General features: G+C 67.6%; 49 protein-coding genes and 1 pseudogene (2 of these 50 running past the window's edge). 19 read left to right on the forward strand and 31 right to left on the reverse strand.

Going from position 1 to position 57671, the window contains the following annotated elements; genetic code table 11:
* Positions 1-1137: the 5' portion of a PLP-dependent aminotransferase family protein gene (locus tag ACIGII_RS10015; protein WP_399637315.1), read on the reverse strand. The gene continues 318 nt to the left of window position 1, outside the view; 1137 of the gene's 1455 nt are visible here — the first part of the coding sequence; the start codon lies at positions 1135-1137; its stop codon lies beyond the left edge, outside the window.
* Positions 1138-1197: 60 nt separating this feature from the next.
* On the opposite strand from ACIGII_RS10015, the gene ACIGII_RS10020 reads away from it, so the two are divergent.
* A complete protein-coding gene (locus tag ACIGII_RS10020) occupies positions 1198-1869 on the forward strand; it encodes a YitT family protein (RefSeq protein WP_399637318.1) in 672 nt (223 codons plus the stop codon).
* Between the two features lie 94 nt (positions 1870-1963).
* Positions 1964-2743, forward strand: coding sequence for an urease accessory protein UreD (locus ACIGII_RS10025; protein WP_399637321.1), 780 nt, complete (start codon positions 1964-1966; stop codon positions 2741-2743).
* Here ACIGII_RS10025 and ACIGII_RS10030 read toward each other — a convergent pair.
* The 15 genes from ACIGII_RS10030 to dnaA all read right to left on the reverse strand — a co-directional run bounded on the left by ACIGII_RS10030 (position 2732) and on the right by dnaA (position 19640).
* Positions 2732-3823, reverse strand: coding sequence for a PA0069 family radical SAM protein (locus ACIGII_RS10030; RefSeq protein WP_399637323.1), 1092 nt, complete (start codon positions 3821-3823; stop codon positions 2732-2734). The two genes, ACIGII_RS10025 and ACIGII_RS10030, sit on opposite strands and share 12 nt — an antisense overlap.
* A 243-nt stretch (positions 3824-4066) precedes the next feature.
* Positions 4067-4810 carry a pyridoxine 5'-phosphate synthase gene (locus tag ACIGII_RS10035; RefSeq protein ID WP_399637326.1) on the reverse strand — a complete coding sequence of 248 codons (744 nt, stop codon included), beginning with the start codon at positions 4808-4810 and terminating at the stop codon, positions 4067-4069.
* On the reverse strand, positions 4807-5085 hold the full coding sequence (locus ACIGII_RS10040; RefSeq protein WP_399637329.1) for a hypothetical protein: 279 nt from the start codon (positions 5083-5085) through the stop codon (positions 4807-4809). The genes ACIGII_RS10035 and ACIGII_RS10040 overlap by 4 nt, the downstream gene beginning before the upstream one ends.
* A gap of 66 nt (positions 5086-5151) precedes the next feature.
* A complete protein-coding gene (cls, locus tag ACIGII_RS10045; RefSeq protein ID WP_399637443.1) occupies positions 5152-6549 on the reverse strand; it encodes a cardiolipin synthase in 1398 nt (465 codons plus the stop codon).
* A 174-nt stretch (positions 6550-6723) separates the two neighbouring features.
* Entirely contained in the window at positions 6724-7137 is a 414-nt protein-coding gene (locus ACIGII_RS10050) for an ExbD/TolR family protein (RefSeq protein ID WP_399637331.1), read from the reverse strand.
* Between the two features lie 3 nt (positions 7138-7140).
* A complete protein-coding gene (locus ACIGII_RS10055) occupies positions 7141-7566 on the reverse strand; it encodes an ExbD/TolR family protein (RefSeq protein ID WP_399637333.1) in 426 nt (141 codons plus the stop codon).
* Positions 7567-7623: 57 nt separating this feature from the next.
* Positions 7624-8385: a TonB-system energizer ExbB gene (gene exbB, locus ACIGII_RS10060; protein WP_068848033.1), complete on the reverse strand. Its 762-nt coding sequence runs from the start codon at positions 8383-8385 to the stop codon at positions 7624-7626.
* A gap of 83 nt (positions 8386-8468) precedes the next feature.
* A complete protein-coding gene (locus ACIGII_RS10065) occupies positions 8469-9026 on the reverse strand; it encodes an energy transducer TonB (RefSeq protein ID WP_399637445.1) in 558 nt (185 codons plus the stop codon).
* Between the two features lie 256 nt (positions 9027-9282).
* Positions 9283-10491, reverse strand: a complete 1209-nt coding sequence (locus ACIGII_RS10070; RefSeq protein WP_399637335.1) for a tetratricopeptide repeat protein — start codon at positions 10489-10491, stop codon at positions 9283-9285.
* 132 nt (positions 10492-10623) lie between these two features.
* On the reverse strand, positions 10624-11430 hold the full coding sequence (locus ACIGII_RS10075; protein WP_399637338.1) for a M48 family metallopeptidase: 807 nt from the start codon (positions 11428-11430) through the stop codon (positions 10624-10626).
* A 72-nt stretch (positions 11431-11502) separates the two neighbouring features.
* Positions 11503-12342, reverse strand: a complete 840-nt coding sequence (locus ACIGII_RS10080; RefSeq protein WP_399637340.1) for a lysostaphin resistance A-like protein — start codon at positions 12340-12342, stop codon at positions 11503-11505.
* Positions 12343-12415: 73 nt separating this feature from the next.
* Positions 12416-14875: a DNA topoisomerase (ATP-hydrolyzing) subunit B gene (gyrB, locus tag ACIGII_RS10085; protein WP_399637343.1), complete on the reverse strand. Its 2460-nt coding sequence runs from the start codon at positions 14873-14875 to the stop codon at positions 12416-12418.
* Between the two features lie 112 nt (positions 14876-14987).
* Positions 14988-16085: a DNA replication/repair protein RecF gene (recF, locus tag ACIGII_RS10090; protein WP_399637448.1), complete on the reverse strand. Its 1098-nt coding sequence runs from the start codon at positions 16083-16085 to the stop codon at positions 14988-14990.
* A gap of 843 nt (positions 16086-16928) precedes the next feature.
* A complete protein-coding gene (dnaN, locus tag ACIGII_RS10095; RefSeq protein WP_399637345.1) occupies positions 16929-18029 on the reverse strand; it encodes a DNA polymerase III subunit beta in 1101 nt (366 codons plus the stop codon).
* A 276-nt stretch (positions 18030-18305) separates the two neighbouring features.
* On the reverse strand, positions 18306-19640 hold the full coding sequence (gene dnaA, locus ACIGII_RS10100; protein WP_399637348.1) for a chromosomal replication initiator protein DnaA: 1335 nt from the start codon (positions 19638-19640) through the stop codon (positions 18306-18308).
* Between the two features lie 250 nt (positions 19641-19890).
* On the opposite strand from dnaA, the gene rpmH reads away from it, so the two are divergent.
* The 6 genes from rpmH (at position 19891) to ACIGII_RS10130 (ending at position 27665) form a co-directional block, all read left to right on the forward strand.
* Entirely contained in the window at positions 19891-20031 is a 141-nt protein-coding gene (gene rpmH / locus ACIGII_RS10105) for a 50S ribosomal protein L34 (protein ID WP_006404565.1), read from the forward strand.
* 5 nt (positions 20032-20036) lie between these two features.
* Complete coding sequence (gene rnpA / locus ACIGII_RS10110; RefSeq protein WP_399637449.1) at positions 20037-20516, forward strand: ribonuclease P protein component; 480 nt, start codon at positions 20037-20039, stop codon at positions 20514-20516.
* Complete coding sequence (yidC, locus tag ACIGII_RS10115; protein WP_399637351.1) at positions 20516-22207, forward strand: membrane protein insertase YidC; 1692 nt, start codon at positions 20516-20518, stop codon at positions 22205-22207. Before rnpA ends, yidC begins: the two co-directional genes overlap by 1 nt.
* Before the next feature lie 125 nt (positions 22208-22332).
* Positions 22333-25011, forward strand: coding sequence for a polysaccharide deacetylase family protein (locus ACIGII_RS10120; protein ID WP_399637353.1), 2679 nt, complete (start codon positions 22333-22335; stop codon positions 25009-25011).
* A 3-nt stretch (positions 25012-25014) separates the two neighbouring features.
* Entirely contained in the window at positions 25015-26358 is a 1344-nt protein-coding gene (gene mnmE / locus ACIGII_RS10125) for a tRNA uridine-5-carboxymethylaminomethyl(34) synthesis GTPase MnmE (RefSeq protein ID WP_399637356.1), read from the forward strand.
* Positions 26359-26630: 272 nt separating this feature from the next.
* Entirely contained in the window at positions 26631-27665 is a 1035-nt protein-coding gene (locus ACIGII_RS10130) for a glycerophosphodiester phosphodiesterase (protein WP_399637358.1), read from the forward strand.
* Positions 27666-27815: 150 nt separating this feature from the next.
* On the opposite strand, the gene ACIGII_RS10135 is transcribed toward ACIGII_RS10130, so the two are convergent.
* A complete protein-coding gene (locus tag ACIGII_RS10135; RefSeq protein WP_399637361.1) occupies positions 27816-28595 on the reverse strand; it encodes a rhomboid family intramembrane serine protease in 780 nt (259 codons plus the stop codon).
* A 98-nt stretch (positions 28596-28693) separates the two neighbouring features.
* Entirely contained in the window at positions 28694-29650 is a 957-nt protein-coding gene (locus ACIGII_RS10140) for a TerC family protein (RefSeq protein ID WP_145480453.1), read from the reverse strand.
* Positions 29651-29927: 277 nt separating this feature from the next.
* On the opposite strand from ACIGII_RS10140, the gene ACIGII_RS10145 reads away from it, so the two are divergent.
* Entirely contained in the window at positions 29928-31100 is a 1173-nt protein-coding gene (locus tag ACIGII_RS10145) for a class I SAM-dependent rRNA methyltransferase (protein WP_399637363.1), read from the forward strand.
* 128 nt (positions 31101-31228) lie between these two features.
* Complete coding sequence (locus ACIGII_RS10150; RefSeq protein ID WP_399637366.1) at positions 31229-32494, forward strand: dipeptidase; 1266 nt, start codon at positions 31229-31231, stop codon at positions 32492-32494.
* Positions 32495-32526: 32 nt separating this feature from the next.
* Here ACIGII_RS10150 and ACIGII_RS10155 read toward each other — a convergent pair whose 3' ends face one another.
* The 3 genes and pseudogenes from ACIGII_RS10155 to ACIGII_RS10165 form a co-directional block, all read right to left on the reverse strand.
* Complete coding sequence (locus ACIGII_RS10155) at positions 32527-33957, reverse strand: amino acid permease (protein ID WP_399637368.1); 1431 nt, start codon at positions 33955-33957, stop codon at positions 32527-32529.
* Positions 33958-34155: 198 nt separating this feature from the next.
* On the reverse strand, positions 34156-34791 hold the full coding sequence (gene leuE, locus ACIGII_RS10160; protein ID WP_399637452.1) for a leucine efflux protein LeuE: 636 nt from the start codon (positions 34789-34791) through the stop codon (positions 34156-34158).
* Between the two features lie 18 nt (positions 34792-34809).
* Positions 34810-35777 (reverse strand): annotated as a pseudogene (locus ACIGII_RS10165) (LysR family transcriptional regulator); the annotation flags it as partial.
* An 88-nt stretch (positions 35778-35865) separates the two neighbouring features.
* Between ACIGII_RS10165 and ACIGII_RS10170 the strand changes: the two are divergent.
* Positions 35866-36873, forward strand: a complete 1008-nt coding sequence (locus tag ACIGII_RS10170; RefSeq protein ID WP_399637371.1) for a zinc-binding alcohol dehydrogenase family protein — start codon at positions 35866-35868, stop codon at positions 36871-36873.
* A gap of 3 nt (positions 36874-36876) precedes the next feature.
* On the opposite strand, the gene ACIGII_RS10175 is transcribed toward ACIGII_RS10170, so the two are convergent.
* The gene (locus ACIGII_RS10175) at positions 36877-37497 is read right to left on the reverse strand and encodes a glutathione S-transferase family protein (RefSeq protein WP_399637374.1); all 621 of its coding nucleotides are present in this window, start codon (positions 37495-37497) and stop codon (positions 36877-36879) included.
* 49 nt (positions 37498-37546) lie between these two features.
* Between ACIGII_RS10175 and rmuC the strand changes: the two genes are divergently transcribed.
* From rmuC to ACIGII_RS10200, 5 genes are all read left to right on the forward strand, one after another.
* A complete protein-coding gene (gene rmuC / locus ACIGII_RS10180) occupies positions 37547-39010 on the forward strand; it encodes a DNA recombination protein RmuC (protein WP_399637375.1) in 1464 nt (487 codons plus the stop codon).
* A 92-nt stretch (positions 39011-39102) separates the two neighbouring features.
* Entirely contained in the window at positions 39103-39489 is a 387-nt protein-coding gene (locus ACIGII_RS10185; RefSeq protein ID WP_399637377.1) for a hypothetical protein, read from the forward strand.
* Between the two features lie 57 nt (positions 39490-39546).
* Positions 39547-40107: a glutathione peroxidase gene (locus ACIGII_RS10190; protein WP_399637380.1), complete on the forward strand. Its 561-nt coding sequence runs from the start codon at positions 39547-39549 to the stop codon at positions 40105-40107.
* Between the two features lie 112 nt (positions 40108-40219).
* On the forward strand, positions 40220-40606 hold the full coding sequence (locus ACIGII_RS10195; RefSeq protein ID WP_399637382.1) for a type II toxin-antitoxin system RelE/ParE family toxin: 387 nt from the start codon (positions 40220-40222) through the stop codon (positions 40604-40606).
* Complete coding sequence (locus ACIGII_RS10200; RefSeq protein ID WP_399637385.1) at positions 40587-40919, forward strand: helix-turn-helix domain-containing protein; 333 nt, start codon at positions 40587-40589, stop codon at positions 40917-40919. Before ACIGII_RS10195 ends, ACIGII_RS10200 begins: the two co-directional genes overlap by 20 nt.
* A gap of 43 nt (positions 40920-40962) precedes the next feature.
* Here ACIGII_RS10200 and ACIGII_RS10205 read toward each other — a convergent pair whose 3' ends face one another.
* The 6 genes from ACIGII_RS10205 to ACIGII_RS10230 are packed head-to-tail and all read right to left on the reverse strand — an operon-like array spanning position 40963 to position 45037.
* On the reverse strand, positions 40963-41979 hold the full coding sequence (locus ACIGII_RS10205; protein ID WP_399637387.1) for a VacJ family lipoprotein: 1017 nt from the start codon (positions 41977-41979) through the stop codon (positions 40963-40965).
* A gap of 1 nt (position 41980) precedes the next feature.
* Positions 41981-42292 carry a lipid asymmetry maintenance protein MlaB gene (locus ACIGII_RS10210; RefSeq protein ID WP_399637389.1) on the reverse strand — a complete coding sequence of 104 codons (312 nt, stop codon included), beginning with the start codon at positions 42290-42292 and terminating at the stop codon, positions 41981-41983.
* Entirely contained in the window at positions 42282-42944 is a 663-nt protein-coding gene (locus ACIGII_RS10215) for a phospholipid-binding protein MlaC (protein WP_399637392.1), read from the reverse strand. The genes ACIGII_RS10210 and ACIGII_RS10215 overlap by 11 nt, the downstream gene beginning before the upstream one ends.
* Positions 42941-43465: an outer membrane lipid asymmetry maintenance protein MlaD gene (gene mlaD / locus ACIGII_RS10220; protein ID WP_399637395.1), complete on the reverse strand. Its 525-nt coding sequence runs from the start codon at positions 43463-43465 to the stop codon at positions 42941-42943. The genes ACIGII_RS10215 and mlaD overlap by 4 nt, the downstream gene beginning before the upstream one ends.
* Positions 43466-43499: 34 nt before the next feature.
* The gene (locus tag ACIGII_RS10225; protein ID WP_145480424.1) at positions 43500-44249 is read right to left on the reverse strand and encodes an MlaE family lipid ABC transporter permease subunit; all 750 of its coding nucleotides are present in this window, start codon (positions 44247-44249) and stop codon (positions 43500-43502) included.
* On the reverse strand, positions 44249-45037 hold the full coding sequence (locus ACIGII_RS10230; protein ID WP_399637456.1) for an ABC transporter ATP-binding protein: 789 nt from the start codon (positions 45035-45037) through the stop codon (positions 44249-44251). Before ACIGII_RS10230 ends, ACIGII_RS10225 begins: the two co-directional genes overlap by 1 nt.
* A 232-nt stretch (positions 45038-45269) precedes the next feature.
* On the opposite strand from ACIGII_RS10230, the gene recC reads away from it, so the two are divergent.
* From recC to recD, 3 genes are read left to right on the forward strand one after another with little or no spacing between them, the layout of a single operon-like run.
* Positions 45270-48614 carry an exodeoxyribonuclease V subunit gamma gene (recC, locus tag ACIGII_RS10235; protein WP_399637398.1) on the forward strand — a complete coding sequence of 1115 codons (3345 nt, stop codon included), beginning with the start codon at positions 45270-45272 and terminating at the stop codon, positions 48612-48614.
* Entirely contained in the window at positions 48611-52258 is a 3648-nt protein-coding gene (locus tag ACIGII_RS10240; RefSeq protein WP_399637401.1) for a UvrD-helicase domain-containing protein, read from the forward strand. The genes recC and ACIGII_RS10240 overlap by 4 nt, the downstream gene beginning before the upstream one ends.
* Positions 52255-54144, forward strand: a complete 1890-nt coding sequence (gene recD / locus ACIGII_RS10245; RefSeq protein ID WP_399637403.1) for an exodeoxyribonuclease V subunit alpha — start codon at positions 52255-52257, stop codon at positions 54142-54144. The genes ACIGII_RS10240 and recD overlap by 4 nt, the downstream gene beginning before the upstream one ends.
* A 27-nt stretch (positions 54145-54171) precedes the next feature.
* On the opposite strand, the gene ACIGII_RS10250 is transcribed toward recD, so the two are convergent.
* The 3 genes in view from ACIGII_RS10250 to ACIGII_RS10260 are tightly spaced (at most 35 nt apart) and all read right to left on the reverse strand, a layout consistent with a single transcriptional unit that may run on beyond the window.
* Positions 54172-54588, reverse strand: coding sequence for a hypothetical protein (locus tag ACIGII_RS10250; RefSeq protein ID WP_399637405.1), 417 nt, complete (start codon positions 54586-54588; stop codon positions 54172-54174).
* A gap of 35 nt (positions 54589-54623) precedes the next feature.
* Positions 54624-56648, reverse strand: coding sequence for an FUSC family protein (locus ACIGII_RS10255; RefSeq protein ID WP_399637459.1), 2025 nt, complete (start codon positions 56646-56648; stop codon positions 54624-54626).
* 16 nt (positions 56649-56664) lie between these two features.
* Positions 56665-57671, reverse strand: the 3' portion of a protein-coding gene (locus ACIGII_RS10260; RefSeq protein WP_399637407.1) for an efflux transporter outer membrane subunit. The gene runs 493 nt beyond the window's last position; only the last 1007 of its 1500 coding nucleotides appear in the window; its start codon lies off the right edge, out of view; its stop codon occupies positions 56665-56667.

Here is a 57671-nt window from a genome sequence, read left to right on the forward strand (position 1 = left end):
GTCCCGGCGCTGGCGCAGCTGGGTGCGGCGTGCCGCCAGCAGGGCCGGGTCCTGCAGCAGTTCGGTCACCACCAGCTGGTCGAACAGGGCGGTGCCAAGGTCCAGCTGGAGGCGAGCCTTGATCAGCGTGTCCATCATTGCCTGCGGTGCGCGGATCCAGCCCACGCGCAGGCCACTCCAGTACAGCTTGGACACGCTGCCCAGGGTGACCGCGTCCGGCGCATGGGCGGCGAACGGCAGCGGCATGGCGACGTCGGTCAGCGACAGCGCCTGCAGCGATTCGTCGACCACCGGCACCGTGCGCGTGGCCTGCAGCGCGGCGGCATAGCGTGCGCGCTGCTCGTCGCGCATCAGGAAGCCGGTGGGGTTCTGGTAGTCGGGGATGAGGTAGGCCAGGTGCGGTCGGGTCTGGGTGAGCGTGGCGGCGATGCCGTCCAGGTCCCATCCCTCCTCGCCCAGTGCATCGCCCATGGGCGAGGCCACCAGTCGCGCGCCGCCTATGCGCAGCGCTTCAATGACATTGGGGTAGACCGGTGATTCGATCATCACCCTGTCGCCGGGTCGCGAGAGGGCACGCGCCACCACGGCGGTGGCAGCCAATGCGCCCGAGGTCACCATGATCTGGTCGGGGTCGGTGGGCAGGCCGCGCTGGGCGAACTGCGCTGCGATCAGGGCGCGCAGGACGGGCAGGCCGGTGGGGCGGTAGCCATCGCTGCCGAGGTAGCCCGGCAACCGCTCCATGGCGCGCGCGTACGCGGCATCGAGCCCGGCGATGGCGGTGGTGGAAGCGCAGGTAAGGTCGATGCTGCCGTCGGGGTCGTGGGGGCTGGCGAACGAACGCAGTGCATGGTCGTGCGCGCGGCGGCGGTCGGCCGGCACCGCCGCAAAGGTGCCGGCACCGTGGCGGGTGCTGGCGAAACCGGCAGCGACCAGGTCGGCATAGGCGCGCGTGACCGTGTTGCGCGACACCCCGAGCTGCTGCGAGACGGCGCGCTCGCTGGGCAGGCGCGCATCCAGCGGAATGCGACCGTCGCCGATGAGGTCCTGCAGGACCTGGCGCAGTCCGCGATAGGCGGGGCTGCGGGGAAACTGGCCGACCAGCGTGGCCAGATGCTGGGGCGTAAGCGCACGGTTCATGGGGCCACTATGGCTGAAATGGCGCTACGTGGAAGTGCCAGTGGGCCGGATACTGGCCCCATGAACCTGAATACTTCTCCGTCGGCGCTGACCAATCTGGGGCCACTTGCGCAACTGCGCGCGGGCCGCCTGCCCGAGCGGCTGCTGCGCCTGCTGGTGGGGCTGTGGCTGTACGGCTTCTCCAATGCGCTGTTGATGTACAGCACGTTGGGCGGCTCGCCCTGGGTCGTGTTCCACGAGGGTGCGGCGCGGCATCTGCCGCTGTCGCTGGGCACCATCATGGTCCTGGTGGCGCTGGTGGTCCTGCTGCTGTGGATTCCGCTACGGCAGATGCCGGGACTTGGCACGCTGGCCAACACCCTGTTGCTGGGGCCGTTCACCGACCTCAACCTGCAGCTGTGGGTGGTCCCCGACACCCTCGCGCTGCGCTGGGTCTATCTGGTGGGCGGCGTGGTGGTCTGTGCCATTGCCACGGCGCTGTATGTGGGCGCCCAGTTGGGACCCGGCCCGCGCGATGGTCTGATGACGGGCATTGCCCGCCGCGCGGGCGGGTCGATCCAGCGCGTGCGTACCTGCATCGAACTGGTGGTGCTGGCGCTGGGCATTGCATTGGGCGGCGTCGCCGGCGTCGGCACGGTGGTATTCGCGCTGGGCGTTGGACCCATCACCCAGTTCTTCATGCGCTACCTGGTGGTGCGAATTGACGTTTCGCCGGCGGTGCGCTGCCCCTGAGGGTCTTTCACCCGGGTTGAACACGCCGCTGCCCAATGTAGGTGCAGCGGCGCGTTCACTGCGTCGTTGCCCTGCAGTTCACAGGGAGACGGTGATGACTGCAAACGGTTGGCGTGGAAGCCTGGCGCTGTGGTTCGAGCACCACGACGGCAGGACCCGGCTCATGCGACGTCGGCATGTCGGGCCACCGGCTGCGCAGCGCACGTTCTATCCGGAAAACGACGGTTCGGCGCGTGTCCATCTGCTGCACCCGTCCCGTGGCGGCCAGCTGGAGATCGACTGCCATCTGGCAGCACGCGCCCAGGCCGTCCTCACTACGCCCGGCCCGGTCAGGATACTCCGCAGTCGACAGCGCCCCAGCGAACAGCTGCTGCGGGTGCACGTGGCCGAAGGCGCGCTCTGCGAATACGTTCCCGAGGAGACCATCGTGCATCCCGGCGCCGAAGGCGCGATGCGAACCCGCGCGGAACTCGCCGCCGACGCGGTCTACATTGGCTGGGACGTGGTCACCTTCGCGCGGCCCGCTGCGAATGAGCACGCAGGCGCAGGGACGTTCCGGCAGAGCGTGGAGATCGTGCGCGAGGGCCGGCAGATCTGGTTTGAGCGCTGCTGCATTTCGGGGCCGGAGTGGACCCAGGGCGCGCCGTTTACCTTGGCCGGCGCGCCGATAATGGGCACGCTGGTATACGCCGGACCGACCCTCGCGGCGGCGGCAGCGCGCATACGCGAAAGGGTGGGCGAGGAGATGCGGCACGCGTTCTCCGTCAGCGAACTGGAGCGCGTGGTGGTGTGTCGTTACCTCGGCGACCAGATGGTGCAGGCCAAGGCACTGTTCGGCAGTGCATGGCATGCCCTGCGCGAACTAGAACAATGAACCCTGCGGTGAATCCTCGCGCGGCGGCAGGGGCCGCACGAACGTCGTGCAGTCCAGCTTCGGCCAGTGGCTGTTCTGCGCGTCGAACCCCAGCCGTCGGCGCGCCAGCTTGAAACGATTGGACAGCAGGTCCGCGTATACGCCTTCGCCCCGCATGCGGGTGCCGAACTCGCTGTTGTAGTCCTTGCCGCCACGCAGCTGGTTGATGGTGCTCATCACATGCGCAGCGCGATCGGGATGGTGGGTATCAAGCCAGTCGCGGAACAAGGGTGCCACTTCCAACGGCAGGCGCAGCAGCACGTAGCCGGCCGTACTGGCACCGGCATCACGCGCCGCTTCCAGCACCGCTTCCAGTTCGGAATCGTTGATCCAGGGAATGACCGGGGCCACCATCACGCCGACCGGGATGCCGGCCTCGTGCAGGCGACGCATGGCGCGCAGGCGTGCGTGCGGTGCGGAGGCGCGCGGTTCCAGGCGGGCAGACAGGTGCGGGTCGAGCGAGGTGACCGAGAAGTGCACGCTGACCAGGTTTTTTTCCGCCAGTGGCGCGAGCAGGTCGATGTCCCGCTCCACCAGCGCGTTCTTGGTGATCAGCGAGAACGGGTGCCGGGTTTCCAGCATTACCTCGATCAGTTGCCGGGTGAGCTTGAGCTTGCGCTCGATGGGCTGGTAGGCATCGGTGTTGATGCCCAGCGCAATCGGCTGCGGGGTGTACGACGGCCGCGACAGCTCCTTGCGCAGCAGCTGCGGCGCATTGGTCTTGGCGAACAGCTTGGTTTCGAAGTCCAGCCCCGGGGAAAGATTCAGGAACGCATGCGAGGGGCGGGCGAAGCAGTACGAGCACCCGTGTTCGCAGCCCCGGTAGGGATTCACCGACTGGCTGAAGCCCACGTCGGGCGATTTGTTGCGGCTGATGATGCTGCGCGCGGTTTCCGCACGGACTTCGGTACGCAGGCGCGGGGCAGCGAATTCTTCGCTGCTCTCCGGTTCCCACCCATCGTCCATGGCTTCGCTGACGGTGACCTCGAAGCGGCCTGCCAGGTGCGTGGTGGAGCCGCGGCCTTTGATTGCGATACCCATGTGATTACAGGGTAGGCAGGGGGTGTCTCATTGACTGAGACCACAGGAACGAGGCGGGGAGGGAAAGCCGGGTGCTCATGGGTTAGTAGTATTACTAACCACAGGTCCATTTGGAAGGGGAACCGTTGTGGTCGCTGGGTTTGCGATGAACCGGTCAGGGTTTCTCCCCACGGTTATCCACAGGCTGTGAGACCGTCGGGTTTTTCTGCCATGCGTGTCAACGCCATCCCTGCCAACGCCATCTCAAAGCAACCCAAGATATCCCTTCACCGTAGCCTCCAACCCGGCATACAGCGCTTCGCTGATCAACGCATGCCCTATCGATACTTCCAGTACATCCGGCACCGCCTGCAGAAACGCGCGGAGATTTTCCTGCGACAGGTCATGGCCGGCATTGACCCCCAGCCCAGCCGCCTGGGCGCGGCGGGCGGCCCCGGCGAACAGTGCCAGCATCACCGTCGCGTCGCCGCGCGCGTGTGCCTCAGCATAAGGACCGGTGTACAGCTCGACCCGGTCCGCGCCGACCGCAGCTGCCTCGGCGATGTCTGGATTGCCGGCATCCACGAACAGGCTCACCCGGCAGCCGTAGGACTTGAGGTCGGCAATCAGCGGGCGCAGGCGCTCGGCGTCGCGACCGAAGTCGAAGCCGTGGTCGGAGGTCAACTGCCCGTCGCTGTCCGGGACCAGCGTGGCCTGGGCCGGGCGCGTCTGTTCGCACAGCGGCAACAGGCCCGGGTAACCGGGTCGCGGCGGCGCGAAAGGATTGCCTTCAATGTTGAACTCGACGCCACGGGCCGCGGTGAGGGCCGACAATGCGATCACGTCTTCGGCACGGATGTGCCGGCGGTCCGGGCGCGGGTGCACGGTGATGCCATGCGCGCCGGCGTCCAGGCAGGCGGCGGCCGCCTGCACCACATCGGGGTCGTGGCCGCCGCGCGAATTGCGCAGGACGGCGATCTTGTTCACGTTGACGCTGAGCTGGGTCATGGGTGCGGGGGCAGGTCGTTCTCTTCGCGGTCGGCGTCGCGGCGGGCCTGGGCCTGTTCGCGCAGCCGGCGCAGTTCGGTGGGATCGATGGCGTTGTAGATATCGGGTTCGCTGCCACCGGCAGTGCCGCCAAAGCTGGCCAGGTAGCGTCCGCGTACCCACGCCAGCAGGAACAGCAGGGCGCCGAACAACGACAGCAGCATCAGGCCCGTGGAGGGCGTTTTGACGGCGAAGGTGAAGCAGCCGATCGCCAGCAGCAGGAACAGCCAGTACATTGTCATTCTCCCCGGTTGACCGGGCCAGTGTAGCGCCGCTGCCCGGGCCGGTTCCACGTGCCGCCCTTACAGCAGCGGCGAGGCCAGGCGCGCGAAGGCTTCGGGAACCCGGTGCAGCCACAGCGAACGCCGCCGGTCGTTGCGGACCGGGCTGGATGCGGCGAACTCGGCGATGAGGATCTTCTCCAGCTCGGCCACGCAGCCTTCGTCGCTGATCATCATCGACAGTTCGAAGTTGAGCCGGAAGCTGCGATGGTCGAAGTTGGCGCTGCCGGCAATGCACACGTCGTGGTCGGCGATGAACGCCTTGGTGTGCAGCATCCGCGGGCCGTACTCATAGATCTTGACGCCGGCCTGGAGCAGTTCGTCGAAGTAGGAGCGCGCCGCCTGGGTGACGAACCACGAGTCGCTCATCTTCGGCACCAGCAGGCGCACGTCCAGCCCGCCCAGGGCGGCGGAGGTAAGCGCCATGCGTGCGGCTTCACCCGGTACGAAGTAGGGGGTGACCAGCCAGACACGCTCGCGCGCTTCGTGGATGGCGGCCACCTGCAGGCGGTGGATGGTTTCCCACGAGGAGTCCGGGCCCGACACCAGCACCTGGGCGGTGATCGCGCCGTCCGTTCGCGCGGGCATGTCGTCGGGCCACAGCTGGGCGATGGCGAAGCGCTCCTTGGGCTCGCCGGTGGCATAGATCCAGTCTTCCACGAACACCAGCTGCAGGCTGCGCACCACGTGGCCGGACAGGCGCATGTGCAGGTCGCGGTACGCGTCGGGCCTGCGGCTGTCGTCCTCGTCGTCGGTGATGTTGATGCCTCCGGTGAACGCCACGCGGCCGTCGATCACCACCAGCTTGCGGTGCGTACGCATGTTCATCCACGGCCGCTTGAAGGGCTTGAGGAGCTGGCGGGGATGGAACCACGCCACTTCGGCTCCGGCGTCGCGCAGCGGTTCCAGGAAGCGCCTGCCCACTGCCGACGAGCCGACCGCATCGAGCAGCAGGCGCACGCGGACACCGGCGCGGGCGCGTTCCACCAGTGCGTCGCGCAGCGCGGTACCGGCGTGATCGGGATTGAAGATGTAGTACTCCACGTGCAGGTGGTCCCGGGCCTGGGCCACTGCCTTCAACAAGGCGGCATAGGTCTGCGCGCCGTCCACCAGCCATTCCACTCCGGTGGCCGAGCTGGGCGCCAGGCCGGTGGTGGCCTGGGCGATCTTGGCCAGCTCGGTGCAGTCCGCGTCGGGCGGGCACACGCTGTTGTAGTGCTCCATGCCCGACCGTGCACGGCCACGGCGCAGGCGCTGCCGTTTCACCTTCTGCGGGCCCAGCAGGTAATAGATGAAGAGCCCAAGGTAGGGCAGGGCGGCGAGCGACAGGATCCAGCTCAGCGTGGCTACCGGTTCGCGCTTCTGCAGCATGATCCAGCCGATCAGCCACAGCAGGTAGAGCACGTAGGCGGCGATCATCAGGGGGCGCAGATGCGGTACGGCATCCAGCCAATGGAGCCAATCGGCAAGCGCGGGGTAGGTGGCAAGCATGCGCGGATCATAGCCGGACAACGCCGTCCGGTGCGCGCAGAAAAAAAAGCGCCCCTGTTTCCAGGGGCGCTTTCCAGTCGCGTCATGACTTGGTCTTGCGTATTACTGCTGCTGGAACCCGATCTTCTTCATCTGCGCGTTCTTCGCGGCGGCCAGGATCTTGGCCATCACGTCGTACTCGGAGTCCGGGCTGGCGTCGATGCGCAGCTCGGGCTGGTTGGTCGGGTCACGCTGCACTTCCTGCTCCATGCGCTGCTGGAGTTCGCCCACGGAAATCGGGCTGTTGTTCCAGGTCACCTGGTTGCTGGCGTCCACCCGCAGCTCGATCGGCGGCGGCGGTTCGACCAGCTGCGGCGGTGGGTTGAGCACGCGCTGCGGCAGGTCCACGGCGATCGGGTACGTCATGATCGGCGCGGTAACGATGAAGATGATCAACAGCACCAGCATCACGTCCACCAGGGGCGTAACGTTGATGTCGGCCATGGGGCCTTTGCCACCACCAGAACTGAATGCCATGGCTTACTGCCCCTTCTCTTTGGTGGCCACGAAGCCAACGTCGAGCATGCCCTGCTCCTGCGCAATCTTGGTCATCTCGTTGATGACACGCATCTTGGTGGTGCGGTCACCACGCAGATTGAGCGGGGGCTGGGGGGTCTGCTGGGCGGCGGTCGCCAGGCGCGACTCGAGAGTCTGCTTGTCGATTTCTTCGTCGTTCCAGAAGATCGAGCCGTCTTCCTTCACCGCAAGGGTGATGGGGCCCTTGCGATCGGCCGCATCTTCCGGCTTCTGCACCAGGTTGGCCTCGGGCAGGTCGACCTTGACCTTGTGGGACATCAGGGGCGCCGTGATGATGAAGATGATCAGCAGCACCAGCATCACGTCCACGAGGGGCGTAACGTTGATGTCGGCCATGGGGCCGCCGCTGTTACCACTACTGAAAGCCATAACGGGCTCCGTCTAGATCGTGTTGACTACGTTCTCGCTGGGTACAGCGCGTCGCAATTAGCGGACGCGCGAACCGGTGGCGAAGAAGTCGTGCAGGTCGTGAGCGAACGTATCGAACTTGCTGATCGTGGCGCTGTTGATCTTGCTGAAGAAGTTGAAGGCGAACACGGCCGGGATTGCCACGAACAGACCGATGGCGGTCATGATCAGGGCTTCACCCACCGGGCCGGCAACGGCGTCGATGGAGGCCGAACCGGTTGCACCGATCTTGATCAGCGCGCCGTAGATGCCCCACACGGTGCCGAGCAGACCGACGAACGGAGCGGTTGCGCCGACGGTGGCCAGCAGGGTCATGCCCGACTGCAGGTTGTTGCTTTCGCGGGTCACGGCCTGACGCAGGGCGCGATCGACGAACTCCGAACGGCTCAGGTTCTCACCCAGGCCACCGGTGGCGCCGCCTTCGGCACGCTGGTGGTGGGCAGCAGCCTGCGCAGCGTCCAGGGCGATCTTCGAGAACGGCTCGGAAGCCGGCTGCTCTTCCATCGCACGGATGGCGTCCTGGGCGTTCGGGGTATCCCAGAACAGGCTCACGACCTTGTCAGCAGCGCTCTTCAGACGGGTAGCGCGGAAGATGTTGATGACGGTCCAGTACCAGGACATGGCCGACATGATCACCAGGGTCAGAAGCACGACCCAGGAGACGGCGAAATCGCCCGGCTTGGAGGTCATTTCGTGGATCAGATGCTCGAAGCCCATCTGCGAGAGGGCATTCGACGGGTTGCCCCCGGCAGCAGCGGCGATGAAGAGTTCCTGCAGCATGACGCTTACCTTTGTTGTGTGTGGTGATGAATGTTGTAGCTGGGTTCAAGTGACTGGTGGGTGGCCAGGGGCCACCCGACCGGTCAATTCAGCGCAAAGTTGACCGGGACGCGGACGCGACCTGCAGCTTTCTTCCCGCCCGATTCGGCTGCATTGAAGCGCCACTTACGGGCGGCTTCCATCGCGGCGCGGTCCAGATCGCGGTTACGGCTGGACTTTTCGACCGTCACATTGGTGACGTTGCCGTTGGCATCGACATCAATGATCAGGATGACTTCACCCTGGATACCTGCGCGGAATGCGGCCGGCGGGTAACGCGGGGGATTCATGGCCTTCGACGAGATATCGACGCTGGCCTCGATGGAGCTCGGCGGCTGCGGCGGACTCGGCGGGCTCGGAGGCGTGACGATGTCGTTCGGACGCGGTTCCGGCACGTCGATCACCGGCGCCTGCGGCGGCGGCGGCACCGGCGACGGCTTCGGCGGCGACAGGTTCTTCACCGGCGGCGGCGGCGTCTCCTGCGGCGGCGGCGGCGGCGGCGGGGGGGGCGGCGGCGGCGGAGCGTCGACCAGGGTCACCATCACGTTGCGTTCCTTTTCCGCAACGGCCTTGGGGGCCACGGCGGGGATCAGAAGCATCATGAAGGCGGCGAGATGCAATGCGATTACAAAGGCGATGCCCACGATGCGCGGCCAGCTGAGGCCGGTGTCATCGCGTTGTTCGTACCTGTGAACGACTAGTTGTTCCGTCATGCGCCAAGAGCTCATTAGTGGGGCCGGGTACCCGGGGACGGGGGACCCATGATCAGCGGTGCATGACACCGCAGGAACCTCCAAGCTTATACCAATCCTGAGCGCCTGCGCATCACTGTCGCAGGCGTTCAGGCGTTATTCCTACTTACTTCAGGTTGATGATTTTCTTGGCATCCGCCTGATTCTTCACACCCTTGGCCAGCGCCTGCTGGGCAGCCGTTTTGGCCTCGGGAATACGACCTTCCGAATGCAAGACGCGTGCCAGATTCAGATAGGTTTCGCCATCCTTGGAAAGCGGGGCGGCCTTCTGCCACGCATCGATCGCCTTTTCCACCTGCTGCGGATCGGAGTAGTAGTACGCCTGGGCCAGGGCCAGGTACACCTGGTAATCCGGCTTCAGCACACCCTTCTGCAGGCCATCGTTGATCACCGTGATGACCTTCTGCTCCTGGCCCTCGGCGTTGGCGAAGACCGAATAGGCCTGCTTGTACTCGCGCTCGTCGGTCAGCTGGCCGGCGGCAAGCAGCTTGTCCATGACGGTGGCGGCCTTGGCCATCTGGTCGGCCTGCAGGTACATGCTGGCCAGGTTCATCTGGGCCTTCTTGTCATTCGGGTTCTTGGCGGCCAAGGCTTCGGCTTCCTTGACGGCTTCACCGGTCTGCCCGGCTTCGGCCATGGCGCCCATCAGCAGCTGGTTCCAGTTGTCCTTCGGCTCGGTGCTGCCCGCGATGGCGGCCTTGATCACCGGAATGGCTTCCTGGTAGCGCTCCAGCTGGTACAGCGCCTGACCCTTGATGATCAGCTCTTCCGGCTTGGTCGACTTGGTTTCGGCGAAATATTTGTCCAGCGTCGCCAGGCCGACCGCGGTTTCATCGTCCTGGATCTGCAGCTGGCCAAGCATCAGCATCGACTGGTAGTGGCCATTGTTGTCCAGGCCGTTGAACTCCAGCACCTGCTGCAGGTACTTCTTGGCGGCTGCGCTGTCGTCGGACTGGTAGGCCGCCTGCGAAGCGAGCTGCGCGGCCAGCGACTTGTCGTAGGCATTGGCGGCGCTGTTGGCCAGAATCTCATTGGCGGCCGCGAGGGTCTCCGGGAACTTCTGGTCGTTGTAGCTGTCGATCATCTTCTGCAGCTGCTTGCCCAGCTTCGGCGAGGACTTGGTGCTCGGCTCCTCGCGGGTCGCCTGGGGATACAGCACTTCCGCCTTGGCCTGGTCCTTCTTGCCACCACGGCGATCGCTGTTGCTGCGGTCGGTGGAGCGGGTCTGGGCGACGGCGTCAGTGACCACGGCGCCACCGAGGGCGGTCGCGATGAGGACGGTAAGCACGGCTTGCTTGTGGTTGCTGAAAATCATCTTTCACCTCGGTCAAACCGCCGTGGCGGCATCAATACGGACTGTCAGAAAAATCTGAGCCGCCAAACGTATCAGAAACTGCTGACGTGAGAAATCGTTTCCGATGCTGCACCACAGCATCCTTTGGTCGAATCACCCGCACCTCGGGCGCCGCCCGGCGGCCTGGGCCTGCTGGAAAACGCCGTTGAGCGCAGGCGCGTCGCGCTGCAGTTCGCGGATCCGGTTGGCCGGGTCGGGGTGGGTGGACAGCCACTGCGGGGAACGCCCGCCGCTGGCGGCCATCATGTTCTGCCACAGGTTGACCGCCTGGGCCGGGTCGAAGCCGGCTTCGGCCATCAGCCGCTGGCCGACCACGTCGGCCTCGCTTTCCTGGGTCCGCGAGCCGGGCAGCAGGAACGCGGCCTGGGCGCCGGCGCCGCCGAGCTGGTTCACCGTGCTGGCCGCGCCTTCGCCGTAGGCCGCCCCGGCCAGCGCGCCGAGCACGGCCAGGCCGGTCTGCGCGCCCATCTGCCGGGTCAGGCGCTCTTCGTGGTGGCGCGAGATGACGTGGCCGATCTCGTGCCCGATCACCGCCGCCAGCTGGTCCTGGTTCTTGGCCACGGTGAAGATGCCGGTGTTCACGCCAACCTTGCCACCGGGCAGGGCGAACGCGTTAGGCTCGGCATCCACGAAGACGGCCGTTTCCCACCGTACGCCACGGTACTGAGGCGGCAGCTGGGCGACCAGGGCATTCACCACGCACTGGACGTAGCCGTTCTGCCGGCCGTCGCTGCTGATCTTTTCTTTCTGCTTGGTTTCGGCAAATGCCTTCGCGCCAAGCTGGTCCAGGTCGGCCTGGGAAACGCCGCCCACCATCTGGCGCCGCCCGGTGGGCGACGTGGTGGTGGCGCAGGCGCTGACCATGAGGGTGATGACAAGTCCGAGCAGCAAGGGTTTCAAGGCGGGGACTCCCGTGTTCATGTCAGCAGTCTGGCGGAACGGACGTAAGGTTTTGTCAAACCGACGCTGCGGTCAATGCAATCCCAGGAACACCAGCGCGGCCAGCGCGATGGCGTTGTTCAGGGCATGCGCGGCGATCGGCGCCCACAGGGTGCCGGTACGCTGGTACAGCCAGGCGAATGCCGCACCCATGCCACCGTAGACCAGCCACAGCTGGGCGATCTCCCACGGGCCGTTCTCACTGGTACCGGGCACTTCGTGGACCAGCGCGAACGCCAGGCTGCTGAGCAGCATGCCCAGCCACGGCCGGCCGGCCTGCCAGAGGCGCCCGAACAGTACGCGGCGGAACAGCAGTTCTTCGTAGGCCGGTGCCAGCACGACGGCGAACAGCGCCAGGAACCAGGGGAACCGGGCCAACGCCTGCTCCATCAGCGCCAGGTTGGTCGGAACTGGTTCAATGCCGGCCTGGCGGGCCAGCCAGGCGATACCGTTGCTGCCGATCACCACCGCAGCGGCCACCAGCAGGGTCCAGCCCCAGGTAGACGGACGGCGCGCGGCCTGCAGCGATGCACTGCGTTCGGCTGCGTCGGCGCGCCGGCGAAGGAAGTAGAGAAATACCGCGGCGCCACCGGTGGCGAACAGCGCCATCAGGATCTGCGCCAGTGCTCCGGGTTGGCCCACCTGCTGGGCGAGTGCCTCGGCCGGCTGGGCGCCGGTTTCGCGAACGACGATGATGGCGCGGTACATGCCCCAGAGCACGCCGCTGGCCATGCTGAGCCCAAGCAGGGTGAGGGTGGCAATGCCGAGATCGATCAGGAACCCCGCAATGGGCGAGCCGGGTTTCCGTTGGGGCGCCTTGGGTACGGCGGGAGGCAGCGGAGGCGTCGTGGACGCCGGGGCAGTAGCGGACATCGGGTTCCTGGCAGCAAGAGGCGGCGGCCGGGCCGGTTGCAGGTCGCAACCGGCCGGCCCTGGCCCGATTGTGTCAGATATCCAGGTTGGCGACCCGCAACGCGTTGTCTTCGATGAAGTCGCGGCGCGGCTCGACCACATCGCCCATCAGGGTGCTGAAGATCTGGTCAGCGGCCACCGCGTCCTCGATGCGCACCTGCAGCAGGCGCCGCGTATCGGGGTTCACCGTGGTGTCCCAGAGCTGCTCGGGGTTCATTTCACCCAGGCCCTTGAAGCGCTGGATCTGGCGGCCCTTCTTGGCTTCGTCCAGCAGCCAGTTGCGAGCCTCGGCAAATCCGGAGATCTCCGACGACTTGGCGCCGCGCACAATCCTGGCGCCATCGCGGATCAACCCGTGCAGCAGCACCGAGGACTGGTGCAGGGCACGCAGCTCGCCGGTTTCGAATGCCGCCAGCGGCAGCACCTGGATCAGCGATTCGCCCATGTGGCGGCGGGTGACCAGCACGGCGGCCGGACGCTGTTCGGTGGGTTCCTGCAGTTCCAGGCTGAAGCGCGGCGAGCCCAGGCTGCCCTGGTTGAGCCGCTTGGCCAGTGCGGCCAGGCCTTCGTCTTCGCCGGCCTTGCGCAGGTGCTCAAGATCCATCGGGGTGAAATCGACCAGGGCTTCCAGCAGCTGGCGGTCGTAGCGATGGGCGTTGCGGCCGATCGCCTCCTGCGCCGACGCGTAGGCAAGCAGCAACTTTTCCAGGGCGACGCCTTCGATGGCAGGCTCGTTCTCGGCCGGGATCAGCGAGGCATTTTCCACCGCATTGCTGGCCAGGTAGGCGTCCAGCGCCGGATCGTCCTTCAGGTACAGCTCCTGCTTGCCCTGCTTGATCTTGTACAGCGGCGGCAGGCCGATGTAGACGTGGCCGCGCTCGATCAGCTCCGGCATCTGCCGGTAGAAGAAGGTCAGCAGCAGGGTGCGGATGTGCGCGCCGTCGACGTCGGCGTCGGTCATGATGATGATGCGGTGGTAGCGCAGCTTGTCCGGGTTGTACTCGTCGCGACCGATGCCGGTGCCCAGCGCGGTGATCAGCGTACCGACCTGGTCGGAGGCGAGCATGCGGTCGAAGCGCGCGCGTTCGACATTGAGGATCTTGCCACGCAACGGCAGCACCGCCTGGTTCTTGCGGTTGCGGCCCTGCTTGGCCGAGCCACCTGCCGAGTCACCCTCGACGATGAACAGTTCGGACAGCGCGGGGTCTTTTTCCTGGCAGTCGGCCAGCTTGCCGGGCAGGCCGGCGATATCCAGCGCGCCCTTGCGGCGGGTCAGGTCGCGCGCCTTGCGTGCGGCTTCACGGGCCCGGGCAGCATCGACGATCTTGCCAGCGATGGCCTTGGCTTCGTTCGGGTTTTCCTGCAGGAACTCTTCCAGGCGCTGGCCGAACGCGCTTTCCACCGCCGGGCGCACGTCCGAGCTGACCAGCTTTTCCTTGGTCTGGCTGGAGAAGCTGGGATCGGGCACCTTCACCGACAGCACCGCGATCATGCCTTCGCGCATGTCATCGCCGGTCAGGTTGATCTTGGCCTGCTTGGCGATGCCGTTCTGTTCGATGTAGTTGTTGAGCACGCGGGTGAGCGCGCCGCGGAAGCCGGCCAGGTGGGTGCCGCCGTCCTTCTGCGGGATGTTGTTGGTGAAGCAGTACATCGTTTCCTGGTAGGAATCGGTCCACTGCAGCGCCACTTCCACGGTGATGCCGTTGGACTCGCCGGTTACCGAGATCACGTTGGGATGCAGCGGCGTCTTCAGCTGCGCCAGGTGCTCCACGAAGCTGCGGATGCCGCCCTCGTAGTGGAAGTCGTCGCGACGGCCATCGCCCCGCTCGTCGACCAGCACGATCTTGACGCCGGAGTTCAGGAACGAGAGCTCGCGCAGGCGGCGCGCCAGGATCTCGTAGTGGAACTCGACGTTGTCGTGGAACGCGGTCACCGACGGCCAAAAGCGCAGGGTGGTGCCCCGCTTGCTGCTGGCCTCCACCTGCGCCAGCGGGCTGACCGCCGCGCCATCGGCGTATTCCTGGTGGAAGTGGAAACCGCTCTGGAAGATATCCAGGGTGAGCTTCTGCGACAGGGCATTGACCACACTGACGCCGACGCCATGCAGGCCGCCGGAAACCTTGTAGCTGTTGTCGTCGAACTTGCCGCCCGCGTGCAGGACGGTCATCACCACTTCGGCAGCCGAAACCTCGCGGCCGAGCTTCTGGCTCATCTGCGCGTGCTTGCCGGTGGGAATGCCGCGGCCGTTGTCGGACACCGACACCGAGCCGTCGGCGTGGATCGTGACCGCAACGTGGTCGGCGTGGCCGGCCAGCGCTTCGTCGATCGAGTTGTCGACGACTTCGAACACCATGTGGTGTAGACCGGTGCCGTCATGGACGTCACCGATGTACATGCCGGGCCGCTTGCGAACCGCCTCCAGGCCTTCCAGGGCGGTGATGCTGTTGGCGTCGTAATTGCCGGTGGGTGCCGGAGTGTTCTGTTCTTCAGTCATCGCGCTTGCCATAGGCTCCGCAGTTCGGGCCGCCGCCGCAGGGCGGGGCGCCGATGGATTTGGGGATTGCAACCGCAATTATACCAGCCGGGCGCTGCTGGCCCTGATGCCACTATGGCACAGCCTGAACCTGCCCATGTTCCACGTGGAACCGGGTAATGTCGGCGCGGCCTTCCAGCGCGGCCGGGGTTTCGGTGGCGGTGATGAAGATCTGGGCCGGCCCGGCGCGCAGGCGGTCCAGCACCCGCGCCTGATGGGTCCGGTCCAGCTCGGACGCGATGTCGTCCAGCGCGATGACCGGCCATTCCCCACGCTGCTCCGCGTAGTCCTCGGCCTGCGCGAGCAGGCAGGTCAGCGCCGTCAGTTTGGCCTGTCCACGGGAGAGTGCATCACGACCGGGAATGGCCACAAACCCCACGCTCCAGTCTGCGCGGTGGGGGCCCACGGAGGTATAGCCCGCCAACCGGTCACGTTCGCGCGCCAGCAGCAGCGCATCGGACAGCGAGACGTCCTGCTTGCGCCAACCGGGGCTGAGTGTGAGCGACTGGATGCCCAGGTTGGGCGCCAGATCCTGCGCAAGCTGGATGGCCCGGTCCTGCAAGCGGTCCAGGTAGTGCTGGCGGCGGCTGGTCAGCGGCTCGCCTGCCTCGGCGAGCTCACGATCCCATGCATCCAGGGCGTGGGAGTGGCCACCCTGCTTGAGCAGGGCGTTGCGCTGTTTCAAGGCTCTTGAGTAGCGTCGCCAGAGCGCCAGGAAGTCTGGTTCCACGTGGAACAGGCCCCAATCGAGGAACCGGCGGCGAGGTTCGCCGCCTCCGCTGACCAGTGCATGGCTGCCCGGTTCGAAGCTGACTACCGCGAGCGCCGCGCACAGGTTGCCAAGCTGGGCGACGTCTTCGCCGTCCAACCGCCCCTTCCAGTCCTGACCGCTATGACGCAGCCCAGCCCGGCGGCGTGTCGAAGCGCCAGACGCCGCGATGTGTTCGTCCCACTCGACGAACACCTCAAGCGCCTCGAACCCCTGCCGCACAAGGCCGTCGCGCACCCGCCCACGGAAACTTCGCCCGTAGGCCATCACATGCAGCGCTTCCAACAGGCTGGTCTTGCCGGCGCCGTTGTCGCCCGTGATCAGATTGATGCCCGGCTGTGGAGCAAGTTCCACGCTGTCGAAACGACGCACGTTGTGGAGCGAAAGGCGGCGAATATGCATCCCGCCATTGTAGGGCCAGGCCCTGCGTGGCTGCTGTTCCACGTTCACGCGCCGCAGCGGGGCACTATCGACGCCCCCGCGCCCTCCACATCCTCGATTTCCTTGAAATCCAGAAGGCCATCAAGGCCGGTGCCTTGCAGATTTCAAGGAATTCGCACCTTTCCAGGGTCGGCTGCGGCAGGTTGTTCTGGCGAAACGGGCGCGAAGTGATGAAATCTGCGCACCCAAGGTCCGCTCGGTTCCACAGAACGTGGAACACGCGTGGCCGCGCAGGGAGAGTTGCCCACACCCGCGCTGTATGACTTATGCACAAGCAGGGGGCAGGTTGTGGATAAGAAAGCCCGCAAGAACACGCTTGAAACATATCCACAGGCTAACCCCCACGCCCAGGCGCCTTTTTACAGGGGGTTTCAGACCCAATAAACCCTTTACAATCAGCAACATAAGGTACTTTTCAACCAATTCTGGCTCTACCACCACCACCTGGCTTTAGATTTATATACAGTTTTTAGAAGCATAGAGCGGTAAACCAGGGCGCTGAAGCCGCGGTCAAAACACCGCACGCCACGCTGGATCGGGAAGCGTAGAGCCACGCAGGGCGTGGCTGGATCAGCCGTGAAATCCCGGCGCCCAAACACCCACCCTTCGCAGGTCGCTACCAAAGTGCTGCAGACGCGGACCGAAGGATTGCGGATTCCCATGCAGGGGCAGCCACGCGTGGTGTGGCGCTACGCCAGGTTTCCAATGGCTGTTCTCATCGATGATCCACGTGGAACGTTCTGGACGTAAAAAAAACCCGGCGCTTGGCCGGGTTCTTTTCAGCACTGTTCCACGTGGAACAGGTCAGAGCCGCAGCGGCATGACCACGTGGCGCGACTTCTCGCTGCTGGCTTCACGAACCAGTGCCGAGGAGTTGGAGTCGCGCAGCTGGATGACGACATGCTCGTCGCGCAAGGCCGAGAGGGCGTCCAGCAGGTAATTCACATTGAAGCCGATCGCCAGATCGCTCACGGTGGTATCCGCTTCGATCTCTTCCTGGGCTTCTTCCTGCTCCGGGTTGTGTGCGCTGATCTTCAGGTTGCCCGGCGAGACTTCCACGCGGATGCCGCGGTACTTCTCGTTGGACAGAATCGCGGCACGCTGCAAGGACGCACGCAGGGCTTCGCGATCCACCTTCACTTCACGGTCGGCACCGATCGGAATCACGGCCTCGTAATCCGGGAAGCGACCATCGATCAGCTTGGACGTGAAGGTCACATCGTCGCGCTTGACGCGCACGTGGCTGCGGCCGACTTCCAGCTCGATCTCACGATCGCCGCTTTCCAGCAGACGCTGCAACTCGGTTACGCCCTTGCGCGGCACGATGATCTGGCGCTTGGCGCCACTGGCTTTGTCCAGATCGGTTTCGCACAGTGCCAGGCGATGGCCATCGGTGGCGACGGTACGCAGCGCATCGCCGCGCAGGTCGAACAGCAGGCCGTTGAGGTAGTAACGGACGTCCTGCTGCGCCATCGCAAATGCGGTGCGTTCGATCAGTTCCTTCAGCGTCGCTTCGCCGATGGCAACGCGTTCGGTGGCTTCAACTTCGTCTACCGACGGGAAGTCATTGGCCGGCAGCGTGGCCAGGGTAAACCGGCTGCGCCCGGCCTGGACGGTGATCTTGTCGCCGGTCTGCGAGACGGTAATCCGGCTGCCGTCGGGCAGGGCGCGGATGATCTCGAACAGCTTGCGTGCCGGGATGGTGGTCTCGCCGTCCTGGGCGTCATCCACCGCGATCCGCGACACCATTTCCACTTCGAGGTCGGTACCGGTCAGCGACAGCTGCCCGTTCTGGACCTGGACCAGGAAATTAGCCAGAACCGGCAAGGTCTGGCGGCGTTCGACCACGTTGACGACTTGTGCCAACGGCTTGAGAAAGGCTTCGCGCTGCAGTGTGAAACGCATGTGGTTCCGTGCCCCTATGCTTTAAAAAAATGTGGAATAAATCAAAAGCTTGGTGGTGATGGTAGTGCCAGAATCGCTGGAAAACTCAGCTAAGTGTTTGTAAATAAAGGCATTTATAGCCTCGAAACCCTCTGCACTACTACCCCCCAAGGGGTGGGGAAGCCTGTGGATAAAAAAACCGCCCGCTCAGCCAGCGTTTTTATCCACAGCCTGTTCCTCGCTTACACCCGGATTTTGCACCGTTTTATGCGATGACGCGCGGGTGGCGTGCATGCATCATTCGCTCAACTTCCGGATCAGCTTGTCCCAGTCTTCCCGCAACTTGCCGTCGGTCTCCATCAACGTCCGGATCTGCCGGCACGCATGCAGCACCGTGGTGTGGTCGCGACCGGCAAACGCATCGCCGATTTCAGGCAGGCTGTGCTCGGTCAGTTCCTTGGTCAGGGCCATGGCGACCTGCCGCGGACGGGCCAGTGAGCGGGTCCGGCGCTTGGACAGCAGATCCTTGATCTGAAGCCCGTAGTAGTCGGCCACGGTTTTCTGGATGTTGGGAATGCTGATCGCCTGCTGCTGGGCACGCAGCAGGTCGCGCAGGGTTTCCTGGGCGAAGTCGGTGGTGATCGCGCGGCCGGTGAAGTTGGCACGGGCGGTCAAGGTATTGAGCGCACCCTCGAGGTCGCGGACATTGGAGCGCATCTTCTTGGCAATCAGAAACGCCACATCGTCGGGAATCTCAGCGCCACGCTCGCGGGCCTTGGCCAGCACGATCGCGGCCCGGGTTTCAAAGTCCGGTGGCTCGATGGCGACCGACAGGCCCCAGGCAAGCCGCGACTTCAGGCGCGCTTCCAGGCCCTCGACTTCGCGCGGGTACCGGTCGCAGGTGAGGATGATCTGCTGCTTGCCGTCGAACAGGGCGTTGAAGGTGTGGAAGAACTCCTCCTGGGTCCGGTCCTTGCCCGCGAAGAACTGGATGTCATCGATCAGCAGCGCGTCCACCTGCTGGAACTGGCGCTTGAACTGATCCATGGTCTTTTCCTGCAAGGCCCGGATCATGGCGCTGAAGAACTGTTCCGAGCGCAGGTACAGCACCTTGGCCGCCGGATTGGCCTGACGCATGGCGTTGCCGGCGGCGAACATCAGGTGGGTCTTGCCCAGGCCGGTGCCGCCATACAGCAGCAGCGGGTTGTGCGCCCGGTCGCCCGGCTTCTGCGCCGCCTGGAACGCGGCGGCCAGGCCGAGCTGGTTGCTGCGGCCTTCCACGAAGTTGGCGAAGGTGTAGTGCGAATCGAGGTTTCCGGCGAAGGGCACCAGGGGTTCGGCCAGTGCTGCCGGTGCGGCAGGGCCCGAAATCGGCGCGATCTGCGCCTCCACGGCGCGCGGGCGCGAGCCGATTTCAAGAAAAACGTCGCTGAAACCGGCGAAATGCAGCAGCAGTTCCTTGATCCGGGCCAGGTACAGTTCGCGCACCTGGTCCACGATGAAGGCGTTCGGGGCATACAGCACCAGGATGTCCGCGCGCAGATCGGCCTGCAGCGGCTTCAACCAGGTGTGAACGTCCTCGGGCGGGAACTCCGCTTCAAGGCGTTCGAGACAACGTGACCAGGCATCCATCGGCAATAATCGTCTGGGGCCGGCGCAGGGGCAGGGAAAACCGCCGCAGCGCAGGCCGGAAGGGGAAGAATGGATGGCGCAGACTACCACCGACGCCCGGGTCCGGGAATGCTTGTCCCGAAGTTATTCACAAAATGATCCACAGCTATTGCACAGGCCGATGAAATCCCGTAGTGACACAGGCTTGACGTGGCCATGTGCAGCCCTATAGACTTTCCGGCTCTTTCCGTCCCCTTCATAGAGGCCCCGCATGGCCACCAAGCGCACTTTCCAACCCAGCAACCTCAAGCGTAAGCGCGACCATGGCTTCCGTGCCCGTATGAAGACCGCTGACGGCCGCAAGATCCTGTCGCGTCGCCGCGCCAAGGGCCGTAAAGTCCTGAGCGCTTGATTGCGATGCCGCTTCCCGCGGCAGACGCAATCCTGACTGTGAGCAGTTCCGACCCGCGCAAGCGATTTCCTCGCTCGGCGCGGGTTCGTACGCGTGCCGAATATACAACGGTCTTCAACGGCGCCCGCCGTGTGTCCGAACCGCTGATGACCCTGCACTGGCTGAAGAGCGATACGCCGGCCAGGCTGGGTCTTGCCGTTTCGCGCAAAGTCGACCCCCGGGCCGTGGGGCGCAACCGTATCAAGCGTGTGCTGCGCGACGCCACACGCCACCTGCGGCCGTGGATGACTGCCGGCGACTATGTCGTGGTAGCCCGCAGCGCGGCCCGTACCGCAAGCAATACCGAGATCCGCCAGGCCTTCGAACGCCTGCTGCGCCGGCTGGGCGCATTGCCCCTTCCAGGCGCGGACGGCACAATGCCGCCGCTATCCCTTTCCCAGTCCGAGCCGGCACCTGCTGCCAGCCCCGTCGAGCCTGCACGCTGATGAACCAGACCCGCGTTTTCCTGATTGTTGCCTGGCTGATGGTAGCCATCCTGCTGTGGATGGAGTGGGGGCGCGACAAAACCGCGCCGGCCCCGACCGCGCCGGTGGCGGCCCAGACCCAGGGCACCGTCCCCGGGGCTGCGGGCACCGTGCCCAGCGCCAACGTGCCGCACGCGCCGGGCAGCGCCCCGGCCGTCCAGGCGGCGGCCCAGGCCAGCGCCGGCGCACCGCGCGTGACCGTCACCACCGACGTGCTGCGCCTGGTGCTGGACGGCGGCAACGTGCTCGACGCCGAGCTGCTGCAGTTCCCGCAGACCAAGGACGACGGCAGCCCGCCGGTGCGCCTGCTGACCGAAGACCCGGCCCATCCGTACCGCGCGGTGACCGGCTGGACCAGCCAGGACAAGAGCATGCCGGTGCCTGAAGCCAGCGGCTTCACCCTGGTGGGCGACGCCAGGGACTTCGTGCTGGCCAAGGGCCAGAACGAACTGCAGATCCCGTTCGTGTGGAATGGTCCGAACGGCGTGAGCATCCGCCGTACCTTCACCGTCAACCGCAACGAGTACGCGGTCAAGGTGAAGGACGAAGTGATCAACGCGGGCACCACCCCGTGGAGCGGCTACGTGTACCGCACCCTGGACCGTACGCCGACGATCCTGTCGCGCAGCATGACCAACCCGGACTCGTTCAGCTTCAACGGCGCGACCTGGTTCGATAACGACGGCAAGTACCAGCGGCGTGCGTTCAAGGATTACCTGGACGATGGCCCGCTGAACCAGCAGGTCACCGGCGGCTGGATCGCCATGCTGCAGCACCACTTCTTCACCGCCTGGGTGCCGCAGAAGGACCAGGCTGCGAACTATCAGCTGAGCCAGCACGACGGCCGCGACCAGATCCAGGCCACGGGTCCTGCCTTCACCGTGGCCCCGGGCCAGCAGGTGAGCAGCGAGGCACGCCTGTGGGTGGGCCCGAAGCTGGTCAACCAGATCGCCAAGGAAGATGTGCCGGGCCTGGATCGCGTTGTCGATTACAGCCGCTTCTCGATCATGGCCGTGATCGGCCAGGGCCTGTTCTGGGTGTTGAACCAGGTCCACAAGGTCGTCAACAACTGGGGCTGGGCCATCGTGGGCCTGGTGGTGCTGCTGAAGCTGGTGCTGTACCCGCTGTCGGCGGTGCAGTACAAGAGCGGTGCCAAGATGCGTCGCTTCCAGCCGCGCATCGCGCAGCTCAAGGAACGCTATGGCGATGACCGCCAGAAGTTCCAGACCGCGATGATGGAGCTGTACAAGAAGGAGAAGATCAATCCGATGGGCGGCTGCCTGCCGATCCTCATCCAGATGCCGATCTTCTTCGCGCTGTACTGGGTGCTGGTGGAATCGGTGGAACTGCGGCAGGCCCCGTGGTTGGGCTGGATCCAGGACCTGACCGCACGCGACCCGTACTTCATCCTGCCGGTGATCAACGTGGCGGTGATGTGGGCCACCCAGAAGCTCACCCCGGCGCCGGGCATGGACCCGATGCAGGCCAAGATGATGCAGATGATGCCGCTGATCTTCGGCGTCATGATGGCCTTCATGCCGTCCGGCCTGGTCCTGTACTGGGTGGTCAACGGCGGACTGGGCCTGCTGCAGCAGTGGTGGATGACCAAGCGCCACGGCGGCGACCCGGTCCCGGCCACCGCCAAGAAGTAATCGGTGGCAGACGACCGTTGGTCGTCTGGCGTTCAAAAGAGAGAACCCGCCCTCCGGCGGGTTTTTCTTTGCCGGCGATACAATCGCGTGCATTCACCCACCCGCAGCACCTCACCGAGCTCCCCATGCCCCGTGCGTCGTCGTTGTTCCGCCTGCCGTCCCTGCTGCTGCTGACCCTGGCCGTTGCCAGCTGCGGCAACAACGACCCCGCCGCCCCGGCAACGTCGACCCCGACGCAGCCCAGCGCGCAGGCTGCGGCCTCCGCCGACCCCGCGGCCGCGCCGCTGCTTACCGCCCTGCAGAAGCAGCTCGACGGCCACCGTCGCATCATCGTGCTGCTGGCCGACGAAGCGCAGCAGTCCGCGCGTGACCGTGACACCTCCAGCCGCATCGGCCAGCAGCTGTTCCACGACGGGCTGGACCAGCGCCAGGCCATTGCCACCCAGTTCGATGCGTTGCTGCGCGACGGCAGCCCGCAGCGCTTTGCCACCCTGGGCACGGTGCTGGACTACATCGAATCGGCGCCGGCGCTGTACGACGCCGACCGCCTGGCATTCCGCGAAGTACTGCGTGACCTGCACGAGCGCATCGGCACCGATTCCTCGCTGCCGGCGGTGAAGCTGCACCAGCGCGTGGGCGAGGACCTGGACGCGCTCGATGAGATCGAGCGCACCTACAACCAGGAAATCACCAACATCTTCAGCCGCTTCGACCGCACCCGCGCCATCACCCTCAAGCGCGAGAAGTGGGACGACTACCTGGCCCACCTGCACAAGCAATACAGCCGCGAGGCGATCCTGCGCGATTACGGCGTGATCGAGCCTTATCCGATGTCGATGAAGGACAGCGACCGCGAGATCTTCGGCCGCGACCTGCCGCCCAAGACCGTGGTGCTCACCTTCGATGACGGCCCGCACAAGGCCTACACCGACGAAGTGGTGGCCATCCTCAAGCGCTACGATGTTCCGGGCGTGTTCTTCGAAGTGGGCCGCAACCTGGGCGAAGTGCATGCCGATGGCAGCGTGAAGCTGGGTCCGATGGCCGGTATCAGCCGCACCCTGATGGAACAGGGCTACGCGGTGGGCAACCACAGCCTGACCCACGCGCAGCTGTCACGCACCACCGGCGAGGCGCTGCGCCAGCAGGTGCTGGCCACCGACACGCTGCTCAAGGACGTGGACAAGCGCCGCGCGCCGCTGTTTCGCTTCCCCTATGGCGCGCGCAACGCCGAAGGCCTGCAGCTGCTCAACGAGGCCGGCCTGAAGTCGATCATGTGGAACATCGATTCGATGGACTGGGCCGACCCGGTGCCCGAATCGATCGTGCAGCGCGTGCTGGGCCAGGTGCAGAAGGAACAGCGCGGGATCATCCTGTTCCACGACATCCACGACCGCGCGGTGAAGGCCCTGCCGCAGATCCTGGACCGGCTGATTGCCGAGGGTTACCAGTTCGCCGGCTGGAATGGCCGCGAGTTCACCGTCAGCCGCCCGCGCAGCGCGGCTGCCAGCGAAGCCACCGTGACCACCGGCTACGAGAAGTCGTGGGCGATCGTGATCGGCATCGACGAGTACGCCAAGTGGCCGCGGCTGGAATACGCCAGCCACGATGCGCAGGCCATCGCCGATACGTTGACCGGGCAGTTCAGGTTCCCGTCCTCGCAGGTGATCGTGCTGAAGGACAAGCAGGCCACCCGCAACAACATCCTGGCCGCCTTCCACGACCGCCTGGCCGATGACCGCACCGGACGTAACGACCGCGTGTTCGTGTTCTTCGCCGGCCATGGCGCCACGCGTCGGTTGGCGTCGGGCCGCGACCTGGGCTACATCATCCCGGTGGATTCGGACCCCAACGAGTTCGCCACCGATGCCATCGCGATGACCGACATCCAGAACATCGCCGAAAGCCTGCAGGCCAAGCATGTGATGTTCGTGATGGATGCCTGCTACAGCGGCCTGGGCCTGACCCGTGGCGGCCCCTCGTCGTCGGCCTTCCTGCGCGAGAACGCCAAGCGCAGCGCGCGGCAGATGCTCACCGCCGGTGGCAGCGACCAGCAGGTGGCCGACAGCGGTCCGAACGGCCATTCGGTGTTCACCTGGGTGCTGCTGCAGGCGCTGGCAGGCAAGGGCGACCTCAATGGCGATGGCCTGATCACCGGCACCGAACTGGCGGCCTACGTGGCGCCGGCGGTGTCGGCGGTGTCGCGGCAGACCCCGGCGTTCGGCAGCCTGCCCGGTTCGCAGGGCGGTGAGTTCGTGTTCCAGGTGCCGGACAGCCAGGAATACCTCACTGCCGATACCCGCCAGCTCTCGGCGGACGCGATCGCGCTCAACAACCGGGTCGATGCCGCGCAGGATGCCAAGCCCGCCGGTGAGGCGCCAGTGACCGTGGCCGACCTGCAGGGCGGCAAGAGCACCCTGGTGGTGCCGGCCGCCGTGCCGACCTCCGACCGCCAGCGCGCGCAGCAGGCCAACGAACGTGGCCTGCAGCTGTACCGCGAGAAGCGCTATGACGAGGCCGTTGCCCAGTTCACCGAAGCGCTGAAGCTGCGACCGGACTTCGCCCAGGCGGCCAACAACCTCGGCTTCGTCTACTACCGCCAGCAGCGTTACGCTGAAGCGGCACGCTGGCTCGAAAACACGCTGAAGATCGACCCCTCACGCGCGGTCGCCCACCTCAACCTGGGCGATGCCTACTTCCACGCCGGCGACAAGGCCAAGGCCCGGCAGGCCTACACCACCTACCTGGCGCTGCAGCCGCAGGGCAGCGGCGCTGCCCAGGCCCGCGCGCAGTTGGAGAAGCTCTGAGCCATGAACGCCGCCACCGACACCATCGTTGCCATCGCCACCGCGCCCGGTGCCGGCGGCGTGGGCATGCTGCGCGTGTCCGGCCCGCAGGCGCTGCGCATTGCCGTGGATCTGGGTTGCCCGCAACTGCAGCCCCGGCACGCGCACTACGCGCGCCTCCGCGATGCCGCCGGCGAGGTGCTGGATGACGGCATCGCGCTGTATTTCCCCGGACCGCGCAGCTTTACCGGCGAAGACGTGGTGGAACTGCAGGGCCACGGCAGCCCCGTCGTGCTGCAGCAGCTGGTCAGTCGCTGCATTGCGCTCGGTGCCCGCCAGGCCCGGCCCGGCGAGTTCAGCGAACGCGCCTTCCTCAACGGCAAGCTCGACCTGGCCCAGGCCGAGGCCATCGCCGATCTGATCGCCGCCAGCGATACCCGTGCCGCGCGCGCGGCGCGGCGCTCGCTGGACGGCGTGTTCTCGCGCCGGGTGGAAGACGTCGGCGAGCAGCTGGTGCGCCTGCGCATCCATGTGGAAGCGGCGATCGACTTCGCCGACGAACCGTTGGATACGCTGGGCGGCGAGCAGGTCCGGCAGGGCCTGGGCGAAGTGCAGCTGGCGCTGGCGACGCTGCGCGACGACGCCGAGCGCGGCCGCCGCCTGCGCGACGGCCTGCACGCGGTGCTGGTCGGGCCGCCCAACGCAGGCAAAAGCTCACTGCTCAACGCGCTGGCCGGCAGCGAACGCGCCATCGTCACCGATATCGCCGGCACCACCCGCGACACCCTGCGCGAAACCATCCGCATTGATGGGTTGGAGCTGACCCTGGTCGACACCGCCGGCCTGCGCGACGGCGGCGATGCCATCGAACGCGAAGGCATGCGCCGCGCGCGCGCGGAGATGCAGCGCACCGACCTGGCCATCATCGTGCTCGACGCGCGCGACCCGCAGGCCGGCCATGCCGCCGTGGCCGATGCCATCGCCGACGTGCCGCTGCAGTTGTGGATCCACAACAAGAGCGACCTGCTGGACGCGCTGCCCGCCGATATCGACGCCAACGTGGTGCACGTCTCAGCCGCCACCGGCCAGGGCCTCGACCGCCTGCACACACGCCTGCGCGAGCTGGCGAGCGGCAGCGCCGGCGACAGCGTGGATGGCGAGTTTTCCGCCCGCGCCCGCCACGTGGAAGCGATCACCCTTGCGATCGGCCACGCCGAACGCGCCGAAGCCGAACTGGTGCATGAACACCTGGAGCTGACCGCCGAGGAACTGCGGCTGGCGCATGAGGCGCTGGGCGAGATCACCGGGCGGATGAGCGCGGATGATCTGCTGGGCCGGATTTTTTCGAGCTTCTGTATCGGGAAATGATGCGTGGGCTGCATTTACAAGCATTCGAACGCAGGATGATGGCGTTGACACGCGTGGCGTGTCACTACGATGTTTGGTCGCACCAGACGGGGGGTCGCCCGATCGCGTCGGGACACGCATTCTTTCCCCTGTAACACCGCGCTGTCAGAATGCCGCACGTCTTTTCCGGCCCAGCCGATTCGGCGGGGCAGTACCAACAGGGGTGTGCAGTGTCGAAGTCGTCGTGGGGTTGTGCGTTGCTGTTGTCGCTGGCCGTGGCACCATCGGGGGCCATGAGCGCTGAATCCTCTCCTCCCGCGGTAAAGGTGGCGGTCTATGGCCATCGCGGCGCCAGCGCGCTGCTGCCCGAGCACACCCTGGCTGCGTATGCGCAGGCCATTGCCGATGGCGCCGACTACATCGAACCGGACCTGGTGATGACCCGGGACGGCGTGCTGGTGTCGCGGCACGAGAATGAGATCAGTGGCACCACCGATGTGGCCACCCATCCCGAATTCGCCAGCCGCAGGACGACGAAGACCATCGATGGCGAGCGCATCGAAGGCTGGTTCACCGAAGACTTCACCCTGGCCGAGCTGAAAACCCTGTACGCCCGCGAGCGCCTGCCGCAGCTGCGCAGCACCGCCTTCGACGGGCAGTTCCGCATTGCCACGCTGGACGAGATCATCGCCTTCCTGGTCCAGCAGGCCGGCCGCGCCGGGCGCGGGATCGGGCTGGTGCCGGAGATCAAGCACGGTACCTACTTCAAGGGTATCGGCCTGCCGATGGAAGACCTGCTGGTGAAAACCCTCCAGGCCAACCCGTATACCCGCGTGGCCCCGGTGACGATCCAGTCCTTCGAGGTGGGCAACCTGCGTTACCTGCGCAGCACCCTGGGGCACGACACCAACATCCGCCTGCTGCAGTTGCTGGGCGATCCGAAGCAGCAGCCGGGCGACGTGCTTGCCGCCAAAGGCAGCCAGCGCTATGCCGACATGATCACGCCCGCCGGGCTGGACCAGATCGCCGGCTACGCCGATGGCATTGGCCCGAACCTGCGCATGGTGATTCCGCTGGACGCCGCCGGCCACCTGGGCACGCCGACCACGCTGGTGCGCGATGCGCATGCCGCCGGCCTGCTGGTGGTGCCGTACACCTTCCGCCCGGAAAACACGTTCCTGGCCGCCGGGTTCCGCAAGGGCGAGGCCAATGCGCGCAATCCGGAGGGCTCGGTGGCCGAGATCCGGGCCTACCTGGCCACGGGGATCGATGCGTTCTTCACCGATGATCCGGCGTTGGGTCGCAAAGCAGTGGACGGCACCCCGTAAACCACGCCTGGCCGGTAGGTACCGACCGTTGGTCGGTACGGAACATGATCGTCACGCAGCGCATCGACCAACGGTATGCCCGCCGATGGCGGGCACCCTTCGGGCCGTCGCAAGCGACGTTAGGAACGGCATTACCGTTCCTTGCGATGCCTACCGGGAGGAATCCGAATCCCGCGGACGGAACGGCAACACGACGAAATCCTGCCCTTCGCGCGGCTGCCACAACACCGGCACCCGGTGCGGGGAGGGGGGCTCGAGGTCGCTGTCGCGCGGCGCGTCCAGCGCGTCCTCGTCCTCCTCTTCCCAGCTGTAGCGCTTGCGCGGGGCCATCGGGTCGGAAAGACGGAACAGCAGCGCGCTGACGATGCCGGCCAGGGCGCCGCCCATGTGCGACTGCCACGACACCCCCGGCTCGTGCGGGAGGATGGTGATCAGCATGCTGCCGTAGAACAGGAAGGCGATGAGCCCGGCGGCGATGGCCGGGCGGTCGCGGCGCAGCAGGCCGAGCACGAACACCAGGAACATCAGGCCGTGGGTGATGCCGCTGGCGCCCAGGTGGTGGCTGCCGATATCGCCCAGCAACCAAGCCCCCAGGCCCGAACCGACCCACAGCAAGGGGAAGGCCCGCAGCGTTGCCTTCGGATAGACGCTCCCTGCCAATGTTCCAAGAATCAATAGCGCAAAACTATTGGCAGCAAGGTGCTGCACCGACCCATGCAGCAGCGGCGCCCCCAGAATGCCCATCAGCCCGGCCGATTCCAGCGGTGCCACGGCCCATGGCCGCCAGTCGACGTGGCCCTGCGCGGTGAACACCGCCACCAGCACCAGCACGAACGCCAGGCTCAGGTTGAACGCCCGCATCACGCGACCGCGGTCGGTGCGGGGGGAGACCGGCGGCTCGCCGGCGGGCTGGGGCAGGTTGGCGTTCATACCCAAAGGAATTGCGTCGCGCCAGCCTGAACACAAGGGCAACGCGACGGGAGAGAGAGGTGCCGCCGGCGGGACAATCCCGCCGGCGGCGATCCGGGTTACGCCTCGCCGGTCTTCGGCGGGTTCTTCAGGCTCAGCACCACGGTGGTGGCGATGATCAGGGCCACCACGCCCAGCGAGATCGGGGTGGGGATCTTGAAGATGTCGATCAGCATCATCTTGATGCCGATGAATGCCAGCACCAGGGCCAGGCCGTACGGCAGCAGGTGGAAGCGGTCGGCCATGCCGGCCAGCAGGAAGAACATGGCGCGCAGGCCCAGCACCGCGAACACGTTGGAGGTGAGCACGATGAACGGGTCGGTGGTGATGGCGAAGATGGCCGGGATGCTGTCCACCGCGAAGATCACGTCGGTCACCGCGATCAGGATCAGCACCACGAACAGCGGGGTGTACCAGCGCTTGCCGTCGCGCATGACGCTCATGGCATTGCCGACGTACTCGGGCAGCAGGCGCAGGTGCCCGCGCATCCAGCGCAGCGCCGGGTTGGCTTCCAGATCCGGCTCCTTGCCTGCGGAGAACCACATCTTCCACCCGGTGAAGAGCAGGAACGCGCCGAACACGTAGAGCAGCCAATGGAACTTGGTCAGCAGTACGCTGCCGGCGAAGATCATGATCGTACGCAGCACGATCGCACCCAGGATGCCGATGATCAGCACCTTCTGGCGTTGTTCCTCAGGCACCGCGAAGTAGCCCATGATCATCAGGAACACGAAGATGTTGTCCACTGCCAGGGCCTTCTCGACCAGGTAACCGGTCAGGAACTCCAGGCCGACCTTGTTGGCCACCACCTGGCCGGCGGTCTCGTTCAGGTAGTACCAGAGGCCGCCGTTGAAGGCCAGGGCCAGCGCGACCCAGCCGACGGACCACCACAGGGCCTCCTTGAAGGTCACCTTGTGCGGCCCGCCGTGGCGCATCAGCACCAGATCGACCAGCAGCGCGATGATCACCACCGCGCCGAAGCCGCCCCACAACCACAAATTACCGATCGTCTGCATGGTCTTGTCCGTTGAATGAATGAAATGCCTCAAGCCGGACGGCGAGGATCTGCAACGGAGGATCGGAGGGGATCCGGGGACAGAGCTTCGCCATGCGGCGAAGGTCTCGCTCGCAGTCCCACCGGGTGGGACTGCCGTTGCACCGGAGCCTGCGGGCTCGAATTGACGGCGACAACGTCTGGGAGCTACTCCCCTTCTGGCGCCGATTCTGCGGGCTGAATGGGCTGCCGTCAAATCGGCGGGCTGCCGGGCGCTGGCGCCCGTCTACAATAGGCAGATGAATACTGTCCCCACTCCCGTCGTCCGCCTCAAGAACGCCTGGCGCTCCAGCCACCCGTGGATTTTCCAGAAGCTGGTTGAAAAGCCTGCCGTCCGCCCGAAACCCGGCGCCATCGTCGACGTGGTCGGCGTGGATGGGGAGTGGATCGGGCGTGGCTTCTACAACGGTCATTCGCGCATCGCCGTGCGTATCCTCGAGACCGACCAGCGCGTCCCCGTCGATGCCGGCTGGTTTTCGCGGAAGATCGCCCAGGCGGTGTCGTTGCGCCGTGATGTCCTGAAGCTGGACACGGTGTCCGACGCCTGGCGCGTGGTCCACAGCGAGGGTGACGGCCTGTCCGGCCTGGTCGTGGACCGTTACGGCGACCTGGTGGTGGTGGAGTTCTTCGCCGCCGGCATGTTCCGCCACCGCGAATGGGTGTACGAAGCGCTGCGTGAGCAGTTCCCCGGCTGCCGCTTCCACAGCTTCGCCGACGAACACGTGCAGAAGCAGGAAAGCTTCGACTTCCACGGCAACACCACCACCGAAGCGGCGGTGATCACCGAGTACGGCGTGAAGTTCCGCGCCGACCCGGCCGGCGCGCACAAGACCGGCTTCTTCGCCGACCAGCGCGAAAACCGCCAGTGGCTGAGCCAGGAAGTGGAAGGCAAGTCGGTGCTGGACCTGTGCTGCAACACCGGTGGCTTTGCGGTGTACGCCGCCGCGCGCGGTGCCTCGGACGTACTGGGCATCGATATCGACGAAGACGTGATCGCCATTGCCAAGGGCAACGCACGCCTCAACAACGTGCGCCCGCGCTTCGTGCAGTCCGACATCTTCCCGTGGCTGCGTGATGCCGCCAATCGCGGCGAGCAGTTCGACGTGGTGATCCTGGACCCGGCGAAGATGACCCGCGACCGCGACCAGGTGATCACCGCGCTGAAGAAGTACCTGGACATGAACAAGCTGGCGCTGGGCGTGGTCAAGCCGGGTGGGTTGTTCGCCACCTTCTCGTGCACCGGCCTGGTCTCGGAAGAGCAGTTCCTGGACATGCTGCGCCGCGCGGCGTTCTACTCCGGCCGCACCATCCAGATCCTGAAGGTGGCCGGCGCCGGCCCGGACCATCCCTTCATGGCACACGTGCAGGAATCGCGCTACCTCAAGGCCGTGTTCTGCCGCGTGCTGGATTGATCTTCGCGCACCGACCAACGGTCGGTGCCCACCGCAGAGGGTCGGTGCCCACCCCGGAGGGTAGGTACCGACCGTTGGTCGGTACGCTTTGCTATGGTCTGACGCATTCCCATCCGAAGAGAGGCGTCATGACGTTGCGCAGCCTGTCCCTGCTGGTGTCACTGGCGCTGTGTGCGCCGCTGTCGGCCCACGCCATCGAGTTCAGCGCGCAGGAGCTGGCGCGCGCTGCCACCCTGCAGAAGAAACTGCTTACCATCGACAGCCATCTGGACACGCCGGCGAACTTCCACCGGGAAGGTTTCGACATCCAGCAGCGACACGACCACAACGCGCTGTCGCAGGTGGATCTGCCGCGCATGCGCGAGGGCGCGCTGGACGGTGGCTTCTTTGCCATCTACACCGACCAGGGCGACCGCAGCCCGGCCGCCCACCGCCAGGACCGCGACGCTGGCCTGCTGCGGTTGATGGAGATCCGCGAAATGCTGGCCGCGCATCCCGACACGTTCGCCTTGGCGCTGACCGCTGCCGACGCTGCGCGCATCAAGCGCGAAGGAAAGCGCGTGGTCTACATCAGCATGGAAAACGCCAGCCCGCTGGTCGACGACCCCTCGCTGCTCAGCTTTTACCACCAGGCCGGGCTGCGCCTGCTCAGCACCGTGCACTTCGCCAACAATGAATTCGCCGATTCGGCCACCGACCCCAAGGGTGCCGAATGGAAAGGCCTGAGCCCGGCCGGCAAGGCGCTGGTGGACGAAGCGGTCCGCCTGGGCATCGTCATCGACCAGTCGCACGCGTCCGATGCGGTGTTCGACGACCTGATCCAGCGCATGCCGGTGCCGTTCGTGCTGTCGCACAGCTCGGCCAAGGCGATCTACAACCACCCGCGCAATCTTGATGATGCGCGGCTGAAGCAGCTGGCGAAGGCCGGCGGCGTGATCCAGGTGAATGCCTACGGCGGCTACCTGATCGACACCGGCACGAACGATGCCCGCAAGCAGGCCGAAGACGCGCTGATCAAGCAGCTGGGCGGCGACTACGACGGCATGACCATCGAGCAGGGCGTTGCGCTGAAGAAGGGCCTGGCCGAACTCGACCAGCGCCTGCCGCTGCGCAAGGCAACACTTGACGATTTCTTCGCCCACGTGGAGCACATTCTGGCCGTGGTCGGGCCCGAGCACGTGGGCATTGGCCTGGACTGGGATGGCGGCGGCGGACTGGCCGACCTGCAGGACGTGAGCGCGCTGCCGAAGATCACCGCGTGGCTGCTGCGCAAGGGCTACACCGAGCAGCAGATCGCCGGGATCTGGGGGGGCAACCTGCTGCGTGTGCTGCAGCAGGCGCAGGATCATGCGGCGCAGAAGCGCACCACCAACGGTGGCGCGCTACCGAGGTAGGTACCGACCGTTGGTCGGTACCCCCCAATACCTCAACGGCCGATCAACGCATTGCGTCGGCTGTACAGGAAATACACGGCCAGGCCGATCAGGTTCCAGATCAGGAAGTACAGCTGGGTGCTGCTCGGCAGGCTGATGAACAGGTAGATGCAGCCCAGTGCCGCGGCCGGGCCGATGAACCAGGCGATCGGCGTGCGGAAGGTGCGCTTGGCATCCGGCGCACGGCGGCGCATCACCACCAGGCAGATGCCCACGGCGGTGAAGGCCGCCAGCGTGCCGGCGTTGGCCAGCGCGGCAATCTCGTCCAGTCGGGCCACGCCGGCCAGGGCCGACACCACGGCCGCGCTGAACAACGTAGTGGCCACCGGCGTGCCGGTGCGCTTGTTCACTGCCGAAAGACCCCGCGGCAGCAGGCCATCGCGGCCCATGACGAAGAACACGCGGCTCTGCCCGAACAGGAAGGCCAGCAGCACGGTAGGCAGGGCGATGATGGCCACCACGCCGATGACGGCCGCCGCCTTGGGCTGGCCGAGTTCGCGCATGATCAGCGCCAGCGGTTCGGCGCTGCTGCCGAAGATCGCGTAGCTCATCGCGCCCACCGCCGCCAGGGCGACCAGCATGTAGATGATCGTGCAGCCCACCATCGAGCCGATGATGCCGATCGACAGGTCACGGCCCGGGTTCTTGGTTTCTTCCGCGGCCGTGGAGATCGCATCGAAGCCGTAGAAGGCGAAGAAGATGATCGCGGCCGCCGCCATCACGCCGCGCTCCACGCCATCCGGGCCGAGCGACTTGGCGAAGCCGTGCGGCATGAACGGGTGCAGGTTGGCCGAATCGAACGCCGGCAGCGCCACGGCGACGAATACCGCCAGCGCGATGATCTTCAGCACCACCAGGATGGCGTTCAGCGTGGCGCTTTCCTTGGTGCCCAGCATCAGGCCACCGGCCACCACCCAGGTGATGATCACCGCGGGCAGGTTGAACACGCCGCCTTCCACATGCGGGCCGGCAGACAGGGCCAACGGCAGCCGGAGGTCGATGCCGACGTTGCCGTGTATCCATTCGAGGAACCCGACGAAATAGCCGGACCAGCCCACCGCCACCGTACTGACGACCAGCGAGTACTCCAGGATCAGGCTCCAGCCGACCACCCACGCGACGATCTCGCCGAGCGCGGTGTAGCTGTAGGTGTAGGCGCTGCCGGCCGCCGGCATCATCGTGGACAGTTCGGCGTAGGACAGGGCGGCGCAGGCGCAGACCGCGCCGGCGATGGCGAAGGAGATCAGCACCGCGGGGCCGGCGAGGTTGGCACCCACGCCGATCAGGGTGTAGATGCCGGTGCCGACGATCGCGCCGATGCCCATGGCGATCAGGTGCGGCCAGCTCAGCGTACGTACCAGGCTCCTGCCGGCTTCATGGACGGTGACGGAATCGAGCGACTTGCGCCGTAGCAACGATGACATGGAACCTCACAGAATGACGGGTATCGACAATTTCCCGAGTGTGACCGAACGCGGCGCAGCATTACTACTGCCGGACGTCGTGAATCGCTTGACGATCATTTCAAATGCGCGTGGCTGACGAATCCGGCACACATTGACGGGACACATGCGATGCCTCGCCCCGATTGCGACGCGTCGCTGTCGCAGTGGACCGGGCCTTCAGCCGCTCACGCCGAGGCGGACGCCGAACCCGACCAGGAATACCCCGGCCACGCGTTTCAGCCAGACCCCCACCCGCGGATGCTGGATGATCCGGCGCCGCAACAGGTTGCCCACCCCGATCAGCAGCGAGCAGTACCCCAGGCTCAGCACGAAGATCAGCGCGGCCATGGTCGCGAAAGTCACCACGCCCTGGTGCCGCGCCGGGTCGATGAACAGCGGCAGGAACGCCATGTAGAAGATGATGGCCTTGGGGTTGAGCAGGCTGACCAGGATTGCCTGGCGGAAGTACTGGCCGGGGCGCAGGCGGACGCCACTGCCGTCGTCCTCGGTGCCGGCCGCTGCCGCCGGGCGCAGCAGGCCGATGCCCACCCACACCAGATAGGCGGCGCCGAGGTACTGCACGGCATGGAACACCAGCGGGTTGGCGCGGAGCAGGGCGGCCACGCCGGCCACCGCCAGCCACATCAGGATCTGGTCGCCCAGCAGCAGGCCGAACAGCGCGGTGTAGCCGCCGCGCACGCCGCCGCGCCCGGTGGCGGTGAGCAGGGTGAAGGTGCCCGGGCCGGGCAGCGCCAGGAATACCAGCACGGCAACGACAAAGGTCCACAGGTCCTGGATGCCCATCCACGGCATGGCGGTGACTCGACTACGAGGGGGGCCGCCATTGTCGGCTACCCGGCCCGGTGCCGACAGCGTTACCGCGCACGTCCGGGCAGATCGGCCAGCATCGGTTGCAGGCGTTCGGCGCACAGCGCATGCAGCTGGCGGATCGCGGGCGAAAACTGTTTGCGGTGCGGGCACACCAGGTTCAGCGGCAGGCTGTCGCCTGCGCCCCCCATCAGCACCTGCAGGCGCCCGGCGCGCACATCGTCGGCCACATCCAGCCACGACTTGAACACGATGCCTTCGCCGGCCACCGCCCAGCGCCGCACTACGTCAGCGTCATCGCACACCAGCTGGCCGCGCACCGGTACCACCACGCGCCGCCCGTCCTGTTCGAAACGCCAGCGGTCGTAGGGACGCCCGGCCAGCTGGTAGACCAGGCAGTGGTGGTCCTTGAGCGCGTCCAGCGACGCCGGCGCGCCCTGCCGCTCCAGGTAGGCCGGTGCGGCGCACAGCACGCGCCGGTTGCCCGGCAACAGCGGCAGCGCCACGTAGCTGGCGGTGTCGAAGCGGCCCAGCCGGAACGCGATATCCACCGGATCGCGGAACACGTCGGCCACCTGGTCGGACAACAGCAGGCGCAGCTGCAGCTTCGGGTGCGCGGTGCGGAACTCGGTCAGCCAGGGCAGCAGCACATTGCGGCCGAGATCAGAGGGCGCGGCCACCTGCAGCACGCCGCGCAGTTCGGCATCTTCGCCGCGCACCCGGGCCTGGCCCTCCTGCAGGGTGTCCAGCAGGTCCTGGGCATACGGCAGATAGAGCACGCCTTCAGCGGTGAGGCGCAGGCTGCGGGTGGAACGCACGAACAGGCGCAGGTCCAGCTCCCGCTCCAGCCGGGCCACGGCTGCGGCTACCTGGCCGGGCAGCAGGTCGGCCTCGCGCGCTGCATTGGAGAAGCTGCCCAGCGCGGCGGTGCGGACGAACAGCTGAAGATCCTCGAAGCGGACCATTTTCATTCCAGGAGTGAAAGTGCTGCTGCATTCTGCGCCTTTCCGGCGATCAGAGGGCAGGCGAAGCTGGGCGCCTCATCCAAGGACGTCTCCCATGAAAGCCATCGCCTATACCCAGCACGGCCTGCCGATCACCGACCCGGCCGCGCTGGTCGACATCACCCTGCCGGTGCCCACCCCGGGCCCGCGCGACCTGCGCGTGCAGGTGCGCGCGGTGTCGGTCAATCCGGTGGACACCAAGGTGCGCCGGGGCGTGGCCGTCGAGGCCCCGCGCGTGCTGGGTTGGGACGCGGCAGGCATCGTGGACGCAGTGGGCAGCGAAGTGACCCTGTTCCAGCCCGGTGATGCCGTCTTCTACGCCGGCGACATCAACCGCCCGGGCAGCAACGCCGAGTACCAGCTGGTGGACGAGCGCATCGTGGGCCGCAAACCGACCCGCCTGGACGACGCGGCCGCGGCCGCGCTGCCGCTGACCGCGATTACCGCGTGGGAACTGCTGTTCGACCGCCTGCGCATCGCCGAAGGCGGTGGCGAAGGCCAGACCCTGCTGGTGATCGGCGCCGCCGGCGGGGTGGGCTCCATCCTGGTCCAGCTGGCGCGCCAGCTGACCCGGCTGACCGTGATCGGCACGGCCTCGCGCCCGGACACCCAGGACTGGGTGTACGCGCTGGGGGCCCACCACGTCATCGACCACAGCCAGCCGCTGACCGAAGGCCTGGGCCGGATCGGGATCGAGGCCGTCAGCCACGTGGCCAGCCTGACCCATACCGACCAGCACTACGCGCAGATCGTCACCGCGCTGGCACCGCAGGGCCAGCTGGCCCTGATCGACGATCCGGGCCAGCTGGATGTGATGGCGCTCAAGCGCAAGAGCCTGTCGCTGCACTGGGAATCGATGTTCACCCGCTCCAGCTTCAGCACGCCCGACCTGCAGCAGCAGCACGTGCTGCTCAACCGGGTCGCCGAGCTGGTCGACAGCGGCGTGCTGCGCACCACGCTGGGCGAGAACTACGGCCGCATCGACGCGGCCACCCTGCGCCGCGCGCATGCGCACATCGAAAGCCACCGCGCGGTGGGCAAGGTGGTGCTGGAAGGCTTCTGAGCCTCAGGCCACGCCGTTGTCGCAGTGGCGGGCAAACCCGGGGCGCGGGCCGAGGCGGTGGAACCACGCCGCCACGGCCGGCAGTTCGGGTTTGTCGCCCGGGGTCAGCCGCCAGCGCTGGGTGGAAAGCCCCAGCACGATGTCGGCGAGGGTGAAGTCCTCGCCGACCACGTAGGCGCCGGTCCCGGCCAGCTGCTGATCCAGGTGCTGCATGAGCCGGTTCCACTGCACCAGGCTGGCCTGCGCGGCGCCATCGTCAGGGTAGGCCGGGTGCTGGCGCACGCGGGCCATGAACACGTGCCGCCAGGCGGTGTTGAGGTCGGTGGCCTGCCAGTCCATCCATTGCTCCACCCGGGCCCGGGACCGCGGGTCGCGCGGCAGCAGGTCGTGGCGGCCGGCTGCCGCGGCCAGGTAGCGGCAGATGCTGTTGGATTCCCACAGCACGACGTCGCCATCGCGGATCACCGGCACCTGGCCGTTCGGGTTGAGCGGGTGCAGGGCCGCGAGGAAATCCGCATCGTGGCCGTCGGCCCCGAGGTGCCGGTACTGCAGGCCCAGCTCGGCGCCCAGCCACTGCACCTTGCGCACGTTGATCGACGTCGACTTTCCCAGAAGATCCAGCATGGAGCGATCCGGCGCAGCGAATGAGACCGGCTCAGCCTACACTTCTTCCATGCAACCTGAATTCCTCATCCTTGGCGGCCTGCTGTGTGCCGTCCTCATCCTGCAGCTGGTGGCCCTGCTGCGGCGTTCCGGCCATGGCGACCTTGAGCAGAGCCTGCGCGAAGAAGCGCGGACCGGCCGCAGTGAACTGCGCGAGCAGCTCGAAGGGCTGGGCCGGCAGCAGGACGCGCGGCTGGAAACCTTCGCGCGCGCGCTGACCGACCTGTCCACCCGCACCGACCAGCGCCTGGACCTGCTGCGCGATGCGCTGGGCGAAGACGCGCGCAAGGCCCGCGAAGATGCCGGGCTGGCCCAGCAGCGCAGCGACGCCCACATGGCCGCGCTGCGCCAGGCCGTGGCCGACGATGCCCGGCTCGGCCGCGAGGAAGCCACGCAGTCGCAGCACCGGTTCGGCGAATCCCTGGGCCTGCGCCTGCAGGAGATGACCCAGCGCAACGAACAGCGCATGGGCGACATGCGCGCCACGCTGGAGCAGCAGCTGCGGAGCCTGCAGGCCGACAACGCGCAGAAGCTGGACCAGATGCGGGTCACCGTCGACGAAAAACTGCAGACCACGCTGGAAGCGCGGCTGGGTGCGTCGTTCCAGCTGGTGTCCGACCGCCTGGAACAGGTGCAGCGTGGGCTGGGCGAAATGCAGCAGCTGGCCACCGGCGTCGGCGACCTCAAGCGCGTGCTGACCAACGTGAAGAACCGGGGCAGCTGGGGCGAAGTCCAGCTGGACAACATCCTCGAGCAGACCCTCACCCAGGAGCAGTACGCGCGCGGGGTGAAGGTGCGTCCGGACAGCGGCGAAATGGTGGACATCGCGGTGCGCCTGCCCGGGCGCGGCCACGAGGACACCCCGGTGTGGCTGCCGATCGATTCCAAGTTCCCGCGCGAAGACTACGAGCGACTGCTCGACGCGCAGGAACAGGGGGACGTGGACGGCGTGCGCGTGCAGGGCGCGCAGCTGGAACGCGCGATCCGGGTCCAGGCCAAGTCGATCTGCGACAAGTACATCGCACCGCCGCACACCACCGACTTCGCGGTGATGTTCCTGCCGACCGAAGGCCTGTATGCCGAAGTGATCCGCCGCCCCGGCCTGGTCGACCTGCTGCAGCGCGACCACCGCGTGGTGGTGGCCGGCCCGACCACGGTGACCGCGCTGCTCAACAGCCTGCAGATGGGCTTCCGCACCCTGGCCATCGAACAACGCTCCAGCGAAGTGTGGAGCCTGCTGGGCGCGGTGAAGAGCGAGTTCGGCAAGTTCGCCGGCATCCTGGAAAAGGCCGAGAAGCAGATCAGTACGGTCGGGCGCAGCCTGGGCGAAGCCAGCCGCAAGACCCGCACCATCGAGCGCCGCCTGCGCGGGGTCGAAACCCTGGGCACCGAGCAGGCCGACCTGCTGCTGGGCGATGCCAGCGGCGACGATGACGAGGCCAGCGCGGACGACGCGTCAGCCGCGCAGGACTGAAACGCAGTGCCGACACCCTGCATGCACGCGATCGGCCATGCTGGTTCGCGGCCACGTGCCTGCCTTCCTTTTCCTCCTCCAGGATCGAACCGATGCGTCTTACCTTGATGTTGTCCCTGATGCTCGCGCTAGCCGGCTGCAGCAGTTCGCCGACCGCCACCGATGCCGGCGCCACGAACGTCCCCGCCACCACGGCGGCCGCCGACAACGCCGATGCCGCCCGCTGCGCGGCCGCCGGTGGTGAACTCAAGCCGCTGGGACGGCTGCAGCGCGTGCAGTGCGTGGTGCCCTACGCCGATGCCGGCAAGGCCTGCAGCGCCAAGAGTGAATGCACGGGCCAGTGCCTGGCCCAGGGCGAGACCGAACGGGTGGCTGGCAGCAAGGCGCGTGGTGTATGCCAGACCGATGTGAGCCAGAACTTCGGCTGCCGCCAGCGCATCGACAACGGCGTGGCCCAGGGCACGATCTGCGTCGATTGATTTCCCATTCCCGGGGCACATCTCCGATCTGCCTCTTCACTTCGCACAGGATTTCCCGTGAGCCAGACCGTCTACGACATTCCCGTTTCCACCATTGAAGGCCAGGCCAGTTCGCTGGCCGACTACCGCGGCAAGGTGCTGCTGGTGGTCAATGTCGCCTCCAAGTGTGGGCTGACCCCGCAGTACGAAGGGCTGCAGGCGCTGTATGCCGACAAGCAGGCCGCCGGCCTGGAAGTGCTGGGCTTCCCGGCCAACAATTTCCTGGCCCAGGAGCCGGGCAGCGACGCTGACATCCAGCAGTTCTGCCAGCTGGAATACAACGTGAGCTTCCCGCTGTTCGCCAAGATCAGCGTGGCTGGCGATGACATCCACCCGCTGTACCAGCAGCTCACCCAGGCCCAGCCGGTCGCGACCGGTGAAGGTCCGATGCGCGAGAAGCTGCAGGGTGCGGTCGCCAAGTACCCGGACCTGGTGGTCAATCCGGCCCCCGGCGTGCTGTGGAACTTCGAGAAGTTCCTGGTCGGCCGCGACGGCAAGGTCATCGCCCGCTTCGCGCCTGACGTGCCGGCCAATGACCCCCGCCTGGTCGCCGCCATCGACGCCGCGCTCGCCGCCTGATTCCCCGCGTTCGCACCGGCCGGCCAACCGCCGGCGCGACCGGAAGCACCGGCAACCCGTCAGGTGACCCGGTGCTCGGATTTACCATACCACCCAGTGGTATGGTAAGCTCATGGTACGAGTATTCAAGACGCGGGTGTTCGTCCGCATGATGCGCAAGCTGGATCTTACCGACGCCGCGCTCTGCGGCGCGGTGCAGGAGATGATCCAGGGACTGGTCGATGCGGATCTGGGCGGCGGCGTGCTGAAGAAGCGGGTTGCGCTGCCAGGACGCGGCAAGCGGGGAAGTACGCGGACGTTGCTGGCCAGTAACCGCGGTAACCGCTGGTTCTTTCTCTTAGGCTACGAGAAGAACGTGCGTGCCAGTGTCACAACTGCTGAACGCGATGCGTTGCAGCTTTTGGCCGTGGATTTATTGGGTATGCCGACGGCTGCCCTGGACCGGGCGGTCGTACAAGGCGAACTGCAGGAGATCTGTCATGGCAAACAAGGGGTCTAAAGCTGTTGCCCGGAGCGCAGTGCTCGAAGCAGTGCATCAAACGGCGCGCGGCCTGCAGGATCATGGTTTCATCGACCAGCGACGCATGCATCAGTACGACGCACTGTGCCTTGAACCCGTGCCCGAATACAGCAGTGCGCAGATCCGGGCGCTGCGCGACATGCTGAAGATCAGCCAGACAGTGTTGGCGGGTGTTCTGAATACCAGCGTTTCCACCGTGCGAAGCTGGGAACAGGGGGACAAACGGCCCAGCGGGCCGTCGCTCAAACTTCTTAACCTGATCGACAGAAAGGGCCTCGAAGCGGTGCTGTGATCCGGTAGATACAAAAAAACCCCGCCGGAGCGGGGTTTTCTTGTTAGTTGCCCCAGTCGGGCATGGGCATCGCATCGACCGGGATCGGCGCGGTGTCGTCCGCGTCCTTGCCGCGGGCATGGCGACCGCGCAGGTCGTTCTGGATCTGGTAATTGCGGCGCTGCAGCCACGCATCGCGGGTCAGCGCGTATTCGTCCACCGCGTTGTCGCGGATGTCGTCCAGCGCCAGCAGCTGCGAGCGCATGTCCACCAGCTGCAGACCCTGCAGGGGAATGCGCACCTTGTCTTCTTCGATGGTGCGGATCGGCGACAGCGGGATGTCGCCGGCCAGCCCGAACACGTCGCGCACGGTACGCGGACCGAAGAACGGCAGCTCCACGTAACGCGAGCTGCGCCAGCCCCACGCGCCCAACGTCTGGCCGAAGTCTTCGCTGCGGCGCGGCACCCCTCCACGGCTGGCCGGGTCGAACAGGCCGCCGATCCCGACCGTGGAGTTGATCAGGAACCGGCCCAGACTGTCCCAGGCGTCGTCCGGGCGGCCCTGCAGCAGCTGGTTGGTAATGGTTACCGGCGCGCGCAGATTGCTGAAGAAGTTGGTCACCCCGGTGCGTGCGAAGCGCGGCACGACATGGGTGTAGGCGGTGGCCAGCGGACGCGCGACCGCGCGGTCGACCACGTTGTTGAAGGCATGCACGCGGCGGTTGAAGCCTTCCCACGGGTCGTAGGCCGATGTCGACGCTTCGCTGCCGTCGGCGCTTGGCGCCGGGCCGCCATACAGCGCGGCGAAGTCGTCCTCGGCGCCGGTGGGCGCGTCACCGCTGCCGGCGGCAGGCGGTGCGGCAGCGGCATCGCGGCTGCCGACCTCGGCCACGGGAGCGGTCTCGACCGGGATCGCAGCGGGGGACGCTGCGGTCGCGCCTGCGTCGGAAACCGGTGCGACGGTATCGGCGACCGGGGCCACGGCCACGCTGGCCGGTGCGCTGTCGCGGGTCGGCTTGGCCGCGCACGCGCTGAGCGCGATGGCCAGCAGGAGAAGGGAAGCGGTGCGTACGACGTTCATGTCAGCTCGCGGCAGAAAGGGCATTGAAATCCAGGGACGGCGCCAGCCGGTAGGCGGCGCTGAGTTCGTTGAAACCATCGGGGGTGCCATGGATGACCAGCGTACGCCCGTCGGCGCGTGCGCGCGCGGTCACTTCGGCCAACAGCGCCAGCCCGGCGCTGTCGACCCGGGTGACCCCAGCCAGGTCCAGCTGCGACACGTTGTCGGGCAGGGCCTGGAGCCGGGGCCACAGCGCCACCACCGCGTCACGGTCCAGCACACCCGTCAGCCGGACGCGTGAACCGTCGACCTGCGCGGTCGTATTACTTGCCATTGGTCGCCGGCCCGGCCTGCAGGGAACCGCTGCGCAGGTCCTTGGCCACCTCCGCGATGCCCTTCTGACGCAACGGACCGTCGAACTGGTTGCGGAAGGTCTGCACGTAGGAGATACCCTCGATGTTCACGTCGAAGATCTTCCACTGGCCGTTCACGTTGCGCATCGAATATTCGACCGGGGTCGATTCCGTGCCCGAGCGCAGCAGTTCGGTGGACACCTTGACGCCCCGGTTGCCCGGCAGGGGCTGCTCGCCCTTGAGGCGGAAGGTCGGCTTGCCCTGGATGGAAAGCAGGACCGCGCCATAGCGCTGCATCAGGCTGTCGGCCATGGCATCGGCGAACAGCTTCACGTCGGCATCCGACGCGCCCCGTGCGTGGATGCCCAGCACCAGGCGCGCCGCGTAATCACGGTCGAAGGTGCGGTTGAGCTCGCTGTCGATGTAGCTGCGCAGCGCGGTCGGGCTCTTTTCGAACTCGGCCTTGCGCTGCTGCAGCGTGGACAGGATCCGCGAGCTGGCATCCAGCACCACCTTGCCTGCCTGCCCCTGCGGGGCGGTGGCGGCGGCCGGCGCGGCCTGGGCGAACGACAGCGAGGGCAGGGTGGCAAGCAGGGCCGAGGCGAGCAGGGCCGGAATCAGGGTCTTTTTCATTTCTGCGGTTCCGTTGCCGGCGCGTCGGCGCCGGGAGCATCCTGGGAAGCGGCGCCGGTGTTGCCTGCGCCGCTGAACATGTACTTGCCGACCATCTGGATCAGGTCCACGGCCGGCTGGGTGAAGACGATCTCGTCGCCCGACTTGAGTACCTCCGGGTCACCGCCCGGCTGCAGTCCGATATAGCTCTCGCCGAGCAAACCGCTGGTGAATATGCCGGCGGACGTATCGCCGGGAAGATCCTTGAACTTCGGATCCAGCTTCAGGGTGACGATCGAATCGAAGCGGGTCGGGTCCAGTTCGATCTCCCCGACCTGGCCGACCACCACCCCGCCGATCTTGACCGGGGCCTGCTTGCGCAGCTGGCCGATCTGGCTGAAGCGTGCCTTGAGTTCGTAGCCTTCGCTGCCGAAACCCCAGCGCTGGTTGGTCGACGCCATCGCCAGCACCAGCAGCGAGGCCAGGGCCAGCAGCAGGAAGGCGCCGACGGAAAATTCGAGTCTGGGACCGCGGATGGCCATGTTCATTTCACCGTAGTTGAAGAGCGTTGTCGCGTCAGCGGAACAGCATGGCCGACAGCACGAAGTTGAACATCAGCACCAGCAGCGAGGCGTTCACCACTGCGCGCGTGGTCGCCACCGAGGTGCCTTCGATGGTCGGTTCGGCGTGGAACCCCACATACGACGCGACCAGTGCGGCGGTGCCGCCGAAAATGGCCGACTTCAGCATTGCCACGCCGAAATCGTCCCAGAAATCCACGCTGTTGCTGAGCGCCGACCAGAACACGCCATTGTCCAGCCCCAGCACGTGCACCGCCTCGAAGTAGCTGGCGCTGATCGCCAGCGAACAGAAGATGCCGGTCAGCAGCGGGACGGTCAGCACCGCCGCCCAGAAACGCGGCGCCACCACCTTGGCCACCGGGTCGATCGCCATCAGCTCCAGCGCCTTGATCTGGTCGGTGGCGCGCATCAGGCCCAGTTCGGCCGCGATCGAGCTGCCGGCGCGGCCGATGAACAGCAATGCGGTCAGCACCGGTGCCAGTTCGCGGTACAGGGACAGCCCCAGCAGGGTGGACAGCGCATCGGCCGCGCCGAAGGTGGTCAGCGTGCGGTAGCCCTGCAGGGTCAACACCAGCCCGACGAAGGCGCCACCCACGGCGATGATCGGCAGCGAACGCGCGCCCACCTTGTAGATCTCGCGGGTCAGCTCGGCCAGGAAATCGGCGGTCGGCAGCGAACCGCGCAGCACGGTCAGCGAGAACAGGCCGGCGCGGCCGAGGGAGCGGGTGCTTTCAACGAACGGCATCAAGCCACCTTCGCGCGTGGCGCGGCATCGAACGGGATCGGGCCGTCCGGCTGCCCATGCAGGAACTGGCGCAGCAGCGGGTCCGGGCTGGATTCCAGCGCGGCCGGAGTGCCCTGGAACACCACCCCGCCATTGGCGATGGCGATCACCTGGTCGCAGATCGGCAGGGTTTCATGCACATGGTGGCTGACGATGATGCTGGTCAGCCCCAGGCTGTGATTGAGGCGCTGGATCAGGCTCATGATCACGCCGCTGGCGATCGGGTCCAGCCCGGTCAGCGGTTCGTCGTAGATCATCAGCGGCGGATCCAGTGCCAGCGCGCGGGCCAGCGCCACGCGCCGCGCCATACCGCCGGAGAGCTCGCGCGGCCACGCGTCGGCGGCGGCCAGCAGGCCCACCGCATGCAGCTTCATGTCCACCAGCCGGCGCAGTACCGGTGCCGGCAGTCGGGTATGTGTGCGCAGGGGGAGCGCCACGTTCTCGGCCACGGTCAGGTCGGTGAGCAGGCCATTGCCCTGCAGCAGCACGCCCACACTGCGGCGCATCGCGCGCAGCGCGCTGCTGCTGGCCGGAATGGGTTGCCCGAACAGGGTCACGGTGCCGGCCACCGGGCGCAGTTCGCCGGTCAGTGCGGCCAGCAGTGTCGACTTGCCGCTCCCGGACGGACCCAGCACGGCGGTGATGCTGCCGCGCGGTACCGACAGCGAAACGTCGCGCAGGATGGCGCGACCGCCGCGGTCGATCCGCACGTTGTTCAACTGCACCAGAGGTTCTTCGGAAGCCGTCATGGTTGCCATTAACAAAATTCCAACGTTCTAAGATCGTGGTCAGCGGCTGAACAAAACCGAACTGGACCGTGCAGTATTGTCGCACGCCCACCCGCAGGCGCCGCTTCCAGGGGGAGCATGCGGTGAAACAGAGCGTAGCGTTGCCTCCCCCAATGGGCCGCTGGCGACATCGGCGCTCCGCCCGTTATCAGGGAGGGTCGAGATTGGCGCCGCGCTGCGGCACACTGCCGCGATGACCGACCCCGCTTCAGACTTCCGCCTTTACCACTCCAATTCGCTCGACGTACTGGCCGCACTGCTGGCCCGGACGCTGCGCGAGCCGGTGGCCGGGCAGTCGATCCTGGAGCCGGACGTGGTGCTGATTCCGCAGGTGGCGATGCGTCGCTGGCTGCAGTCCACCCTGGCTGCCGAGTATGGCATTGCCGCCAACCTGGCGTTCCTGACCCCGGGCGAGTTCGTGGCGCACGCGCTCAACGCCAACGTGCCCGGGGAGCACGACGACCTCACTGCCGCCGCGATGCACTGGAAGGTGTATGCCGCGCTGACCGATCCAGCGGTGATGTCGCAGCCGCCGCTGCGCGCGCTGCAGGCGTACCTGTCCCGGCCGGACCCGCTGAAACCCTGGGCACTGGCCGGCGAACTGGCGTCGGTCTTCGAAAAGTACCAGGCGTGGCGCCGCGACTGGCTGCTGCGCTGGGAGGCCGGCGCCGACCCGCACGACCCGCAGGCGATCCTGTGGCGGCGCATCGGCAGCGGCCACCAGTACCGCGCGCGGCGCATCCACGCGTACCTGGAGGGCTTCGAAGGCGCCGCGCGGCCGCTGCCGGCGGGGCTGCCGCCGCGACTGTTCGCCTTCGCCACCTTGAACGTGTCGCCCGATGTCCTGCGCGTGATCGCCACCCAGGCCCGGGTGGGCACGCTGCACTTCTACATGCCGACCCCGACGCGCTCGTACTGGGGCGACCTGCAGACCCTGGGCGGGCGCCTGCGCAGCGGCGCGGCCGACCCGTTCGGCAGTGGCGCTGACGACAACCGCCTGCTGCAGGCGTGGGGTGCGGCCGGGCGCGACTTCATGGCGGTGCTGGGCAGCTACGAAGTCGTGCACCCCTCCGGCGAGATTGCCGCCTACGACGACCCCGAAGAGGACGCGCGCCCGGACATGGCCCACGGCGGCCTGTCCGACAGCCTGCTGCATCGCCTGCAGCGCGACCTGTTCCATCGCCGCGCCACCCCCGAAGGTGCGCTGCGCCCCCACCTGCTGCGCAACGACCCCAGCCTGCAGGTACACGCCTGCCATACCCGCCTGCGTGAACTGCAGGTGCTGCACGACCAGCTGCGCGCGCTGTTGCAGGACCCGCGCTTCGACCCACCGCTGCAGGCGCGCGACATCGCGGTGCTGGCGCCGGACATCGACCCGTACGTGCCCTACCTGGAAGCGGTGTTCGGTGGCCGCAGCGGCGGCGAGGACCACATTCCCTATGCGCTGGCCGACACCAGCCCGCTGACCGGCGAACCGCTGGCCGATGTGTTCGTGCACCTGCTCGGCCTGCCGGTGTCGCGCTTCGGCCTCAACGAGGTGCTGGACCTGCTGGCCAGCGCACCGCTGGCCGAATCGGCCGGGCTGGACGCTGCTGCGTTCGACCGCCTGCACGACTGGCTGCAGGCGGCCGGCGCGCGCTGGGGATTGAACGCCGCCCACCGCGCCCAGCACCAGGCGCCGGACGATGATGCCTACACTTGGCAGTTCGCCTTGGATCGCCTGCTGCTTGGCCATGCCAGCGGCAGCGACGGTGACATCGCCGGGGTGGCGCCGTGGCCGGAGCTGGAAGGCAGCGCGCTGGATGCACTGGACCGCCTGCTGGGCGTGATGCGGGTGCTGGCCCGATACCAGCGCGCGCTGGGCGAGGCGCTGACCCCGGCGCAGTGGCGCCAGCGCCTGCTGGCGCTGCTCGACGCGCTGCTGCCCGACGCCCCGCAAGCGGCCAGCAGCCAGCGCGCGCTGGAGCGGCTGCGCAAACTGATCAACGAGTTCGCCCGTGATGCCGAACGCGCCGGGTTCGCCGACACGGTACCGCCGGACGTGGTGCGTGCGCATTTTGCCGGGGCACTCAGCGAAGCCGATACCCGCGCGCCGCTGCTTACCGGCGGCATCAGCTTCGGGCGGATGGTGCCCATGCGCCTGCTGCCGTTCAGGGTGATCTGCGTGCTGGGCCTCAACGATGGCGACTTCCCGCGCCGCGACCCGGCCGCCGGGCTCAACCAGCTCACCGCCGAACTGGGAACCGACAAGCGCCGCCATGGCGACCGTTCGCTGCGTGAGGACGACCGCTTCCTGTTCCTGCAGCTGTTCGCGTCGGCGCAGGACGTGTTCTACCTGAGCTACCTGGGCGCCGATCCGCGCGATGGCAGCACGCGCGAGCCCTCGGTACTGGTCAGCGAACTGATCGATGCGGCGGCCGAATACCACCAGGATCCGCCAGCGGCGGTTGCACAGCTGACCGTGCGCCACTCGCTGCAGCCGTTCTCGCCGGCCGCCTTCGGTGGCGGCGACGAGCCGCGCCGTTTCAGCTACCGCCAGCAATGGCACCCGGCGGCGGGCTCGCTGGGCAGCGCGCGCCGCGCGCCGCCGCCGTGGTTCGAGCAGCCGCTGGCGCCGCTGGAGGATGAGGCGGCGCCCGAGCTGTCGCTGGACGCGCTGCGCCGGTTCCTGATCGACCCGGCCGGGCAGTTCCTGTCGCAGCGGCTCGGGGTGCGGCTGCCCGACGACCTGACCACCGCCGACGACCTGGAGCCACTGGTGCTGGCGGCCCGCGGGCTGGAACAACGCCTGCTGCAGCATGCGGTGATCGAGGCGACCCTGCAGGGCGACGACACGCCGTTGTACGCCCGCCTGCGCGCGCGCGCACTGCTGCCGTCCGGCGCACTGGGCGAACGCCAGTTCACCGCGCTGCAGGCGCAGACCCGACCGTACGCCCTCGCGCTCTCGCAGTGGCGCGATGACAGCAGTGCCGACAGCCGCCGCTACGAGGTGGAGATTGATGGCCTGCGCCTGCATGGTCGGGTGGATGACATCCACCCGCAGGGCATCGTGCGCCTGCGTGCCGGCAGCCTGAATGGCCCCGCCGCGATCCGCCACGGACTGGACTGGCTGCTGGCCAACGCCGCCGGCGATGCGCTGCCGCTGGTCGAATTCCACGACGGCGGCGACGACGGGGTAGGGCCGCACGTGCTGCCCGCATTGCCGGTGCCTGCGGCCAGGGCCGCCCTGCAGGCGCTGCTGCAGCTGCACCGCGACGGCATGCGCGCACCGCTGCTGTACGGGCCGTACACCGCGTGGACGCTGTACCGCGCCCCGGTCGCCAAGCGCGAGGGCGAAGCCTGGGCGCAGTGGCACGGCGGCGACCGCCGCTGGGGCGAAGCCAGCGGCGATGCGATGCAGCTGGCGCTGCGCGGCTGCGATCCCTTCGCCACGGCAGACAGCTACCAACAGCTGCTGCACACCAGCTTCGTGGTGTTCAGCGCAGTGCGCGAGGGCCGGGTCTTCGCGGGCTTCGGCGACGAAGGAGCGGCGGCATGAGCGACCTTGCGCTGCACGACGACCCTTACCTCTCGCTGCCGCTGGAAGGCGTGCGCCTGATCGAGGCCAGCGCCGGCACCGGCAAGACCTTCACCCTGGCCACGCTGTTCACCCGCCTGGTGGTGGAGCAGGGCTACCGGATCGGCCAGATCCTGGCCGTGACCTTCACCGACGCGGCCACCCAGGAGCTGCGCAAGCGCATCCGCGAGCGCCTGGCGCTGGCCGCGCAGCTGCTGGCACGCGTGCCGGCCACCGGCGAGCCGCCGGAGGTGCAGCTCACCCGCTACCTGCTGCAGCGCGAACTGGCCTTGGGCAAGGAGACCCCTGCCGCGCTGGCGCACCGGCTGCAGACCGCTGCCGACGAGATCGACCTCGCCTCGATCTTCACCATCCACGGTTTCTGCACCCGCGTGCTGCGCGAACACGCGCTGGAAAGCGGACACACCTTCGATCCGCCCACCCTGCTCCCCAGCGAACGCGAACTGCACGACCAGCTGGCCGCCGACCTGTGGCGCGTGCATGCCAACGACCCGGCCACGGTGGAGCCGCTGACCCGGCTGTGGTCGACGCCCGATGCGCTGGCGCGCGACCTGCGCGCGCTGATCGCGCCGCTGCCACTGCTGCCGCCGCTGCCCCGGCACCTGCTGGAGGATTCCGGTGCCCGCCTGCAGGCGGCGGCCGCCGCCCTGGGGCGGGCCATCGACGCGCACGTGGAGGAGGCCCACGCGCAGATCGCGCAGGCCTTCGAACGCAAGGTCTTCGATGGGCGGCGCGCGCGTCGCCCCAGCTTCGAGAAGGCCTTCGACGAACTGTATGCCGGCCGTGCGGCCGAAGCCTGGCCGCGCAGCGACACCTCGCACCTGGGCAAGCTGCTGCCGGTAGCGCTGCTCGGGTTCTGCAGGGACGACCAGCAGGGCCAGTGCCCGGCCTCGCCGGTGTTCGATGCGCTGCAGGCCTGGTGGCACGCCGCCGATGCCCATGACCAGTGGCTGCGCCAGCAGTCGGTGCTGTTGCTGCACCAGCTGCGCGGGCAGGCCCGCGACCGGCTGGAGGCACTCAAGCGCGTCGGCCGCGTGCAGACCTACGACGATCTGATCGATGGGGTGGCCGCGGCGCTGGAAGGCCCGCACCGCGCGGCACTGGTGCAGCAGCTGCGTGCCCAGTACCGCATTGCGCTGGTGGACGAATTCCAGGATACCGACGACCGCCAGTGGAGCATCTTCCAGCGCGTGTTCGGCGATTCGCCCGAAACCCGCGATGCCGGCCTGGCGCCGGCGCTGTTCCTGATCGGCGACCCCAAGCAGGCGATCTACGGCTTCCGCGGCGGCGACATCCACACCTACCTCAAGGCCAAGCGCCAGGCCGTGGCCGCGCCGGCGCTGAACCGCAACTTCCGCTCGCGTCCCGGGGTGCTGCGCGCGCTGCAGGCGTTGTACGACGCGGCCGGCGAGCGCGCGTTCCTGGAAGCGGACATCGCCTTCGAACCGGTGCTGCCCGGCAGCACCCGCAGCGACGTCGACTTCCTGCGCGATGGCGCGCCTGCGCCGGGCCTGACCCTGCGCCTGCTGCGCAGCGACGACGGTGCTGCCCTCAAGGCCGACCCGTCGCGCCAGCAGGCGACCGACGCCTGCGTGGCCGCCATCCACCAGGTCCTGCTGGACGGCCGCGAAGGCCGTGCGCTGCTGCGTGGCCAGCCGGTACAACCCGGCGACATCGCCGTGCTGGTGCGCCGCCACCACGAAGCCACCCGCATCCAGCGCGCGCTCAGCGCCGTGGGAATTCCGGCGGTGGCGGCGGGCAAGCAGAGCCTGTACGCCACGCCGGAAGCGCGCGAGCTGCGGGTGCTGCTGCTGGCGCTGCTGCAACCGGCCGATGAGGGCCGCCTGCGCGCGGCGCTGTCGACCGTGCTGCTGGGCGAGAACGCCGCCTCCATCGATGCGATGGAGCGCGACGGCGACCCGCAGCGCGCGTTCCAGACCCGGCTGCTGCTGTGGCGCGAACGCTGGCTGCGGGGCGGCCCGTTCGCGGTCATCGCCGACCTGTGCGCCGAACACGCCGAACGCCTGTTGGGCCTGCTGGATGGCGAACGCCGGCTCACCAACTACCTGCAGCTGGGCGAACTGCTGCAGCAGGCCGCCGGCCAGGCGCTGGGCATGCACGGCCTGCTCGACTGGCTGCAGGTACAGATGGCACATGCCGACCAGGACGACGAACAGCAGCTGCTGCGGCTGGAATCGGATGCGCGCCGGGTGCAGATCATCACCCTGCACAAAAGCAAGGGTCTGGAGTATCCCCTGGTGTACCTGCCGTTCGTGGGCATCGACAGCGGTGGCGGCACTACCGATTCCCACTGCACGGTGTACGCCGCCGACGGCCGTGAGCTGCACTGGAAGCTGGACAAGGACGACGCCTGGCGGGCGGCCAGCGACAGCAGCGCGCAGGAACAGCGCGCCGAAGACGCGCGGCTGCTGTACGTCGGCCTGACCCGCGCCGAGCATGCGCTGTGGATTGCGGCCGGCGACCTGGCCGGGCTGGCGAAGACCCGCCTGGCGCCGATGCTTTCCGACCTCGACGCGCTGCGCGCGCACCCGGACATCGCGGTCATCGAAGGCCCGGTCGAGGCGCGTCCGACGCAGCTGCCGGTGCAGCGCGAAGGCGAACTGCCGCCGGTGCGCGCCATCACCCGGCGGGTGCCACACGATTGGTGGGTCTACAGTTTCACCCAACTGGCGCACGCCGACGCCGGCCACGACACCGACGCGGTGGCCACCGAAGCGCCAGCCCCGGCTGCCGACGAACCGGCCGGCGCGGAACTGCCGCTGGAAGTAGAACCGCCCGCCCCCGGTGAGCCGCAGCAGGAGATCGACCCGCGCTTCATGGGCAGCCGCTTCGGCAACGTGCTGCACGATGCGCTGGAGAACACCGATTTCGCGCGCTGGGCCGACTGGCACGCGGGCGACCCGGCACCGGGCGATGAGGCCGAGGTGCTGCGCGAATCGCTGCGCAGCGAAGGCTACGGCGATGCCGACCTGGACGACGGCGTGGCGGTGCTGGTGCCGCTGGTCGGCCAGACCCTGACCGTGCAGCTGCCCGAAGGCGGCGCGCTGCACAGCGTGCCGCTGCACGACAGGCGGGCCGAAATCGAGTTCCACTTCGCCATGCAGCCCACCGCGGTGCCGGCGCTGCTGCAGCTGCTGCACCACCACGGGCTGGTGCCGGACCGCCGCGGCTTTGGCACGCGACGCCAGCTCGAGGGGCTGATGACCGGCAAGATCGACCTGACGTACGTGCGCGACGGACGCTGGTACGTGCTCGACTACAAATCCAACCGCTTGCCCGGTTACGACGCCCCGCGCCTGGCAGCCGCCATGCAAAGCAGCGAGTACGACCTGCAGGCCCTGATCTACACCGTGGCACTGCACCGCTGGCTGCGCTTCCGTCTGGGCAGCCACTACGTACAGGAGCGCGACCTGGGCGGTATCCGCTATCTGTTCTGCCGCGGCCTGGAAGCGGGACGCGCCGACGCACCGGGCGTGCATGCGCAGCGCTTTGCCCCGGCCCTGGTCGAGGCGATGGATGCACTGTTCGCAGGCGGCCCCGGGAAGCACGCCAAACTGGTGGCACGCGCGCGGGGTGAGGCATGAGCCTGCTCGACGCACTGCTGAAGCAGGGCACCCTGCGCACGCTCGACCATGCGCTGGCGCAGAGCCTGCGCCGGCTGCAGCCGGAGACGCCGGATGCGGTGCTGGCCGCCGCCGCGCTGGCGTCGCTGGCGGTGGCGCAGGGCCACGCCGGGGTCGACCCGGCAGCGCCCCGGCGGTTGGTGGATGCCGAGCTGGACTGGCCTTCGCCGGATACATGGCGGGCGCAGCTGCGTGCCTCGCCGTGGGTGGCATCGCCCGACAGCGACGACGTGCTGGCCGCCGATGCACCGCTGGTGCTCGAACACGGTCTGCTGTACCTGCGCCGTTACCGCGAATACGAACGCCGTTTGGCACTCGGCCTGCAGCGCATCGCCGCGCATTCTCTGCCGGCGCACGATCCGGGCGGGCTCGCCACGCTGTTCGCCCAGCTGTTCCCGCAGGCGCTGGAGGGCATCGACCACCAGGCGCGCGCGGCGGCAGTGGCGCTGCGCCATCCACTGGTGCTGGTCACCGGTGGCCCCGGTACCGGCAAGACCACCACCATCGCGCGCCTGCTGGTGCTGCTGGCCGCGCAGGCGCAGCAGGCCGGTGCGGCCCTGCCACGGGTAGCATTGGCCGCCCCCACCGGCCGCGCCGCCGAGCGCATGGCCGACAGCCTGCGCCAGGCGCTGCAGCGGCTGCGCCTGGTGGGTGTCGCGTCCGACCTGGCCGAGGCCATGCCGACCACCGGGGCGACCCTGCACCGGCTGCTCGGCGTCATTCCCGATTCGCCACGCTTCCGCCACCACGCCGACAACCCGCTGCCGTACGACATCGTGGTCGTGGACGAGGCCTCGATGATCGACCTGCCGCTGATGACCAAGCTGGTCGAAGCGGTGGCCAGCGGCACCCGGCTGGTGCTGCTGGGCGACCCGGACCAGCTGCCGTCGGTGGAAGCCGGCGACGTGCTCAGCGCGATCCTGCAGGCCAGCGGCGACGGCCTGGGCACCCAGGCCGATGACGCGGCCGCGCTGCGCCCGCTGCTGGCCGGCCCTGCGTTGCTGCCGCTGGCCCCGCCCCGCGCGTTCGCCGGTCGCCGCGTGCAGCTGCAGCGCGGGTACCGGCAGAGCGATGCGCTGGACCTGGCGCCGCTGGCGCGCGCGGTGCGCGAGGGCGACAGCGCCACCGCGCTGCAGCTGCTGCGCGGCGGCAGCCTGGCCGGCGTGGCGTTCCACGAAGACCAGGTCGACCCCCTGCTGCAGCACCGGCACACCCTGCTGGCGCACTGGCGCGGGTTGGGCGAAGCCGACGATCCGGTGCAGGCGCTGGCGCAGGCCGGTCGGCTGCGCCTGCTCACCGCGCTGCGCGAGGGACCGCAGGGGGCGCGCGGACTCAACGAGCGGATCGAGGCCGCATTGGCCGGCAGCGTACGCCCGGGCAGCGGCCCGCGTTACTTCCATGGCCGGTTGCTGTTGATCACCGAAAACAGTTACCGGCACCGGTTGTTCAACGGCGACATCGGCCTGTGCCTGCGCAGCCGCGAAGGCGCGATGCTGGCCTGGTTCCCTGGCGACAGTCCGGAGCAGCCACGCGCCTTCCATCCGGCCGCGTTGCCCGCCCACGAGAGTGCCTTCGCCATGACCGTGCACAAGGCACAGGGCTCGGAATTCGATGAGGTCTGGTTGCAGCTGCCCCGGCGCGACAACCGGGTGCTGTCGCGCGAGCTGGTGTACACCGGCATGACCCGCGCGCGGCAGGCATTGCATGTGCTGGGCAGTGCAGAGGTGATGCAGGCCGCGTTGGCGCGGCATGCCAGCCGGTTGTCCGGGCTGGCGCAGCGGCTGGAAGGCAGAGCCGGGCCTTGCCCGGCTGCACCTGAAGCGCCCGCCCAAGGCGAACTCTGGTAGGGAAGGGCGCTACCGCCGCTTGCAGAATCAGGCGTCGCCTTCTTCTTCTTCCCCGGGAATCAGCACGGTGCCGTCCGGGTACACGATCGCACCGTCGCCGCTGACATCGAAGAAGCCGATCTGGTGCTTGTTGGCCAGGATCTGCACCTGGCCATGGGCGTCTTCGGCCACCTCGTCGTCGAACGAGGCATAGATGATATGGGTGCCGATGCTGTAGTCGGTCACCTGCGGGCGGTCATCCTCGTCATCGGACAGCGGGCCGTCCATCGGCGGGAAGTCTTCGGCCAGTTCGGTGAAGAAGGCCTGCAGCGCCGGCACCGAGACGGCGGCGTCGTCGTACTCGTGCTTCTCGTTCCATTCGGTCTGCGCGTTGTACCACTGCAGGAACGCCTCCGCTTCGCGCGGCGCCACGGCCGGGTCGAACACCATCACGTCGTAACTCATTGGGATTACCTTGTTCCATGCAGGAATGCAGGGCGTCAGGATACTCCCCCCTGTGTGACCGCCGGCTGCTCCGGGAACAGCGCATAGCGCAGCCCCAGAACGCCCATCAGCGCTTCATCACGCGCCTTGCCGGCCTCCACCGTCTGCACCCGCTTCAGCGAGGCCTCCAGTTTGGCGTGCAGCGCGTGTGGCGCCGGCTGTGGCCGGCGCAGCGCCACCTGGGCGCGGTAATGCGCGGCCACGTCGTCCAGGATCGCCTCGATCGCCTGCATGCTCGCCGCCGGCAGCCCATGCCGTGCCCGGCGCAGCTGCAGGATGTTCAGGCCGATGCGCGCCTCGGTCAGCATGTCCACCGAGGCGATGTCGCTGCCTTCGGGGGTGGCCGCCAGGCGCGGGGCGAGCAGTCCCAACAGGTCGAGCATGCGCGCGGCGAACTGCTGGCGGTCCTGCTGGCCACGGCCCTCGGCCGCTTCGGCCAGCGTGGTCCAGCCCTGGCGCACCAGGCGGCGGGCGGTCCATTCAGCGCCCACCGAGCGGAACAGCCGGGTCATCACCACGGCAAACCCGATGCCGATGAACATCGCGACCGAGGAATTGATGAAGCTCTGGATATTGGCGCTGTAGGTGTTCTGCACGTTCAGCAGCGCCACCAGGTTGACCGTCAGCGGCAGCCCGATCAGCGCGGTCTTGGGTCGGTGCAGCAGCAGCCCCAGCGGCAGGAAGATCACCGCCAGCACCAGCGCCAGGCTGCCGAAGTCGTGCACCGCCGGGAACACGCCGAACAGGTACACCGCCGCCACCAGGCTGGCCACGATCGCCCACAGCAGGAACTGCAGCATGCTCGGCGCCGGGTCGTCCTGTGCGGCGAAGAACGCGGCGGCCACCGCGGCCATCATCGCGCCGTTGCCGCCGCCTTCCCAGCCGAGGCCGATCCACAGCGCGCAGTAGGTCATCAGCGCCACGCCGGCACTGGCCGCCGAGAACAGCGCCATGCCGTAATCCACGTGGCGGCTGGCGCCCAGGCGCTTGGCGTTGATCCGGTAGTGGGCAACGTCGCGCGGCGCGGTCCCGTTCTCGATGGCCTGGTGCAGCGTGGCGCAGTCCTGCCACAGGTCCACCAGCTCCTCCAGCCGGAGCAGCAGGGTGACCAGCAGCAGGTGGTCCAGCTCGCCATCCACCGCCGGCTTCAGCGCCAGGATGCGCGCGCGCAGCGCGGCATACTCGCTGGCGCTGGAGCGGCCCGGCTGTTCCAGCCAGTGCGCGATATCGTCGACCAGCGGCTCCAGTCCCGGCGGCAGCGCGCGACCGCCGGCGCGCAGCGCCCCCAGCCGGTCGGCAATGGACGACAGCACCGGCAGCATCAGCAGCATGCGTTCGCGCAGGCGCTCCATGGACACTGCTGCGCCTGCGTGGCGCGGATCATCGCGGCGCAGGAATTCGATCAGTGCCTCGAACTGCACCAGGTCGGCGGCCAGACGGTTGCGTGGACCATGCGCCTGCCCGCGCAGCAGGATCTGGCGGCACCACTGCGCTGCGTCCCCCATCCAGCTGCGGATCCGCGTGTTGAGCATCGGCCGCGCCGAGGTCGGGAAGAACAACGAGGCGAACAGCACCGCCACCACGGTGCCCAGGATGATCTCCTCGCTGCGCGCCACCACCGTGTCGAAGATGGTGTCCGGCGAGGTCACCGCCGGGAAGCCGATGAACGCGGTGGTGTAGCCAGCCAACAGGAAGGCGTAGCCGCGCGGGCCGCGGTTGAGCAGGGCAATGAACAGGCATGCAGACAGCCACAGCGACATTGCCGCGCTCAGCAGCAGCGGGGTTTCCACCAGGTGCGGCAGCATCCACAGCGTGGCCGCGCCGGCAATGAGCGTGCCGACGATGCGGTACACGCCCTTGGCGCGGGTCGGGCCCAGCATCGGCTGGGTGACGATGTAGACGGTGGCCATCGCCCAGTACGGGCGCGACAGGTTGCCGGCCAGGCCGATGTAGAGCGCGGCGAGGGCGGCCAGGAAGGTTTTTACCGAGAACAGCCAGGCTTGGCGGTCGAGCAGGAGCATGGGGTTGGGGTTTGGGTTATTCATGCCGACTAACAGTCGGCACTACCGTCGGCACTACCGTCGGTGCGGGCGCCGGTGCCACCGCGTCGGCGTTCCAGCCGCCGCCTAGGACCAGGAACAGCTGGATCTGGTCGCGCGAGACCTGCGCCTGCTGTTGCGCGAGCGTGGCATCGGCCGAGACCAGGGTGCGGTCCGCGTCCAGGCTGGACAGGTACGGCGTGCGCCCGCCCTGGTACAGCCGGCGGTTCTGCTCGGCGGCCAGCGCGGCCTGGGCCTGCGCCTGCTGCAGCGACTGCAGGCGCTGCAGGTCGTGCGCGTAGCGGCTGAGCGCGGTCTGGGTTTCGCGCAGCGCCTGCAGCACGCTGTGGTCGAATTCGGCCAGCGCCGCATCGGCGCCGGCTTCGGTGGCGTGGATGCGGGCATGGGTGCCGGAGGAGGGCAGCGTCCAGGAGATCAGCGGACCGATCGACCATTGCTGGGTCAGCGGCTCGCCGAAATCGGCAAGCAGCCCGGCCGCGCCGAGCGAGGCGCCCAGGCGGATGTCCGGATACAGCTCGGCGGTGGCCACGCCGATCCGCGCGGTGGCTGCGGCCAGCTTGCGTTCGGCCTGGCGGATGTCGGGGCGGCGCTGCAGCAGCGCGCGGCCATCGCCTACCGGCAGCGGCTGGGCCAGGGCCGGGGCCTGGTGGCAGTCAGCGACGCCGCCGGGCAGCTGGCCCGGCGTACGCCCCAGCAGGGCAGCCAGTTGATATTCCGAGGCCTGGCGCTGGGCGCGCAGCGGCGGCAACGCCGCTTCCAGCATCGCCACCTGCGCGTTGGCCCGGGCCAGCTCCGGCGGCGTGCCACGCCCGGCATGGATCAGCCGCTGGGTCACCTCGCGGCTGCGCTGCTGCAGCTGCAGCGAATGCTCGGCCACCTGCAGCTCGTGGTTGGCGTGGCAGATCTCCACATAGCTGCCGGCCACCTGCGCCACCAGCGACACCCGCGCCAGGTCCATCGCGGCGGCGGTGGCCTGTTCGTCGG

It is taken from the genome of Stenotrophomonas sp. NPDC077420, from assembly GCF_044543385.1.
GTDB lineage: Bacteria > Pseudomonadota > Gammaproteobacteria > Xanthomonadales > Xanthomonadaceae > Stenotrophomonas.

Bases quoted from the DNA above. Each gene is read 5' to 3' on its own strand.
- ACIGII_RS10020 (WP_399637318.1), top strand. From the start codon at position 1,198: ATGAACCTGAATACTTCTCCGTCGGCGCTGACCAATCTGGGGCCACTT.
- ACIGII_RS10025 (WP_399637321.1), top strand. From the start codon at position 1,964: ATGACTGCAAACGGTTGGCGTGGAAGCCTGGCGCTGTGGTTCGAGCAC.
- ACIGII_RS10030 (WP_399637323.1), bottom strand. From the start codon at position 3,823: ATGGGTATCGCAATCAAAGGCCGCGGCTCCACCACGCACCTGGCAGGC.
- ACIGII_RS10035 (WP_399637326.1), bottom strand. From the start codon at position 4,810: ATGACCCAGCTCAGCGTCAACGTGAACAAGATCGCCGTCCTGCGCAAT.
- ACIGII_RS10040 (WP_399637329.1), bottom strand. From the start codon at position 5,085: ATGTACTGGCTGTTCCTGCTGCTGGCGATCGGCTGCTTCACCTTCGCC.
- cls (WP_399637443.1), bottom strand. From the start codon at position 6,549: ATGATCGCCGCCTACGTGCTCTACCTGCTGTGGCTGATCGGCTGGATC.
- ACIGII_RS10050 (WP_399637331.1), bottom strand. From the start codon at position 7,137: ATGGCATTCAGTTCTGGTGGTGGCAAAGGCCCCATGGCCGACATCAAC.
- ACIGII_RS10055 (WP_399637333.1), bottom strand. From the start codon at position 7,566: ATGGCTTTCAGTAGTGGTAACAGCGGCGGCCCCATGGCCGACATCAAC.
- exbB (WP_068848033.1), bottom strand. From the start codon at position 8,385: ATGCTGCAGGAACTCTTCATCGCCGCTGCTGCCGGGGGCAACCCGTCG.
- ACIGII_RS10065 (WP_399637445.1), bottom strand. From the start codon at position 9,026: ATGATGCTTCTGATCCCCGCCGTGGCCCCCAAGGCCGTTGCGGAAAAG.
- ACIGII_RS10070 (WP_399637335.1), bottom strand. From the start codon at position 10,491: ATGATTTTCAGCAACCACAAGCAAGCCGTGCTTACCGTCCTCATCGCG.
- ACIGII_RS10080 (WP_399637340.1), bottom strand. From the start codon at position 12,342: ATGTCCGCTACTGCCCCGGCGTCCACGACGCCTCCGCTGCCTCCCGCC.
- gyrB (WP_399637343.1), bottom strand. From the start codon at position 14,875: ATGACTGAAGAACAGAACACTCCGGCACCCACCGGCAATTACGACGCC.
- recF (WP_399637448.1), bottom strand. From the start codon at position 16,085: ATGCATATTCGCCGCCTTTCGCTCCACAACGTGCGTCGTTTCGACAGC.
- dnaN (WP_399637345.1), bottom strand. From the start codon at position 18,029: ATGCGTTTCACACTGCAGCGCGAAGCCTTTCTCAAGCCGTTGGCACAA.
- dnaA (WP_399637348.1), bottom strand. From the start codon at position 19,640: ATGGATGCCTGGTCACGTTGTCTCGAACGCCTTGAAGCGGAGTTCCCG.
- rpmH (WP_006404565.1), top strand. From the start codon at position 19,891: ATGGCCACCAAGCGCACTTTCCAACCCAGCAACCTCAAGCGTAAGCGC.
- rnpA (WP_399637449.1), top strand. From the start codon at position 20,037: ATGCCGCTTCCCGCGGCAGACGCAATCCTGACTGTGAGCAGTTCCGAC.
- yidC (WP_399637351.1), top strand. From the start codon at position 20,516: ATGAACCAGACCCGCGTTTTCCTGATTGTTGCCTGGCTGATGGTAGCC.
- ACIGII_RS10120 (WP_399637353.1), top strand. From the start codon at position 22,333: ATGCCCCGTGCGTCGTCGTTGTTCCGCCTGCCGTCCCTGCTGCTGCTG.
- mnmE (WP_399637356.1), top strand. From the start codon at position 25,015: ATGAACGCCGCCACCGACACCATCGTTGCCATCGCCACCGCGCCCGGT.
- ACIGII_RS10130 (WP_399637358.1), top strand. From the start codon at position 26,631: ATGAGCGCTGAATCCTCTCCTCCCGCGGTAAAGGTGGCGGTCTATGGC.
- ACIGII_RS10135 (WP_399637361.1), bottom strand. From the start codon at position 28,595: ATGAACGCCAACCTGCCCCAGCCCGCCGGCGAGCCGCCGGTCTCCCCC.
- ACIGII_RS10140 (WP_145480453.1), bottom strand. From the start codon at position 29,650: ATGCAGACGATCGGTAATTTGTGGTTGTGGGGCGGCTTCGGCGCGGTG.
- ACIGII_RS10145 (WP_399637363.1), top strand. From the start codon at position 29,928: ATGAATACTGTCCCCACTCCCGTCGTCCGCCTCAAGAACGCCTGGCGC.
- ACIGII_RS10150 (WP_399637366.1), top strand. From the start codon at position 31,229: ATGACGTTGCGCAGCCTGTCCCTGCTGGTGTCACTGGCGCTGTGTGCG.
- ACIGII_RS10155 (WP_399637368.1), bottom strand. From the start codon at position 33,957: ATGTCATCGTTGCTACGGCGCAAGTCGCTCGATTCCGTCACCGTCCAT.
- leuE (WP_399637452.1), bottom strand. From the start codon at position 34,791: ATGCCGTGGATGGGCATCCAGGACCTGTGGACCTTTGTCGTTGCCGTG.
- ACIGII_RS10170 (WP_399637371.1), top strand. From the start codon at position 35,866: ATGAAAGCCATCGCCTATACCCAGCACGGCCTGCCGATCACCGACCCG.
- ACIGII_RS10175 (WP_399637374.1), bottom strand. From the start codon at position 37,497: ATGCTGGATCTTCTGGGAAAGTCGACGTCGATCAACGTGCGCAAGGTG.
- rmuC (WP_399637375.1), top strand. From the start codon at position 37,547: ATGCAACCTGAATTCCTCATCCTTGGCGGCCTGCTGTGTGCCGTCCTC.
- ACIGII_RS10185 (WP_399637377.1), top strand. From the start codon at position 39,103: ATGCGTCTTACCTTGATGTTGTCCCTGATGCTCGCGCTAGCCGGCTGC.
- ACIGII_RS10195 (WP_399637382.1), top strand. From the start codon at position 40,220: ATGGTACGAGTATTCAAGACGCGGGTGTTCGTCCGCATGATGCGCAAG.
- ACIGII_RS10200 (WP_399637385.1), top strand. From the start codon at position 40,587: ATGGCAAACAAGGGGTCTAAAGCTGTTGCCCGGAGCGCAGTGCTCGAA.
- ACIGII_RS10205 (WP_399637387.1), bottom strand. From the start codon at position 41,979: ATGAACGTCGTACGCACCGCTTCCCTTCTCCTGCTGGCCATCGCGCTC.
- ACIGII_RS10210 (WP_399637389.1), bottom strand. From the start codon at position 42,292: ATGGCAAGTAATACGACCGCGCAGGTCGACGGTTCACGCGTCCGGCTG.
- ACIGII_RS10215 (WP_399637392.1), bottom strand. From the start codon at position 42,944: ATGAAAAAGACCCTGATTCCGGCCCTGCTCGCCTCGGCCCTGCTTGCC.
- mlaD (WP_399637395.1), bottom strand. From the start codon at position 43,465: ATGGCCATCCGCGGTCCCAGACTCGAATTTTCCGTCGGCGCCTTCCTG.
- ACIGII_RS10225 (WP_145480424.1), bottom strand. From the start codon at position 44,249: ATGCCGTTCGTTGAAAGCACCCGCTCCCTCGGCCGCGCCGGCCTGTTC.
- ACIGII_RS10230 (WP_399637456.1), bottom strand. From the start codon at position 45,037: ATGACGGCTTCCGAAGAACCTCTGGTGCAGTTGAACAACGTGCGGATC.
- recC (WP_399637398.1), top strand. From the start codon at position 45,270: ATGACCGACCCCGCTTCAGACTTCCGCCTTTACCACTCCAATTCGCTC.
- ACIGII_RS10240 (WP_399637401.1), top strand. From the start codon at position 48,611: ATGAGCGACCTTGCGCTGCACGACGACCCTTACCTCTCGCTGCCGCTG.
- recD (WP_399637403.1), top strand. From the start codon at position 52,255: ATGAGCCTGCTCGACGCACTGCTGAAGCAGGGCACCCTGCGCACGCTC.
- ACIGII_RS10250 (WP_399637405.1), bottom strand. From the start codon at position 54,588: ATGAGTTACGACGTGATGGTGTTCGACCCGGCCGTGGCGCCGCGCGAA.
- ACIGII_RS10255 (WP_399637459.1), bottom strand. From the start codon at position 56,648: ATGCTCCTGCTCGACCGCCAAGCCTGGCTGTTCTCGGTAAAAACCTTC.